Genomic DNA, 57,671 nt, shown 5'->3' with positions numbered 1-57,671 from the left:
GCGGCGGCTGCGGAACGTACGACGACGGGCATCCGGATCGCGCAGCGCGCCGTCGCCCACGGCAGTGGACTGTCGGCGACGGTCGGGGAGTCGTGGAGTCGAGCGCAGATGATCGACGCCGACCTCCCGCTGCCGCAGCTCCAGCGCGAATACTGGCTGTCCGGTGAGCAGTACTTCCCGGACTACGACTGGGACGGTCTGCTCATCGGCGAGTTCGACGGCCTCATCAAGTACCGCGGCGTCCTGCGCGAGGGGGAGAAGCCGCACGACGCCGTGGCCGAAACGCAGAATCGCGCGTCACTTCGGATCCGCGCACCCTGCAGAGTGCGCACATCCGAAGTGACGCGCGATTCAGGCCAGAACGTCAGGCGCGGGGCGGGCCGGTCAGCTTCTCGCCGGGGCCTTCGCCGGGCTCGTCCGGGAACGCGCTGGCCTCGCGGAAGGCGAGCTGGAGTGCCTTGAGGCCGTCGCGGATCGGCTTGCGGTGCACACCGAGGTCGGGGCTGGCCGCGACCACCAGGCCGGCGAGGGCGGTGATCAGGGTGCGGGCCTCGGGGAGATCGCGGTACTGTTCGTCGCCGCCGGCTTCCGGGCCGATCTTCTCCGCGGCCGCGCTCATCAGCATGACGGCCGCGCGGGAGATCACCTCGATCGACGGGATGGTGGCGAGTTCGCGCACCTGGTCGGGGCCGCTGGCCTCCGGCGTGTCGGACGGATCGGTGGAATAGGAATCTGCGCTCACGACTGTTAGACTTTCACAGCATGACCGCCCTGGCGTTGCCGGGGTAGCAAGAGGATGTTCGTATCCCACCGTCCGACGCACTCGATGAGCTGCTGTTTTACGGTCGAAGGTCACATCATCGCACGACGATGGTGGCGCGGCGCCCGTCCGGGATGCCGCCGCCCGCATCTGCGTTGGTGTCTTCGCATCGAACGCCCCTCTCGCTACTTCGCTCCGCACGAACGGTCGGCAGTGAAAACCCGATGGAGGAGGCCACATCAGCACTGAGACCCGCATCAATGAGCGCATCCGCGTCCCCGAGGTCCGGCTTGTCGGACCCGGCGGTGAGCAGGTGGGCATCGTGCGTGTTGAAGATGCGCTTCGCCTGGCTTACGAAGCCGACTTGGACCTGGTAGAGGTTGCGCCCGACGCGCGCCCGCCGGTGTGCAAGATCATGGACTACGGCAAGTTCAAGTACGAGGCGGCGCAGAAGAAGCGCGAGTCCCGCCGTAACCAGCAGATGACCGTGATCAAGGAGCAGAAGCTCCGCCCGAAGATCGACGACCACGACTACGAGACCAAGAAGGGTCACGTCGTCCGGTTCCTCGAAGCGGGCTCCAAGGTCAAGGTCACCATCATGTTCCGCGGTCGTGAGCAGTCCCGCCCCGAGCTGGGTTACCGGCTCTTGCAGCGCCTGGGCAACGACGTCGCCGAGTTCGGCTACGTCGAGACCTCGGCGAAGCAGGACGGACGCAACATGACCATGGTCCTCGCCCCGCACAAGGGCTCCAAGACCCGGGCACAGGCTCAGCAGTCCACGTCGGACAGCTAAGCAGCCCAACCCCCGCACCCCACTCACGCGAAGCCAGCACCGCGCCGGACCAACGGCACGGCGATGGTCTTCGCCCGAATGAAGGAAAACCATGCCTAAGAGCAAGACTCACAAGGGCACCGCGAAGCGATTCAAGGTGACCGGCAGCGGCAAGATCGTCCGCCAGAAGGCCGGCAAGCGCCACCTCCTCGAGCACAAGTCCTCGCGGGTCAAGCGTCGCCTGGACGGCACCGTCGTGGTGAGCGAGGCCGACGCCCCGCGCATCAAGCGCCTGCTGAACAAGTGACTTGTAAGAATCGTTAGTTAGGACTGAAAACTCATGGCACGTGTCAAAAGGGCGGTCAACGCTCATAAGAAGCGCCGCACTATCCTCGAGGCCTCGAAGGGCTACCGCGGTCAGCGGTCGCGCCTGTACCGCAAGGCCAAGGAGCAGCAGCTCCACTCGATGACCTACGCCTACCGCGACCGCAAGGCGCGCAAGGGCGAGTTCCGCAAGCTGTGGATCCAGCGCATCAACGCTGCGGCGCGTCAGAACGACATGACCTACAACCGCTTCATGCAGGGCCTGAAGCTGGCCGGCGTCGAGGTGGACCGCAAGGTCCTCGCCGACCTGGCCGTCACCGACCCGACCGCGTTCGCCGGTCTGGTCGACGTGGCTCGCAAGGCGCTGCCCGACGACGTCAACGCACCGGCCGCCTGATCGGCCCGCTGTCGACACCGTAGACACGAACCGACCCGCGATGGATGTTCTCACCGAACGTTCGTCGCGGGTCGTTTCGTTGGCCAAACTGCACCGGGCGTCGGTCCGACGCGCCGAGGGGATCTTCCTCGCCGAAGGGGCCAACGCAGTCGACGCCGCACTGTCCACCGAACGCGCCCGGCAGTTGCTGGTGCGCGACGACGACGCCGACCGTCACCGCGAGCTGATCGAGCGTGCCGAGACGGCCGGACTGCCGGTGCACCGCCTCACGGCGCGCGCCGCCGACAAGCTCAGCGAGACCACCACCGCCCCGGGGATCTTCGCGGTCTCCGCGCTCGTCACCACGAGCCTGCACCACTTCGATCTGGCCGGCGCGGGCTTCGTGGTGGTCGCGGTGGAGCCGCGCGAGCCGGGCAACGTCGGCACCCTGATCCGCTGCGCCGACGCGATGGGGGCGGCCGCGGTGCTGCTGCTCGGCGACGCCGTGGACCCGCACAACGGCAAATGCGTGCGCGCCAGCGCGGGCAGCGTCTTCCATGTGCCGATCGCCGTGGACAAGGACGTCGACGGCGCCCTGGACCGCGTGCGCGCCGCGGGCCTGGCGACGCTGGCGACCACCATGGGTGGGGAAGTGGACCTGCCCGCCGCCGGCGAGCTACTCGCTGCCGGTCACGCCTGGCTGTTCGGCAACGAGGCGCACGGCCTGCCCGAGTCGGTGGTGGCCGCCGCCGACCACCGTGTCTCGATTCCCATTCACGGCCGCGCCGAGAGCCTCAACCTGGCTGCCGCGTCGGCCATCTGCCTCTATGCGAGCGCCACCGCGCAGCACTGAACAAGAGGCGAGGGACAGACGAGCGGGGCCCGCCACACGTGACGTGTGGCGGGCCCGTTTCGTCTGCGTCGTGGCTAGACCGCGAAGTCGCCGCGGTTGCTCTTGGCCTTGCCCTCCTTGAGGACCAGCAGGATGTTGGCGTTGTCGCCCACGAGGTCGGCGTCGACACTGGGATCGCCCTTCACGACGACCACGTCGGCCAGCTTCCCGGCTTCCAGGGTGCCGAGCTTGTCGTCGACGCCGCACAGCTCCGCGGAGACCTTGGTGCCTGCGCTGATCGCCTGCAGCGGCGTCATGCCGCCGAACCTCACCAGCAGGCCCACCTCTCCGAGGTTGGTGCCGTGGTCGGGGACCAGTCCGGCGTCGGTGCCGGTCGCGATCTTGATACCGGCGTCGACCGACTTGCGGATCGACTCCTGCGCCATCGCGTGCCACTTCTCGCTCTTGGCGACGGCCTGCGGGGTGGCGGTGTCCGGGTGCATGGTCTCGAGCAGCGTCGGAACCAGGAACTGGCCGTTGGCGACCATTTCCTGGCGCAGTTCGTCGGTGATCGCATAGCCGTGCTCGATGCTGCGCGCGCCGCCGCGGATGGCCGCGGTGATGCCCTTGAGGCCGATCGCGTGTGCGGCGACGGGACGGCCGCCGTAGGCGTCGCCCTCCTCGACCAGAGCCGAGACGATCTCTTCGCGCGCGCCGAGGTAGTCGGGTTCGTCGTTGATCGACGTGACGCCGCCGCTGGAGGCCACCTTGATCACGTCGACGCCCTCGCGGCAGAGTTCGCGCGCTTCGAGGCGGGCCTCGTCGACGGTGTCCACCAGGACGCCGCCGACGATTCCGGTGCCGCTCAGGCCGGACGGGATGTGGAAGTCGGCGTGGCCGCCGGTCTGGCTGATCATCTTGTCGGCGACCAGCAGGCGCGGGCCCTCGATGAGGCCGTGCGCCACCGCGTCGCGGACACCGGTGTCGATGCCCATCATGTCGCGCACCGTGGTGACCCCGGCCTGCAGCGTCACCTTCAGGCGGTCGATCAGCTGGAAGTAGCGGTACGACGGCGGGACCATCGCGGCCATGATCGGGGAGCCCTTGGTGCCGGGCAGCGACATGTGCACGTGGACGTCGAAGAATCCGGGGCAGACGGTGTTGCCGCCGAGATCGACGCGGGTCGCCGCGTCGTCGACCTGCGGGGCGCCGGACGCCGGACCAGCGTAGGTGATGGTGCTGTCGTCGATCACGACGACGGCGTCGGCGACGGGTTCGGCTCCGGTGCCGTCGATCAGGCGGGCATTGTGCAAGACAGTGGTCGTCATACTTGTTGTTCTACACGGTGCCGACGGGGTGTTCCGGATTCGCGCGTCGGCGCTGCGCGGCCCGTCCCGGACACGGCACAAAAGGAGGGGCCCGCGGCGCAAAGCGCCGCGGCCCCCTCTTCTCGTTGCCGTCGCCGAGTCGATCAGTCCGGGATCGCGACCCGCACGGGGTTCGGGACCTTCGGCGACTCGTCGTTCGGGCCCGGGTCGGGCTGGCTGCCGTCGCCGATGCGGCCGCCGCCGTTGAAGCCCCAGCAGTAGGCCTGGTCGTCGGACATCGCGCACGAGGTGCTGGTGCCGGTGACCACGGCGGTCACCTTGCCGAGGCCTCGGACCTCGGTCGGGGTGCTGATGACGTCCGAGGCGGCGTTGTTGCCGGCCTGCGCGAGGCGGTCGTTGCCCCAGCAGTAGGCCTTGTCGTCGGCCGTGGCGCACATCGTGTTGATGTCGGTGCTGACCGTCGTCGCGCCGCCGGGCAGGCCGTCGATCTTCTTCGGCGAGAGCTGCGGGGTCACGTCGCTGGAGTCGCCGGCGAACGTGGCGCCCCAGCAGTAGACGTCACCGTCGGACACGGCGCAGACCTGATTGAAGCGCACCTTGTCGGCGCTACCCGAACCGACCGAGACCGAGGTGACCTTGCCGAGGCCCTCGACCTTGGCGGGGACCGGGTTGCGATCGGTGTTGCCGTTGCCGAGCTGGCCGTTGTAGTTGTCGCCCCAGCAGAACAGTTCCTGCTGCTTGGTCACCGCGCAGGTGTTACCGCTGCGGACCGACAGGGACGTGACGTCGGCGACGCCGGTGACCTTGGTCGGCATCTCGATCTCCGAGCCGGAGTCGGAGCCGCCCTCGCCGCGGGAGTTCCAGCCCCAGCACCAGACGTCGCCGTCGGAGACCGCGCAGGTGGTGTACTTGTCGGTGCTGATCGCGGTCACCTTGCCGAGGCCGTTGACCTTGAGCGGGACCGAGGAACTGCTGCTCGAGTTGTTGCCGAGGACGCCGAACAGGCCCGAACCCCAGCAGTAGGCGTCGTTCTCGGCCACCGCGCACGTGGTGACCTCGGGCTCGTCGCCCTCGTTGTAGCCGCCGAGGGCCACCGCGGTGACGTCCTTGAGCGTGCTGATGGCGGCCGGGGTGATCCGGTCGTTCTCCGAGCCGTCGCCGAGCTGGCCTTCGCTGTTGCCGCCCCAGCAGTAGAGGGCCGACTTTTCGATGGCGCACAGGGTACCCAGATACGACGCGAGGGTGGCCTGCGACGACGCGGTCGCTACCACCGGTGCCGGATCGGACTTGGGCCACCACAGCGGTGATGTGGCCGCCACCGCGATGATCGCGACCGCGAGCACGCCGAGCCCCACGAACAGACCCTTCTTGCTCTTCTTCGGCGGCACGCCGCCGGGCTGGCCGGGCATACCGGCCATCGGCGCCCAGCCGGGCGCACCGACGGGCTGGCCGGGCTGGCTCGGCGGGTACATCGGCATGGTGCCGTCCGGCAGGGTGCCGGGCTGCGGGTAACCGGGGACCGACGGCTGGGAACCGTACCCCGGCTGCGCTCCGAAGCCGGGCTGGGAACCGAAGCCGGGCTGGGAACCGAAACCGGGGTGGGAACCGGGCACCGACGGATGCGAGGTGTGGCCGCCCGGCAGCGGGATCGGGGCGACGGTGGTCGACGTGCCGGCCTGCGTGTGAGCGAGCGCGCGCTGCAGGTCGGCGGCGAACGACCGGCAGTCGGGATAGCGGTTGGCCGGGTTCTTGTCCATCGCGCGCTGAAGGACCGGCGCGAGGGGTGCGAGGTCCGGGCGGACCTGGGCGATCGACGGCACGGGCTGCTGCAGGTGCGCCATCATGATCGACGCCGAGGTGTCGCCGTGGAACGGCGACGTGCCGGCCAGCATGGTGTAGGTGGTGCAGGCCAGCGAGTACTGGTCCGACCGTGCGTCGGCGGCATGGCCGGAGATGATCTCCGGCGCGGTGTAGGCCATCGTGCCGACCACCGAGTTCGCCGCGGTGAGCTGCGGGGAGTCGGAGAGGCGGGCGATACCGAAGTCGAGGACCACGGCGCGGCGGAGCGTGCCGTCGTCCTCGCGGGTGATCACGATGTTGGCCGGCTTGATGTCGCGGTGGACCACCTGGCGGGCGTGCGCGTAGTCCAGTGCGTCGGACACCTGACTCACCACGGTGATCACATCGGCGGCGGAGAGTCGTTCGGATGCGAGGTCCGGGCCGTCGAGGTAGCTCATGGTGAACCACGGGGCTTCGTTCTCGACGCCGTAGGCGTACACCGTGATGATGCTCGGGTGGTCCAGCGCGGCGGCGGTGCGCGCCTCATTGGTGAAGCGCTGCTGGAAGTCGGGGTTCGACGACCCGCCGACCGAAATCACTTTCATGGCCTCGCGGCGCATGAGGTGCGGATTCTCCACGATGTACACGTCGCCCATGGCCCCCGAGCCGAGTTGGGCGACGACGCGGTATCCCGCAATCTGTTGTCCTGGTGCGACCGGCACAATACCTCCCTATATGGCGCTCAAGAAGAGCGCTGCGGTCGAACCCCGCAGACCACGGGGTTGCAGCTGGATTGCCTCAACTTACCTTTCACTTAGGAACAGTTCGAGGGCTGGGGCGGCTGGTTGCCGGATTCGTCGCCATCCCGTGACGCCGATCCCGGGTCCGCGGTGGCTCAGCTGACCCAGATGTAGCCGCTGGCCGGCTTCTGGACCGGGCCGCCGGATCGGAAGGCGATCAGCGCCAGGCCGGAGCCGATCCAGATCTCCTTCTGGAGCAGGACCTTGCCGGGCTTCTTGGTGCCGCTGATCGTGGAGTGCTGCTGCTTGCCCAGGGGTGCGGCGCCGTTCAGCCAGTCGACGGTGACACGCCCTTGCAGTTGTTCCTGGTGAATCCTCGACTGCGGACCAGTGGTTTGTCTCCGCGCGCTGATGCGTCACTGGCCGTCGGCGGGCCATCCGGGCTGAGATCGGACCATGTCGTTCGACAATGGAGGCGCGCCTGTGGGAAGGCGATCACACCGCTTCCTGAGCGGGTCTGTCGGTAGGATCCAGTCGAGGCCGTGCCATCCGCCGAAGACGTTGAGGCTCGGCATGGCACGCGGGCCCTGCTGGTCGGCCGGTGGCGCTGTACCGTCGCGCCGATAGGTGAAGATCTCGAGCGCCGGCGCAGCGACGCCTTTCGGCAGGCGGATCGCCGCGTGAACACAGAGTGCCAGCCCGCCCACGTCCGGACTCAACGATCTCCAGTTACCCCCAGTGTCATCTTTCTCGGCTGGGTCGGGTTCAGGGAAAGGTGCAGCCCACATGTAGCTGATGTGCGGCGCGACACGGCGTCGAGCGTCGCGTTGGTATCCGAGAGGTTGCCCATCGAAGTCGGTCAGTGGCAGCATCGGATCGTAAGCTTCTTGGAACCCTGGTGCTACTCCGTCCCAGCCCAGCCATTGGCTTCGATAGATGGATTCCCCGTATGCGCGGGCAAAGGTGCCGTCGGGGCTATTGAGGTCGAGGGCCGGTGTCGGGAGCCAGATTACCGGATAGTCGGCTGCAGACCGCGGTGGCGTTGAAGGGATCGCCGATCTGGTCGTACTGGGTTCGCCCTGGCAGCCACTGATCGGGAGAGCTGTAGCCAGCAGAACAACAAGGCCCCATCCCTGATTACGACGCAGCATCGCGCGAGTCATCGCCCACCCCCGTGCTCAAAACCCGTCGAGCGTAACACCGGGGCTCTGCATGCACGGTGATCCCATGCCTGTTGGCGTCGGCGAGTCCACTAGGATGGTTTCAGCGAGAACGCCCAGCGTGGCTGCTCTCGATCCTTCCTATCGACTAGTCCTGCGAGGAGCGCCCGATCCGTGGCTGACGAGAACATCCAGCTCGAGTTCCCGACCCCCGAGGCGCTGAGCGCCGCGGTCGCTGCCGCCGAGGCCGCGTTCGCCGGGGCCGTCGACCTGACCGAACTCGCCGCGGCGAAGACCGCCCACACCGGTGACCGCTCGCCCGTCGCTCTGGCCCGTCGCGCACTGGGCGCGCTGCCCAAGCAGGAGCGCTCGGCCGCGGGCAAGCTGGTCAACGAGGTGCGCACCGCCGTCGCCGCTGCCCTCGACGCCCGCACCGCGGTGCTCTCCGCCGAGCGGGACGCAGCGGTGCTCGTCGCCGAATCGATCGACGTGACGCTGGCTGCGCCGCGCCGTCGGGCCGGCGCCCGGCACCCGATCACGGTGATCGCCGACCAGGTGGCCGACGTCTTCGTCGCCATGGGTTGGGAGATCGCCGAGGGCCCCGAGGTGGAGACCGAGCACCACAACTTCGATGCGCTCAACTTCCTGCCCGACCACCCGGCTCGCTCGATGCAGGACACCTTCTACATCGCCCCGGAGGGCTCGCGGCAGGTGCTGCGCACCCACACCTCGCCGGTGCAGGTGCGGTCGATGCTTGATCGCGAAGTCCCGATCTACGTTGCCTGCCCGGGCCGGACCTTCCGGACCGACGAACTCGACGCCACCCACACGCCGGTCTTCCACCAGATCGAGGGCCTGGCCGTCGACAAGGGCCTGACCCTGGCGAACCTGCGCGGCACCCTGGAGACCTTCGCCAAGGCGCTGTTCGGTCCGGAGACCACCACGCGGATGCGAGCGAGCTACTTCCCGTTCACCGAGCCGTCCGCCGAAGTGGACGTCTGGTTCCCGGGCCGCAAGGGCGGCGCTGGCTGGGTGGAGTGGGGCGGCTGCGGCATGGTGAACCCGAACGTGTTGCGCGCCAGCGGCATAGACCCCGACGTGTACACCGGCTTCGCCTTCGGCATGGGCCTGGAACGCACCCTGCAGTTCCGCAACGACCTCCCGGACATGCGCGACATGGTGGAGGGCGACGTGCGCTTCACCCTGCCGTTCGGCGCCGCACTGTAATTCGCGGCCTCACCCCCGATCTCCCTCACGCAATCCGCACCGACGCGAAAGAAGTTCCCCGTGCGCCTCTCCCAGTCCTGGCTGACCGAAGCACTGCAGGCCGGAGCCCCCGGTTGGTCGGCGTCGACCGATGACATCGACGCAGCCTTCGTGCGCGTCGGCTTCGAAATCGAGGACGTCGAGCCCTTCCCGACGATCACCGGTCCGCTGGTGGTGGGCCGGGTCGCGAACATCGAGGAACTCACCGAGTTCAAGAAGCCGATCCGCTTCTGCCTCGTGGAGGTCGGCAACGACTCACCGCAGGAGATCGTCTGCGGCGCACGGAATTTCAACGTCGGCGACCTCGTGGTGGTCGCCCTTCCGGGTGCTGTGCTGCCCGGCGGTTTCGAGATCGGCGCGCGGAAGACCTACGGCAAGATGTCGGCCGGCATGATCTGCTCGGTCTCCGAGCTCGGTATCGGCACTGATCACTCCGGCATCCTGGTGCTGGCGCCCGGCACCGCCGAGCCCGGCACCAGCGCCGACGAGGTGCTCGGACTGGACGACGTGGCGATCGACGTCAACGTCACCCCGGATCGCGGCTACGCCTTCTCCATGCGCGGCCTGGCCCGCGAACTGGCCAGCGCCTTCGCGGTGCCCTACGTCGATCCCGGTCTGCCCGGCGCGCCGCTGGCCGGCGAGGCAGGGGAACCGTGGCCGGTGGCACTCGACGACGACAGTGACGCCCGCCGGTACACCGCCCGCGTGATCGAGGGTGTCGACGCGACCGCGATCTCGCCGTGGTGGATGGCCAAGCGCCTGATGGTCGCCGGGATCCGGCCGATCTCCGGCATCGTCGACGTGACCAACTACGTGATGACCGAACTCGGTCAGCCGCTGCACGCCTTCGACGCCGACAAGCTGGTCGGAACCATCCGCGTGCGCTCGGCGCGCGCGGGCGAGAAGCTGGAGACGCTCGACGGCGTGGTCCGGACCCTCGACCCCGAGGACGTGGTGATCGCCGACGATTCCGGTCCGATCGCCCTGGCCGGCGTGATGGGTGGCGCGGCCACCGAGGTCACGGCCACCACCACCCGGGTGCTGCTGGAGTCGGCCGACTTCGATCAGGTCCGCGTCTTCCGCACCGGCAAGCGCCACAAACTCAGCTCGGAGGCCGCCAAGCGCTTCGAGCGGCGTGTGGATCCGGAGATCACCCCGGTGGCCTCCGATCGCGCGGCCGCCCTGATCACCGAGATCGCCGGCGGACGCATCGTCGGCGCACTGTCGGACGTGCGTGTCGACCCGACGCCCACCGCCGCGATCGTGATCGCCGCGGATCTGCCCGACACCGTCGCCGGACTGGCCTACCCGGCGGGCACCACCGCCGCACGACTGCGCGAGGTCGGCTGCCAGGTGACCGGCGACGAAGCCGCCGCCGAGGGTGTCGTGCCGACGCTCGCCGTGGTCCCGCCGTCGTGGCGCCCCGACCTGACCCAGCCCGCCGACCTGGTCGAAGAAGTGCTGCGACTGGAAGGCCTCGAAGGCATTCCCGCGGTCCTGCCGAGCGCACCCGGCGGCACCGGCCTCACCCCGCGCCAGCGTCGTCGTCGCGGTGTCGGCATCGCGCTGGCCACCCACGGCTTCGTCGAGGTGCTGCCGTACCCGTTCCTGCCCACCGGCGTCTTCGACGTGTGGGGGCTGGCCGACGACGATCCCCGTCGCGCCACCGTCAAGGTGCTCAATCCGCTGGAGACCGATCGTCCGGAACTGAACACCACGCTGCTCCCGGGGCTGCTGGAGATGACCGCGCGCAACCTCGCGCGCGGCAACCGCGACCTCGCGCTGTTCGCCGTCGGCCAGGTGGTCCTCGGCGGTGAGCAGGGACCGGTGGTGCCTGCGCTCGACGTGACCCGTCGCCCGTCCGACGACGAGCTGGCCGCGCTGGATGCCTCGCTGCCACAGCAGCCGGTCCACGTGGCCGGCGTGCTGACCGGCCAGCGCGACCCCGCCGGACCGTGGGGTCCGGGTCGGGTCGCCGACGCCTACGACGCCTTCGAGGCCGCCCGCATCATCGCCGCTGCTTCCGGGGTGGAACTGTCGCTGGTCGCCGATCAGGAACTGCCGTGGCATCCGGGCCGCTGTGCGCGCCTGGAAGTGGACGGACAGACCGTCGGCTACGCCGGCGAACTGCACCCGGCGATCCTCGAGCGGGCCGGGCTGCCCGCGCGCCTGTGCGCGCTGGAGCTCGACCTCGACGCGCTGCCGCTGACCGAAGTCCTGCCGTCGCCGCAGGTCTCGCACTACCCCGCGGTGCTGCAGGACGTGAACGTGGTGGTGGCCGACGACGTGCCCGCCCAGCAGGTCCAGGATGCGTTGCGGGCCGGTGCCGGCGAACTGCTGGAATCGATCGCGCTGTTCGACGTCTTCGCCGGTGAACAGGTCGGGGAGGGCCACAAGTCGTTGACCTTCGCGCTGACCTTCCGCGCGGGCGATCGCACCCTCACCGAAGAGGACGCCAACGTCGCGAAGCTGGCGGCGGTGGAGCATGCGGGCGCCGTAGTCGGCGCGCGACTGCGCTGACGACGTAGAGGGGGCTAAGACTCGTGGTCTGGATCGCTGCTGTCGTCGCGCTGCTCCTGGTGGTGGCGATCACCTACTGGCTGCACCGTCGGCTGGTGGTGGCGACCGGACTGCGTCGCGGCCCGGCCATCGTGGCCGACGGCGTGCTCATCGCAGGCATGATCCTCGGCGTGGTCGCCTTCCTGATCGGTGCCGGACAGATCGATCCGACGTGGGCGCGCGTGTTCGGGTTCGTCGGTTACACCTGGTGGGCCGTCGTCTTCTACCTGATGCTCGGGGTGCTGCTGATCGGCGTCGCAGCGCTGGTGGTCCGCCTGTCCACGCGGATTCGCGGGGCTGATCGGCCGAGCGGTCCGCAGCGCTGGCTGCAGGTGGCGACGGCCGTCATGGTGGTGGGTGCGCTGGGGATCGTGGGCTACGGCCTGATCGAGGCCGATCGTGTTCGGGTGACCGAGGAGACGGTCACCATCACCAAGCTCCCGGAGCCGCTCAACGGACTGCGGGTCGCTCTCATCACCGACCTGCACGTCGGGCCGGCGCGCGGCGCGGGCTTCACCCGCCGGGTGGTGGAGGAGGTCAACGCGACACACCCCGACGTGGTGATTCTGGGCGGTGACCTGGCCGACGGCCGAGTGGCACAGGTGGGGCGGGACCTGGAACCGCTGCGCGACCTGAAGGCCCCGATGGGCGTGTACGGCGTCAGCGGCAACCACGAGTACCTCGGTGAGGACGACGGCGGGAACTGGCTCGACTTCTGGGAGACCCTGGGGGTGGTCCCGCTCCGCAACGAGCGCGTCGAACTGCGCCGCGACGGCGCGGTGATCGACCTGGCCGGTGTGTACGACCGCACCGCACCCGACCCGTATCGGCCGGACCCGGATGCCGCGCTCGCCGGCCGCGACGAGAGCCGCGTCCTGATCTACGTCGCCCACCAGCCGCTGCAGGCCGAGGACGTGCGCGATCGCGGCATCGATCTGCAGCTGTCCGGACACACGCACGACGGCCAGCTCTGGCCCTTCAGCTATGCGGTAGCGCTGCAGCAGCCGGTGGTCTCCGGTTTCGGGCAGGTCGGCGACGTCACCGTCTTCACCTCGCGCGGCGCCGGCGCCTGGGGGCCGCCGGTCCGGGTCGGCGCACCGCCGCAGATCGTGGTCCTGACTCTGCGCCGTTGAAACTGCGCCGCTGAACTCGCGCGGCTGACCCTGCGTCAGAACGGCGGTGGGTCGTCGGCCGCGGCTTGGTCGCGACGACGACGGAGTCGGGCCCGCTCCGCGCGCCGCCAGGCGTGCTTGTACGCGGTGGCGGCGCGTAGGCCGCCGCCGAGAGGCGGCGCGGGAGCGGACTCCGGTGATACGTGTGACTCAGGCGGCGCGTGGGGCTGATGCAGGCACTTCACGCCCTCGAGTTGCGGGAACAGCCATTGGCCCGGCGCCGGTGCCTCCACGGTGATGCCGTGCGGCGTGGTGATCGCGGTCCAGATCGAGCCGTCGTCGTCGATCCACAGATCGTCGACGAAGCCGGCCGCCGGATCGGCGGCCCCGACGCTCGTTTTCTGCACATGGTGGAACTTGCACTTGGTGGCGATATTGCAGAGGCAGGTGGGACCGCCGGAGGCAGGGCAGACCTGGTTGTACTCCTCGACGTGGTCGAGTTCGCAGCTCCAGGCCGGGCGCACGCACCCGGGAACGGTGCAGGTGGGGAAGAGGCCGCGCACCAGTGTGTCGAGCGCGGCGGTGGGCCGATAGGGTTCGGCCGGCTGCGCAGTGCGCTCGATGAGGATCGGCGATTCGGCGAGGTCCTCGGGTGCGCCGAACTGATCCAGATCCAGGTCGCGGACGCACGCGTCGGCACGGCGGGCCATCTCGCGGACGTGGTCGGCCCCGATCACGCCGTGTCCGTCCAGATAGCCCGGCTCATCGTCGGCCCCGTCGAGGGTCGACTTCTGGCAGACGGCGTGGATCACGACGCGCGCCTGGCGCTCGGAGAGCGCGTCCTCGTCGAGGTGCGCGGTGCAGGTGGACTTGTCGGGGCAGCCGCATTCGAAGGGGAGACGACGCAGCCGCGCGGTGGCCGCCGCCGAGCGTCGGACGCCCAGCGGACGCGGATCGGCGGGGCACACGCTCTCGGCCAGTGCGTTGACCGCCGCCCATGCCAGCCGGGCCTCCTCGGCGTCGGCGGTGATGGTGAGGCCGCCGAGGCCGTCTTCGTAGTCGCGCGCGGTGACGTTCCGGCGCGCCTTCGCCTTCTCCCGGCGGCGGCGCACCGCGTCCGGGTCGTGGCGGGCCACGACCCGATCGGCGATGCCGGTGGCGACCTTCTCCGAGACCTGCCCGGCGGATCGCAGCGCTGCGGCTAGGTCGGCGTCGACCGCGGCACGCGTGTCGGCGTCGAGGACGATCGCGGTCCGGGCGACGGCGATGGCGAACATCTCCGGGGTGATCAGCGCGTCGCGCAGCAGCTCGCCCACGCGTGGCACCGACTCGGACACCGCGACTGACTGGTCGACCAGGTTCCGCGCTTGTCGCTGCCGTACCCCGAAGATCACCTGGATCTCGGTGACGGCCACCGCGTAGGCGTCCACCGGGTCGTAGTCGGCGCCGTCGTCGATCACGGCGTCGTGAAGATGGGCCAGCGCGATGTCGAGGAACTGGCCGATGCCGCGGAGCTGCTCCCAGTGCAGGAACGACTGCCCGCGCCGCGCGTTGGAGGCGTACACCAGCCAATCGCGGCACTGGTTCCGATCGGTGTCGTCGGCGTCCGGTTCGATCATGCCGACGGCGGCCATGTCGGCCTTGGTCCACGGGGAGGTGCGGTCGATCTGAACCATGACGCCCGCCCCTCTCGATCTTCGATCGTACGTTCTATAGTCCAGACTACGTGCACAATTCGATGTGCGCAAGTGTTCGAACAGAGTTTTTCCAGGGACCTGAATCGCCTGGCGGGGAGGTATTTTCGCGCCCGGATACCCGTTGTCCGCGGGGGCGTCCGCCCCGGTAATGAATGAATTTGCACCGTAGTGCATAATGATCACATGACACTACGGATTGCAGTGGCCGGCGCCAGCGGTTACGCGGGAGGCGAGATCCTTCGCCTTCTCTGCGGGCACCCGCGCCTGGCGGCAGGTGAGCTCGAGATCGGTGCGCTGACGGCGGGCGGCAACGCGGGCACGCGTCTGGGCGAACATCATCCGCATCTGCTGCCGCTGGCCGACCGTGTCCTCGCTGAGACTACGCCCGAAGTGCTCGCCGGGCACGACGTCGTGTTCCTCGGCCTGCCGCACGGGCAGTCCGCGCAGATCGCCAATGCGCTGCCGCCCACCATCCTGATCATCGACTGCGGCGCCGACTTCCGGCTGCGCGATGCCTCCGAGTGGACCCGCTACTACGGCGGCGACCACGCGGGCACCTGGCCGTACGGCATGCCCGAGCTGCTCGACAATCGGGCCGAACTGGCCGGTGCGAACCGCATTGCGGTGCCCGGCTGCTATCCGACCGTCTCGATCCTGTCCATCGCCCCGGCCCTCGCCGCGGGCCTGGTGGCGCCGACCGTGAACGTGGTGGCGGTGTCCGGCACCTCCGGCGCCGGACGGGCGCCGAAGGCCGATCTCCTCGCCTCCGAGGTGCTGGGTTCGGCCCGCGCCTACGGCGTCGGCGGTGCGCACCGGCACACCCCGGAGATCATCCAGGCGCTCTCCGCGGTGGCCGAGACCGACGTGGACGTCTCGTTCACCCCGGTGCTGGTGCCGATGTCGCGGGGCATCCTGGCCACCGTCAGTGCGCCGACCACGGCGTCGATCGACGAGATCCGGGCCGCGTACGCGAAGGCCTACGACGACGAGCCGTTCATCTACGTGCTCGGTGACGGTCGGTTCCCGGAGACCGGCTCGGTCGTCGGCAGCAATGCGATTCAAATCGGCCTGGCCGTGGACGAGCGTGCCGGTCGACTGATCGCCGTCGGCGCGGTGGACAATCTGACCAAGGGCACCGGCGGTGCCGCCGTGCAGTCGATGAACCTGGCCGTGGGCTGGGGCGAAACCGAAGGCCTGACGACAGTGGGAGTGGCGCCGTGAGCGTGCAGGACGAACATCTGGAGCAGTTGATCGGCGCGCGGATGGTGCGTCGGCAGGGCGTCACCGCCCCGCTCGGTTTCCGCGCCGCCGGCGTGACCGCGGGCCTCAAGCCGTCGGGCAAGTCCGATCTGGCGCTGGTCTTCAACGAGGGCCCCGACCTGGGCGCCGCGGCCGTCTTCACCAAGAACCAGGTGAAGGCCGCGCCGGTGCTGTGGACCGCCGAGATCATCAAGTCGCAACGGGTGCGCGCGGTGATCCTCAACTCGGGCGGCGCCAACGCATGCACCGGACCGGGCGGTTTCCAGGACACCCACGCCACCGCCGAGGCGGTCGCGCAGACCCTGTCCAACTGGGGCACCGAGACCGGCGCCATCGAGGTGGCGGTGTGCTCCACCGGGATCATCGGCGAGCGGCTGCCGATGGACAAGCTGCTGCCGGGCGTCACCGAGATCGTCCACGAGATGGCCGGTGGACTGGAAGGCGGTACCGACGCCGCGTGGGCCATCATGACTACCGACACGGTGCCCAAGCAGGTCGCGCTGCACCATCCGGGCGGATGGAACGTCGGCGGCATGGCCAAGGGCGCGGGCATGATGGCGCCGTCGCTGGCCACCATGCTGGTGGTGCTGACCACCGACGCCAAGGTCGCCCCGGACATGCTCGACACCGCGCTGCGTCGTGCCACGGCGCTGACCTTCGACCGCCTGGACATCGACGGATCGACGTCGACCAACGACACCGTGCTGCTGCTGGCCTCCGGCGCCAGCCAGATCGAGGTGACCCAGGAGGCGCTCGACGCCGCGATCTTCGCCGTCTGCGACGACCTCGCGACCCAGCTGCAGGGCGACGCGGAAGGCGTCACCAAGCGCTGCACGATCACCGTGACCGGCGCGCGGACCGAGGACGAGGCCCTGACCGTGGCCCGCACCATCGGCCGCGACTCGCTGGTCAAGACCGCGCTGTTCGGCTCCGACCCCAACTGGGGCCGCGTCCTCGCCGCCATCGGCATCGCGCCGGTGGTGATCGATCCGAACACCATCACCGTCTCGTTCAACGGGTCGGCGGTCTGCGTCGACGGCACCGGCGTGGCCGGCGCCCGCGACGTCGACCTGTCCGGCGACCGCATCGACGTGGTGGCCGATCTGGGTCTCGGCGACGCCGAGGCCACCATTCGCACCACCGACCTGTCCCACGCCTACGTCGAAGAGAACTCGGCCTACACCACATGAGCACTGCAACCCCTGACGGCATCCCACCCCTCGACGGCATTCCGCCCCTCGATAAGGCGGCGATCCTCGCCGAGTCGCTGCCCGCGCTGCAAGCGCTGCACGGCCGACGTGTCGTGGTGAAGTACGGCGGCAACGCCATGATCGACGACGAGCTGAAGGCGGCCTTCGCCGCCGACATGGTGCTGCTGCGCGCCTGCGGGATCCATCCCGTGGTGGTGCACGGCGGCGGCCCGCAGATCTCGGCCATGCTGACCCGCCTGGGGCTGGACGGCGAGTTCCGCGGCGGCTTCCGCGTCACCACCCCCGAGGTGATGGAAGTGGCGCGCATGGTGCTGTTCGGTCAGGTGGGGCGCGAACTGGTCGGCCTGATCAACAGCTACGGCCCGTACGCCGTCGGTCTGACCGGCGAGGACGCCAAACTGCTCACCGCGGCCCGGCGCACGGTCCTGGTCGACGGCGAGCAGCTCGACATCGGCCTCGTCGGCGACATCGCCGCAGTCAACACCTCGGCCGTCGACGACCTGATCGCCGCCGGCCGAATCCCGGTGATCTCCACGCTCGCGCCCGACGTCGACGGCGTGGTGCACAACATCAACGCCGACACCGCCGCCGGTGCCGTCGCCGACGCGCTGGGCGCCGAGCACCTCGTGATGCTGACCGACGTGGAAGGCCTGTACACCGACTGGCCGGACCGGTCGTCGCTGGTCAGCGAGATCGACGCCGACGCAGTCGCCGAACTCCTGCCGCGCCTGGACGCCGGCATGATCCCGAAGATGGAGGCGTGCCTGCGCGCCGTCCGCGGCGGCGTCCGCGCCGCGCACGTGATCGACGGCCGCCGCCCGCACGCCGTGCTGGCCGCGCTGCTCACCGCCTCCACCCCGGGCACCACCGTCGTCGCCCGTCCCGCCACTCCCGTCGAAAGGCCCCCGTCATGACCGCCCCGCTGCAAGAACGCTGGTCCGCCTCGTTCATGAACAACTACGGCATCCCGCCGGTGGCGTTGGTGCGCGGCGAGGGCGCCGTGGTGGTCGACGCCGACGGCAAGGAGTACCTCGACCTGCTCGGCGGCATCGCCGTCAACGCGCTGGGTCACGCCAACCCCGAGCTGGTGCGGGCGGTGGCCGAGCAGTTGCAGACGCTGGGCCACGTCTCCAATCTGTACATCTCGCCGACCGTCGTCGCCCTCGCCGAGAAGCTGCTCGACGCCTTCGGCCAGCCCGGCCGGGTGTTCTTCTGCAACTCCGGCACCGAGGCCAACGAGGCCGCGTTCAAGCTCGCGCGGCTCACCGGCCGCCCGCAGATCATCGCGGCCGACGGCGGCTTCCACGGCCGCACCATGGGCGCGCTGGCGATGACCGGCCAGCCCGGCAAGCGCGCGCCGTTCGAACCGATGCCGGCCGGCGTCGACTTCGTGCCGTACGGCGACATCGATGCGCTCGCCGCCGCCGTCTCCGACCAGACCGCCGCGGTGATCCTGGAACCGATCCAGGGGGAGCGCGGCGTGGTGGTGCCCGGACCGGACTACCTGGCCGCGGCCCGGCGGATCACCGCCGAGCACGGCGCGCTGCTGATTCTGGACGAGGTGCAGACCGGCATCGGCCGCACCGGCGTCATGTTCGCCCACCAGCGCGCGGGCATCGTGCCCGACGTGATGACCCTGGCCAAGGGCCTCGGCGGCGGTCTGCCCATCGGCGCGGTGCTCGCGACAGGTCCCGCGGCCGACCTGTTCGGGCCCGGTCAGCACGGCACCACGTTCGGCGGCAACCCCGCGGCGGCCGCCGCGGCGCTCGCCGTCCTCGACTACATCGAGCAGCACGATCTGCTCACCCATGTCGACACCCTCGGCAAGGCGCTGGCCACCGACATCGAAGCGCTCGAGCACCCGCAGATCGCCGGGGTGCGGGGCGACGGTCTGCTGCTGGGCGTGGTGCTGCGCGCGCCGATCGCCGCCGGCGCGGAGGCCGGGGCCCGCGAGCAGGGTTTCCTGATCAACGCTCCGGCCGCCGACGTGCTGCGTCTGGCCCCGCCGCTGATTCTCACCCGGGAGCAGGCCGACGGTTTCGTCGCCGCGCTGCCCACCATCCTCGACACCGCGACCGCCGCAGCGGCCGCACAGGAGAACGCATGACCAGGCATTTCCTTCGGGACGACGATCTGACGCCCGCCGAGCAGGCGCAGGTGCTGGCTCTGGCAGCCGAGCTGAAGAAGGACCCGACCGGGCACAAGCCGCTGGCCGGGCCGCGGGCCATCGGCCTCATCTTCGACAAGAACTCCACGCGCACCCGCTTCTCCTTCGAGGTCGGCATCGCGCAGCTCGGCGGCCACGCCGTGGCCGTCGACGGCTCCACCACGCAGATGGGCCGCGACGAGACGCTGGCCGACACCGGGCGCGTGCTGTCCCGGTTCGTCGACGCCGTCGTGTGGCGCACCTTCGGGCAGGATCGGCTCGACGACCTCGCCGAGTTCGCGACCGTCCCGGTGGTGAACGCGCTGTCGGACAGCTTCCATCCGTGCCAGGTGCTGGCCGACCTGTTGACCATCACCGAGCACAAGGGCGCCCCGGCCGGGCTCACCATGACCTACCTCGGCGACACCGCCAACAACATGGCGCACTCGCTGGCATTGGGTGGCGTGATGGCCGGCATGCACGTGCGGCTGTCCGGGCCGGACGGCTTCGACCCGGACTCGCAGGTCCTGGCCGACGTGCAGCGCCAAGCCGCCGCGACCGGCGGCAGCATCGCCGTGATCGACGATCCGGTCGCGGCTGCCACCGGTGCCGACGTCCTGGTCACCGACACCTGGGTGTCGATGGGGCAGGAGGGCGACGGCCTCGATCGGGTGGGCCCGTTCCGTCCGTACCAGATCAACGCCGCGCTGCTCGGGCATGCCGCGGACGATGCGATCGTGCTGCACTGCCTGCCCGCCCACCGCGGCGAGGAGATCACCGATGAGGTGATCGACGGCCCGGCGAGCGTCGTCTTCGACGAAGCCGAGAACCGTCTGCACGCGCAGAAGGCCCTGCTGGCCTGGTTGCTGGAGCAGGCATGACCGAGCCCGAGTCCACCCGGCCGCGGCTGGCGGCGACGCGCGCCGGGCGGCTGGCTCGGATCAGCGAGCTCCTCACCCGGCTGCAGGTGGGGAGCCAGGTGGAACTGCGGCAACTGCTGGCCGACGAAGGCATCGACGTCACCCAGGCCACCCTGTCGCGGGACCTGGACGAGCTCGGCGCGGTCAAGCTGCGCGGCGCCGACGGCGGCACCGGCGTGTACCTGGTGCCCGAGGACGGGAGCCCGGTCCGCGGCGTCGCGGGCGGTACCGCGCGGCTGTCCCGTCTGCTCGGCGAGCTGCTGGTGTCGGTGGACTCGTCCGGCGACATGGCGGTGCTGCGCACCCCGCCGGGCGCGGCGCAGTATCTGGCCAGTGCCCTGGATCGGGCGAGCCTGCCGGAGATCGTCGGCACCATCGCCGGCGACGACACCGTCTTCGTCCTCGCCCGGGCGCCGCGCTCCGGCGCGGAAGTGGCGCACACCCTCGAACGGCTCGTCTGAGCAGCCCCAGAACCGAATACCGCACACCGAATATCCCAGACGTGAACCACACAACACACAGGAGTGAGCACCCCATGGTCGACGACGCGAACGCAACGCCTGAGGCTGGCGCCACGAACACCGGAGCCCTGTGGGGCGGCCGCTTCGCCGACGGTCCCGCGGCGGCGATGGCCGCGCTGAGCAAGTCCACGCATTTCGACTGGGCCCTGGCGCCCTTCGACATCGCCGCGTCGCAGGCACACGCACGGGTGCTGAATCGGGCCGGGCTGCTCACCGATGGGGACCTCGAGGCGATGCACGACGGCCTGGCCGACCTGGCCGCGGACATCGCGTCGGGCGAGTTCGTCGCCGCCGATTCCGACGAAGACGTACACGGCGCACTGGAGCGCGGCCTCATCGAGCGGGTCGGTGCCGAGCTCGGCGGCCGCCTGCGGGCCGGCCGGTCGCGCAACGACCAGGTGGCGACCCTGTTCCGGATGTGGCTGCGCGCCGCACTGCGTCGCGTCGGCGCCGATGTGCTCGACCTGGCGGCGGCCCTCGTCGGCCAGGCGCAGGCGCACCCCGGCGTCGTGATGCCGGGCAAGACGCACCTGCAGGCCGCGCAGCCGGTGCTGCTCGGGCACACCCTGATGGCGCACGCGCAGCCGCTGCTGCGCGACGTGGCGCGCATCGTCGACGCCGATCGTCGGCTCGCGGTGTCGCCGTACGGGTCCGGCGCGCTCGCCGGCTCGTCGCTGGGCCTGGATCCGGCCGCGATCGCCGCCGATCTGGGCTTCGACAGTGCCGCCGACAACTCCATCGACGCGACCAGCTCGCGTGACTTCGCCGCCGAGGCGGCCTTCGTGCTGGCGATGATCGGCGTCGACATGTCCCGCCTGGGCGAGGACGTGATCCTGTGGAGCACACCGGAATTCGGCTACGTGACCCTGGCCGACGCCTGGTCCACGGGGAGCTCGATCATGCCGCAGAAGAAGAACCCGGACGTCGCTGAACTGGCCCGCGGCAAGGCCGGCCGCCTCATCGGCAACCTCTCCGGGCTGATGGCCACCCTGAAAGCGCAGCCCCTGGCCTACAACCGGGACCTGCAGGAAGACAAGGAGCCGGTCTTCGACTCGGTGGAACAGCTCGAACTGCTGCTGCCGGCGATGACCGGACTGGTCGCGACCCTCGAGTTCCATGCCGAGCGGATGGCCGAGTTGGCCCCGGCCGGTTTCACCCTGGCCACCGACATCGCCGAATGGCTTGTCCGCCAGGGAGTTCCGTTCCGCGTGGCGCACGAGGTCGCCGGTGCGTGCGTGCGCGAAGCCGAGGGCCGCGGCATCGGTCTGGCCGATCTGAGCGACGACGATTTCCGGGCGATCCATCCCGAACTCACCCCGGGCGTGCGTGAGGTCCTCACCGTGATCGGATCGATCGAGTCGCGCAGCGCGCTGGGCGGCACGGCGTCGGTGCAGGTACAGCGTCAGATCGACGTCGCCACGGCGAAGATCGCCGAGTTGCGTGACGCGCTCGCCTGACGGGGCGCCCGCGAGCTGACTCGCAAGTAGGGAAGTGTTCGGCAGGCCACCACCGTTCGCTAGAGTGAGCGGGATCGCGTTCGTGAAAGAGGTAATGCCGTGGCAGGACTGCCGAATGTCGGGGGGACGATCGGTCGGATCGTCGCGACCGCGCAGAACGGGCTCGAGGTGATCCGCATGGGCGGCCTCGACACCGGAAACGAACCGGCGCCGTACCGGGTGGTGGAGACCGAGAAGATGTACCGCCTGCGGCGGTACTTCCCGGACGATCCGGGCGACGGCTACTCGCATGTGATCCTGATTCCACCGATGATGGTGTCGGCCAACGTCTACGACGTGACCGAGGAGAACGGCGCCGCCTCCATCCTGCATGAGCAGGGGATCATCCCCTGGGTGATCGACTTCGGTTCACCCGATCATGAAGAGGGCGGCATGGAGCGCACCCTCACCGATCACGTGCTGGCGATCAGTCGCGTGGTGGATCTGGTGCGGGGCCTGGTGGGTCGAGACATCCACCTCGGCGGCTACTCGCAGGGCGGCATGTTCGCCTATCAGGCGGCGGCGTACCGGCGTTCGGAGGGCATCGCCAGCGTCGTGACCTACGGCAGCCCCGTGGACGTGCTGGCCGCACTGCCGCTGGGTCTGCCCGCGGCCCTGGCCGTGCCGGGCGCCGAGATCCTCGCCGACCGGGTGTTCAACAAACTCTGGATCCCGAGTTGGTTGGCGCGCACCGGCTTTCAGCTGTTCGACCCGGTCAAGACCGCACGCAGCCGCATCGACTTCCTGCGGAAACTGCACGACCGCGACGCGCTCCTACCGCGGGAGGACCAGCGGCGCTTCTTGGAGCGGGAGGGTTGGGTCGCCTGGTCCGGGCCGGCCGTCGCCGAGCTCCTGCGTCAGTTCGTCTCGCACAACCGGATGGTGTCCGGCGGTTTCGTGATCGACGGCGACATCGTCTCGCTGACCGAGATCCGTTGCCCCATCCTGGCTTTCGTCGGCGAGACCGACGACATCGGGCAACCGCTGGCGGTGCGCGGCATCGTCGACGCCTCACCCGATGCCGAGGTGTACGAGGCGTTGGTGCCCGCCGGCCACTTCGGACTGGTGGTCGGCTCTACCGCGGGCCGCCTGTCCTGGCCGACGACGGCCGAGTGGATTCGGTGGCGCGACGGTGAGGGCGAGGCGCCCGCCGCGGTCGGCCTGATGGATCCGGATCGCGAGGGGCATGGCAGCGGGATCAGCTGGGCCAACCGCCTCACCTACGGGGTGGGTCAGGTGGCCGGCGCCGGTACCGCGCTGACCAAGGAGATCGCCGAGGCGGTGGAGTCGGTGCAGCGCACGTCCCGCGCGGTGGCCGCCGAATCGGTGCGCACGGTGCCCCGCCTGTTCCGACTGGGACAGATCCAGTCGTCGACGCGTATCTCGCTGGGCAAGCTGATGACCGAGAACAATCGTCGGACCCCGGATGCGGAACTGTTTCTCTTCGAGGACCGCGTCCTCACGCACCAGCAGGTCAACACGCGTATCGACAACGTCGTCGCGGGCCTGATCGAGTGCGGTGTGCGGCCCGGCGAGCACATCGGCGTGATGATGGACCCGCGCCCCAGTGCGCTCGTCGCCGTGGCGGCGCTCTCGCGACTGGGCGCCGTCGCGGTGATGCTGTCGACCGCCGACGACCTCGACGAGATGCTCACCCTCGCGCAGACGCGGGCCATCGTGACCGATCCGGTGCACCTGGAAGACGCGGCCGCGGTCAGCGATCGCGTGCTGGTGCTCGGCGGCGGCGATCAGCGGGTCATCGACCGCGCCGACGGCGTCCAGATCGTCGACATGGAGCAGATCGAGCCCGACGAGGTACGCCTGCCGGCGTGGTACCGACCGGACCCGGGACAGGCCGGCGACCTGGCCTTCGTGCTGTTCACCCGGGTCGAGGGACGCCTGACCCAGTGGTCGGTGACCAATCACCGATTCGCGATGTCCGCCTTCGGTGCGGCCGCGGCCGCTCGCCTGTCCACGTACGACACCGTCTACTGCCTCCCGCCGCTACACCATGCGTCGGGCCTGCTGACCACCCTGGGCGCCGCCGTCGCCGGCCGGTCGCGGATCGCGCTGTCGAACGGCGTCGACCCCGAGCGCTTCGGTCAGGAAGTGCGGCGGTACGGCGTCACCGTGGTCTCCTACACGTGGACCATGCTGCGCGAGGTGCTGCATGCGCCCGGGTTCGATCCGGCGCAGCTGTCCAGCGTGCGGCTGTTCATGGGCTCCGGTCTGCCGACCGGACTGTGGACCGAGATCGACGAACGACTGCCCCGCGCCAAGGTGCTCGAGTTCTTCGCCTCCGCCGACGGTTCGGCCATCCTGTCCAACATCGACGGCAGCAAGATCGGCTCGATGGGCCGACCGCTCCCGGAGACCAATGACGTCGCGGTCGCCGCGTACGACGCCGACAGCGGACAGTTGGTGGTGGACCCGGACACCGGTTTCGTCCGCCTGACCGAACCCAACGAGGTCGGCATGCTGATGGCCCACGCCGGGCAGCGGTTCGATGTCAGCGGCCAGGTGCTGCGCGACGTGTTCCGTCGGCAGGACCGTTGGGAGGTCTCCGGACTGCTGTTCCGCCGCGATTACGACGGCGATCTCTGGTACATGGGCTCGGTCGCGGCCAGCATGCGGACCGCGGACGGCATCGTCTATCCCGAGCCGATCCGCCAGGCGCTGTCCAAGGTGCCGTCGGTGGATCAGGTGGTGGTGTACAGCGTCGGTGCACCCGGCGCGGAGGTGGTCGTCGCGGCCATCACTCTGCGCGACGGCGTCGCCTCCACCACGCCCACCCTGCTGCGGATCGCGCTCGGCGAGATCGCCGCGACGCAGCGTCCGCACCTGATCACCGTGATCAGCGACATTCCGGTCAGCGAGTCGTACCGTCCGCTCGTCGTCGATCGCAACCTGCCGCGTCCGGGCTCGCGGATCTGGTTCCGCGATGTGGACGGTCGGTACCGGCGGTACACCCGGTCGGCCGCCGACGCCATCGACTGGTCGCGTCCCACGCCGCAGCCGGTGCTGCAGCGGCCGTCCGGTGATCAGTCCGCCACCGCCGAGCAGCCGGGGGTCGAGGCCGCTGTGGTGGAGACGACAGCCGCTGAGCCCGCAACGGTCGGAGATCGGCCCGCCGAGTAACGTGGTCGGCGGCGAAAAGGAGCACACATGACCTCACGTGCAGAGCAGTTGGACCCCGTGGTGCGCGCGCGGCTCGTCTGTCCGCAGGACCTCGGCGAGTTGATCGATGTCGGCGACGAGCTGTACAACCCGCGGCTGCGCGTGGCCTATGCGATCGACGATCTGGGCATCCCGAACATGCTGATCGCGGACGCCCGCAAGGTGGGCGACGACGAACACCGACTGCTGACCGGTGAGGCGGGCGACAAGTGAGCACCCCCGTGGATCCCGACTTCTTCGACGAGCTGGCCTGGCGCGGCCTGATCGGCCAGTCGACCGACCCCGACGCACTGCGTGCCGTCCTCACCGAAGGGCCGATCTCGCTGTACGCGGGCTTCGACCCCACCGCCTCCAGCCTGCACGCCGGTCACCTGGTGCCGCTGCTGACCCTGCGTCGCTTCCAGATGGCCGGCCATCGTCCCGTCGTGCTCTCCGGCGGAGCGACCGGCCTCATCGGCGATCCCCGCGACGTCGGCGAGCGCACCATGAATTCCGCCGACACCGTGGCCGGCTGGGCCGACAAGATCGTCGGGCAGCTGCAGCGTTTCGTCGCGATCGACGAGTCCGCCACCTCCGCGGTGCTGGTCAACAACCTCGACTGGATCAGCAAGCTCTCCGCCATCGACTTCCTGCGGGACATCGGCAAGCACTTCTCGGTCAACGTGATGCTGGCGCGCGAGACGGTCAAGCGTCGTCTGGAATCGGATGGCATCAGCTACACCGAGTTCAGCTACCTGCTGCTGCAGTCCAACGACTACCTCGAGCTGTACCGCCGGTACGGGTGCGTACTCCAGATCGGCGGCTCCGATCAGTGGGGCAACATCCTCGGCGGCGTCGACCTGATCCGCAAGGTGGAAGCCGGCAGCACGCATGCAATGACGGTCCCGCTGGTCACCGCGGCCGACGGCACCAAGTTCGGTAAGTCCACCGGCGGCGGCAGCCTGTGGCTCGACCCCGAGCTCACCTCGCCGTACGTCTGGTACCAGTACTTCGTGAACACGGCCGACGCCGACGTCATCAAGTACCTCAAGTGGTTCACCTTCCTGTCGCGCGAGGAGATCGCCGAGCTCGAGACCGCGGTCGCCGAGAAGCCGTTCCTGCGTGCCGCGCAGAAGCGGCTCGCCGCAGAGCTCACCACCCTCATCCACGGTGCCGACCAGACCGCGGCCGTCGAACTCGCCAGCTCGGCGCTGTTCGGACGCGGTGAACTGACCGGACTCGACGAGGGAACACTGGCCGCGGCACTGGGGGAGACCCAGATCGCCGAGTACGACGCGGGTGCCGCGCCCACCATCGTGGAGCTGTTCGTCGACTCCGGTCTCGTCGCCGGCAGCAAGGCGGCTCGTCGGGCGATCGACGAGGGCGGCGCGTACGTCAACAACGTCAAGATCAGCGATGCCGACTGGACACCGTCGGCCGACGATCTGCTGCATGGACGCTGGTTGGTACTCCGGCGCGGCAAGAAGACTTTCGCCGGGGCGCGGATCGGCCGCTGACCAGCGGAGTTGTGTTCCCGTTCGACGGTGTGTAACTTAATCGGAGTTGCCAGCGAGCAAGGCGCCTGAGAGGGAGCCGGCCGGGGTGACGGACTCTGCTCAGTGAAGTTCGCGCGAGATGTTTCTTTCGTGTGGTAATGGCTTACCAAGGCGACGATCAGTAGCCGACCTGAGAGGTGATCGGCCACATTGGAACTGAGACACGGTCCAAACTCCTACGGGAGGCAGCAGTGGGAATATTGCACAATGGGCGAAAGCCTGATGCAGCAACGCCGCGTGAGTGATGAAGGCCTTCGGTCGTAAAACTCTGTCCTCAAGGAAGATAATGACGGTACTTGAGGAGGAAGCCCGGCTAACTACGTGCCAGCAGCCGCGGTAATACGTAGGGGCTAGCGTTATCCGGATTTACTGGGCGTAAAGGGTGCGTAGGTGGTTTTTTAAGTCAGGAGTGAAAGGCTAGGCTCAACCGTAGTAAGCTCTTGAAACTGGAAAACTTGAGTGCAGGAGAGGAAAGTGGAATTCCTAGTGTAGCGGTGAAATGCGTAGATATTAGGAGGAACACCAGTAGCGAAGGCGGCTTTCTGGACTGTAACTGACACTGAGGCACGAAAGCGTGGGAGCAAACAGGATTAGATACCCTGGTAGTCCACGCCGTAAACGATGAGTACTAGGTGTCGGGGTTACCCCTCGGTGCCGCAGCTAACGCATTAGTACTCCGCCTGGGAGTACGCTCGCAAGAGTGAAACTCAAAGGAATTGACGGGGACCCGCACAAGTAGCGGAGCATGTGGTTTAATTCGAAGCAACGCGAAGAACCTTACCTAAGCTTGACATCCTTTTGACCGATGCCTAATCGCATTTTTCCCTTCGGGACAGAAGTGACAGGTGGTGCATGGTTGTCGTCAGCTCGTGTCGTGAGATGTTGGGTTAAGTCCCGCAACGAGCGCAACCCTTGCCTTTAGTTGCCAGCATTAAGTTGGGCACTCTGAGGGACTGCCAGGGATAACCTGGAGGAAGGTGGGGATGACGTCAAATCATCATGCCCCTTATGCTTAGGGCTACACACGTGCTACAATGGGTGGTACAGAGGGCAGCCAAGTCGTGAGGCCGAGCTAATCCCTTAAAGCCATTCTCAGTTCGGATTGTAGGCTGAAACTCGCCTACATGAAGCTGGAGTTACTAGTAATCGCAGATCAGAATGCTGCGGTGAATGCGTTCCCGGGTCTTGTACACACCGCCCGTCACACCACGGAAGTTGGGGGTGCCCCGAAGCCACTTAGCTAACCCTTTTGGGAAGCGAGTGTCGAAGGTGAAATCAATAACTGGGGTGAAGTCGTAACAAGGTAGCCGTATCGGAAGGTGCGGCTGGATCACCTCCTTTCTAGGGAGAATTAACCTACTGTTTAATTTTGAGGGTTCTTTACTTTTAATTTTGAGGGTTCTTTAACACTCTTAAACTATTGTGTTACTTACTTGTTAAGTACTAGTACTTGAAAACTGCATAACATTTAGTGATATGACATTATATAAAGAAGAAGATAAACTTCTTAAAAAATATATCATATATAAAAGATAACTTTTAAAAACATTATATAAACTTTGAGCAATGGGATTTGTCTAAAAATATATGAAGACAAAGACATTGGCGAAGCATTTTAAACTGGTCAAGTTATTAAGGGTGTAGGGCGAATGCCTTGGCACTAGGAGCCGATGAAGGACGCGATAAGCTGCGATAAGCTTGGGGGAGTTGCACGTAAACTGTGATCCCAAGATTTCCGAATGAGGAACTCACTTAGAGTAATGTCTAAGTATCGTATAGTGAATACATAGCTATACGAGGGGAACCCGGGAACTGAAACATCTAAGTACCCGGAGGAAGAAGAAAGAAATCGATTCCGTAAGTAGCGGCGAGCGAACGCGGAACAGGCCAAACCAGTGAAGTTTTCTTCACTGGGGTTGCGGACATATCATAAGGTCGAGGTATTGTAAGTGAAAGAGAGTTGGAAAGCTCCGCTATAAAGTGTAAAAGCCACGTAGCTGAAAAAACAAGAAATCGATATATGATCCAGAGTACCACGGGACACGTGAAACCCTGTGGGAAGCAGGAGGGACCATCCTCCAAGCCTAAATACTACCTAGTGACCGATAGCGTATAGTACCGTGAGGGAAAGGTGAAAAGAACCCCGGAGGGAGTGAAATAGAACCTGAAACCCTACACTTACAAGCTGTAGGAGCACATTATTTGTGTGACTGCGTACTTTTGTAGAACGGGCCAACGAGTTACGTTACCTAGCAAGGTTAAGCACTTAAGGTGTGGAGCCGCAGCGAAAGCGAGTCTTAACTGGGCGTATAGTTAGTTGACGTAGACCCGAAACCGGCGACCTATCCATGGGCAGGTTGAAGCGAAAGTAAAATTTCGTGGAGGACCGAACCCACGAGCGTTGAAAAGCTCGGGGATGACCTGTGGATAGCGGTGAAATTCCAATCGAGCCCGGATAGCTGGTTCTCTCCGAAATAGCTTTAGGGCTAGCCTCAAGATTTAGAGAAACGGGGTAGAGCACTGAATGTCCTCAGGGGTATTGCACTTACCGAAGACTATCAAACTCCGAATACCGTATTCTTATGCTTGGAGTCAGACTGTGGGTGATAAGATTCATAGTCAAAAGGGCAACAGCCCAGATCGTCAGCTAAGGTCCCTAAATGTACGTTAAGTGGTAAAGGATGTGGGATTGCACAGACAACCAGGATGTTGGCTTAGAAGCAGCCACTCATTTAAAGAGTGCGTAATAGCTCACTGGTCGAGTGATCCTGCGCCGAAAATTTCCGGGCTAAAACGTACTACCGAAGCTACGGCATCATTTATGATGGGTAGGAGAGCTTTCTATACGGATTGAAGCATTACCGTAAGGAGATGTGGACTGTATAGAAGTGAGAATGTTGGCATGAGTAGCGAGATGTGGTGAGAATCCACAGGCCGTAAACCCAAGGTTTCCAGGGGAAAGGTTCGTCGCCTGGGTTAGTCAGGACCTAAGCCGAGGCCGAAAGGCGTAGGTGATGGACAACAGGTTGATATTCCTGTACCACCAATAACCGTTTGAGAAATGGGATGACACAGTAGGATAAGCTAACCGCACTGTTGGTTATGTGCGGGCAAGTATTGAGGCAGTTCTAATAGGCAAATCCGTTAGAATAATGCTGGGGTACGATGCGGAGCGAAATTTAGTAGCGAAGTAGCTGATTTCACACTGTCGAGAAAAGTCTCTATTGAGGTTAAAGGTGCCTGTACCGCAAACCGACACAGGTGGGTGAGGAGAGTATCCTAAGGCCAGCCAGAGAACTGTTGTTAAGGAACTCGGCAAATGACCCGTAACTTAGGGAGAAGGGTGCCATGGAAACATGGCCGCAGAGATAGGCCCAAGCGACTGTTTACCAAAACATAGGTTTCTGCTAAGTCGCAAGACGATGTATAGGAGCTGACGCCTGCCGGTGCTGGAAGGTTAAGGGATCTGTTAGGGTAACCGAAGCAGTGAACTTAAGCCCCAGTAAACGGCGGCCGTAACTATAACGGTCCTAAGGTAGCGAAATTCCTTGTCGGGTAAGTTCCGACCCGCACGAAAGGCGTAACGATTTGGGCACTGTCTCAACAACAGACTGGGTGAAATTGTAATACCGGTGAAGATGCCGGTTACCTGCGACAGGACGGAAGACCCCATGGAGCTTTACTGTAGCTTGACATTGAGTCTCGGTGCTACATGTACAGGATAGGTGGGAGGCTATGAAGCATGGACGTCAGTCTGTGTGGAGCCATCCTTGGGATACCACCCTTGTAGTACTGGGATTCTAACCAGCTGCCTTGAATCAGGTAGTGGGACACTGTCAGGTGGACAGTTTGACTGGGGCGGTCGCCTCCTAAAGAGTAACGAGTAACGGAGGCGCTCAAAGGTTCTCTCAGTACGGTCGGAAATCGTACGTAGAGTGTAAAGGCAGAAGAGAGCTTGATTGCAAGACATACAGGTCGAGCAAGGACGAAAGTCGGACTTAGTGATCCGGTGGTACCGCATGGAAGGGCCATCGCTCAACGGATAAAAGCTACCCTGGGGATAACAGGCTGATCTCCCCCAAGAGTCCACATCGACGGGGAGGTTTGGCACCTCGATGTCGGCTCATCACATCCTGGGGCTGTAGTAGGTCCCAAGGGTTGGGCTGTTCGCCCATTAAAGTGGTACGCGAGCTGGGTTCAGAACGTCGTGAGACAGTTCGGTCCCTATCCGTCGCAGGCGTAGGAAATTTGAGGAGACCTGTCCTTAGTACGAGAGGACCGGATGGACGTACCGCTGGTGTACCAGTTGTTCTGCCAAGGGCATAGCTGGGTAGCTGAAGTACGGAAAGGATAAGCGCTGAAAGCATCTAAGCGCGAAGCCTGATTGGAGAACATGAGCAAGCGTGGTGGGCAATCTGCTGGTGGCGCCGATTCCGATCCGGTGATCCCGGACGAGATCACCGCCGGCGACCTCGACCCCGAGGTGCGGCGAGATCTGCAAGGTCTGGACAAGGCGTCGGCCGATCGAGTGGCCAGGCACCTCGTCGCGGTCGGAGAACTCCTGGCGGAGGATCCGGAGCTCGCACTCGAGCATGCGCGGGCGGCCCGCGCTCGTGCCGCGCGAGTCGGCGTGGTCCGCGAGACCGCAGGCATCGCGGCCTACTACGCCGGCGAATGGCAGGAAGCGCTGTCCGAGCTGCGGGCGGCACGGCGGATCTCCGGGGACGGTGACGCACTGCTCCCGTTGATCGCCGACAGTGAGCGCGGTCTGGGCCGACCGGAGAAGGCGATCGAGGTGGCACAGAGTCCCGAGGGGCAGTCGCTGATCGGTGAGGAAGCCGTTGAACTGGCGATTGTGGAAGCCGGCGCGCACCTGGATCTGGGCGACGCCGAAGGCGCGATCGGAGTCCTCGAGGGCCAGGATCTGCGTGCCGGTCGCAGTGGCACCGAGGCGGCACGCCTGTTCAGTGCCTACGCGGCTGCGCTGTCCGCGGCGGGTCGGAAGGCGCATGCTCTGGTCTGGTACCAGAACGCCGCGGCCGCCGACGTCGACGATGCGACCGACGCCGAGTACGCCCTGCAAGAACTGCTGGCCGAGGACCTCGACGGAGTCGACGTGCTCGTCGACGAGACGCCGACCGCTTCCGCGACGGGCGACACCGTCACCGCCGAGTACGACGCTCTCCTGTTCGACCTCGACGGCACGCTGTTCGAGGGCAGCACTCCGCTGCCCGGCGCACTCGATTTGGTCGCGTCTCGTCCCCGCGACGCCTACTACGTCACCAACAACGCCAGCCGGTCCGCCGCCGAGGTGGCAGCTCACTTGCGGGACCTCGGATTCGACGCGGAGCCGTCGGCGGTGATCACCAGCGCACAGGTGGGTGCACGTCTCGTTGCCGACCGGATCGCGCCAGGCAGCGCCGTCCTCGTAGTGGGCGCACGGTCGCTGCGGGACGAGGTGGCGTCGGTCGGACTGGTGCCGGTGAGCTCCGCAGACGAGTCGCCCGCTGCCGTGATCCAGGGTCACTCGCCGGACACCGACTGGGCACGGCTGTCCGAAGCAGCGCTGGCGATCGCGAACGGTGCCCAGTGGTTCGCGACCAACACCGATACCACGCTACCCACCGAGCGGGGACTGATGATCGGCAACGGCTCGATGGTGGCGGCGGTGGCGTCGGCCACCGGGCAGCAGCCCGTGGTGGCAGGCAAGCCGTCGGCCCCCATCATGCGGGCAGTGCTGGCGCGCAGCCGTAGCAGCCGCCCGCTGATGATCGGCGACCGGCTGAACACCGACATCGAAGGCGCGAATGCCGTCGGCATCGACAGCCTGCTGGTTCTGACCGGAGTGGCGTCGGCGTCGTCGCTGCTGGCGGCGGTACCGGAACAACGTCCGACCTATGTGCTCGCGAACCTGACACAGCGTGACGTCCCCGCGGCGCAGATGCGGATCGGTCCGCAGGAGAGCTGGCGCATCACGGTGCTGGAGAATCGGATCTCGGTGGATCCGGTCGGTGCCATCGATCCCATCTCGTTGCTTCCTGCGCTGACGCACGCTGTATGGACCGCAGACGTCGGCGGCCTCGAACTTCGGATCAATGCCAGCGATGCCCTGGTGATGTCGCTGCTGGTGGAGCTCGGCCTCGCCGAGGCTCGCTGACCGCCGTCGTGCGATAGCCTGGGCAGGTCATGACCGGAACCGACAACTCTCCCTCACCCGCAGCGCTGGCCGCGCGCGCGGCCCGTGCCTCGGCGCCGCCGCCCGATCCGGCCGACCACCCGGTCGCCGGACAGGTCGACGACCTGCTGGGTCAGGTGGAACAGATCCGGATCGAACTCGACGGCGGGTTCCAACTCGCTGCGGTCGCTCGGCAGGCCGATCTGCTGACCTCTGCGCACGACGCGCTGGTCGCAGCCTTGGACGAGGTCGGCCGTGGTTGAGTCGCCGGTCGGCGGGGGACACTGATGGCCGCACGCGCACGCTTAGATGCCGAACTGGTGCGCCGGGGTCTGGCCCGGTCCCGGGAACAGGCTCGACAGCTGATCGACGACGGTCGCGTCAAAGTCAACGGAACCGTCGCTGCTAAGGCCGCCACCAACGTGGGCCGGGACACCCCGCTTGTCGTCGTGGAGGGGGAGACCGACGACTGGGCCTCCCGCGGCGCACACAAACTGCTGGGGGCACTCGCCGCGTTCGGCCCGCGTGGGTTCGTCGTCGAGGGACGCCGCTGCCTCGACGCCGGTGCCTCCACCGGCGGTTTCACCGATGTCTTGCTGCGCGAAGGCGCGCGCGAGGTGGAGGCGGTCGACGTCGGCTACGGCCAGCTGGTCTGGCGGCTGCAGAGTGACGAACGGGTTCACGTGCACGACCGCACCAATGTGCGTCACCTGACCCCGGAGGCGATCGGCGGCCCGGTGGACCTCATCGTGTCCGATCTGTCGTTCATCTCCCTCAAGCTGGTGCTGCCCGCGTTGGCCTCGTGCCTGCGACCCGGGGGCGACTACCTGCCCATGGTGAAGCCGCAGTTCGAAGTGGGTAAAGAGCGGGTGGGTGCCGGCGGCGTGGTCCGCGATCCGGTGCTGCGCGCCGAGGCGGTGGCGCAGGTCGCGACGGCCGCGGCCGAGCTCGGACTGGTGACGCGGGCGGTGGAGGCGAGTCCGCTGCCGGGCCCGTCCGGCAACGTCGAGTATTTCCTGTGGCTGCACAAGCCGGACGCCCCGGCGGAGGTGTCGGCGGCGACCGATACCGTGGAGATGATCGATGCGGCCGTCGCGCGCGGACCGCAATGACGCGTACACGAGAGTCGAGGAGGTAGCGGTGGGCACTGAAACAGCGTCGATCGCTGCTCCGCGGACCTTCCTGGTGGTCGCGCACACCGGGCGCGACGTAGTGACCGGCACCCTGGACACCGTCGGCCGTCGCTGCGGCGAGGCCGGCATCACCCTGCGGGTCCTGCACCACGACACCCGCCAGCCCGCCGTGTCGCAGGACGCGTCCTGGCATCCGTTGGATCCGTCCGAACTGCGCGCCGCCGGCGCCGAGGTGGAGCTGGTGCACGCCGGTCCCGAGGCCGCGGTCGGCTGCGAGCTGGTGCTGGTGCTGGGCGGCGACGGAACCTTCCTGCGCGCCGCCGAGCTGGCCTATCCGGCGCAGGTACCGCTGCTGGGGGTCAACCTCGGCCACATCGGTTTCCTGGCCGAGGCCGAAGCACACGGCATCGACGAGGTGCTGGATAGGGTGATCGCCGGCGAATACTGCGTCGAGGATCGGATGGTGCTCGACGTCACCGTGCTCGACAACGAGGGCGGAGCCAAACTGGGGCAGACCTGGGCGCTCAACGAGGTCGCCGTGCAGAATCGTTCGCACAACGGCGTCCTCGAACTGGTCACCGAAGTCGACGGCCGACCGGTCTCGGCATTCGGGGCGGACGGGCTCCTCATCTCCACGCCGACCGGCTCCACGGCCTATGCCTTCTCGGCCGGCGGACCGGTGATGTGGCCGGACCTGGAAGCGATCCTGGTGGTGCCGAGCAATGCGCACGCGCTGTTCGCCCGACCGATGGTGACCAGCCCGCGGTCGCGCATCGCCGTCGAGGTCGACGCGCACGGGCGCCCGGCGGTGGCACTCTGCGACGGTCGGCGCATTCTGGAAGTCCCCGCGGGCGGCCGCGTCGAAGCGGTGCGCGCGGATACGTCGTTGCGGTGGGTGCGGATCGGTTCCGAACCGTTCACCGATCGCCTGGTCACCAAGTTCTCGCTGCCCGTCACCGGGTGGCGCGGAAGGAGCTGAGGAGAGCGTGCTCGAGGAGCTGTCGATTCGCGGACTCGGCGTGTTGGAGTCGGCGACAGCGGAGTTCGCGCCCGGCTTCACCGTGCTGACCGGCGAGACCGGCGCGGGTAAGACCATGATCGTGACGAGCCTGCGGCTGCTGTCCGGTGCGCGCGCCGATGCGGGACGGGTGCGGACCGGCGACGACCGGGCCGTGGTGGAGGGCCGCTTCCGGCTGCCCACCGGGGCGCAGCGTGTGCCGAAGATCGACGAAGTGCTCGACGCGACCGGTGCGCAGACCGACGACGACGACACGATCATCGCGGTCCGGACCGTCGGTGCAGACGGGCGCTCGCGGGCGCACCTCGGCGGGCGTTCGGTCCCGGCCACCGTCCTGGGTGAACTGACCGGCGAACTGCTCACCGTCCACGGCCAGAACGATCAGCTGCGGCTGGCCCGTCCGGACCAGCAGCGCGCGGCGCTCGACCGGTTCGCCGGCAAGAAAGCCACCGACCTGCTCGCCAAGTACCGCACCGCGCGGTCCCGCTGGATCGCCACCCTCGACGAGCTGGACCGTCGTCGCGCCGACTCGCGCGCGCTCGCGCAGGAAGCCGACCGTCTGCGGTTCGGGCTCGAGGAGATCGACGCCGTCGCCCCGGAACCGGGTGAGGACGCCGAACTGGTCTCGACCATCCGACGGCTCACCGACCTGGAGGATCTGCGGGCGGCCGCGGCCGGCGCGCACGGCATCGTGTCCGGCGACGGCGGCATGTCGACCAGCGTCGTCGACGGGCTCGGCTCGGTGCGTTCCCTGCTCGAAGGCGCCGACGACGAGGCGCTGCGCGAGCTGCTGCCGCGCGTGGCGGAGGCGCTGGTCGTGGTCAACGACCTCGGCGAGGAGCTGTCGGCCTACCTGTCCGGGTTGCCCAGCGACGCGCAGGACCTCGACTCGTTGCTGAACCGGCAGGGCGACCTCAAGCTGCTGACCCGCAAATACGCCGCCGACGTCGACGGGGTGATCGAGTGGGCCGACGACGCGCGCCGTCGCCTCGCCCAGCTCGACGATCCGGAGGGCTCCGTCGAAGAGCTGGAGGCGCGGGCCGAGAAGGAACGCGCGCAGGTCGCCGAACTGGCGGGCAGACTCCACGCGGTGCGGGCCGCGGCCGCCGGGAAGCTCGGCACCAAGGTCTCCGCCGAGCTCGCCGGCCTGGCGATGGGCGGCAGTGAACTCGCAGTCACCGTGACGCTGGCCTCGGCCGATGACGACCGACTTGCCATCGAGGTGGACGGCCACCGCACGACGGCCGGCGGCGACGGTGCCGACCGGGTCGAGTTCGGGCTCGTGGCGCACAAGGGTGCACGACCGTTGCCGATCGCCAAGTCGGCCTCCGGCGGCGAACTCTCCCGCGTGATGCTCGCGTTGGAGGTGGTGCTGGCCGAACCCGACGCGGGCGGAGTGATGGTCTTCGACGAAGTGGATGCCGGTGTCGGCGGCGGCGCCGCGGTGCAGATCGGTGCGCGTCTGGCCCGGCTGGCACGACGGCACCAGGTGATCGTGGTGACCCACCTGCCGCAGGTGGCGGCCTTCGCCGACAACCACCTGGTGATCGGCAAGGTCGGTGGCGGTGCGCGCGGGCGCCAGACGTCGACCCTCACCGAGCTCGACCGCGCCGAGCGGGTGGCCGAACTGGCGCGCATGCTCGCCGGGCTGGGCGATTCAGACACCGGGCGCGCGCACGCCGAGGAACTGCTGCAGACCGCCGAGGCGGCGCGGGCCACCCCGGAAGCCGGCTGAGGCGATACCAGCGAGACGGATGCGGCGCGCGAGGTTTCTGCGCATTGTGTGACATATGTTGCCGTTGTTACGGCGCGCCTCCGTGTACTCGGGCGTGATCGGGCCCAAGATCGGGCCATGAGGATGCCAGCTCTGCTCTCGCGCCGCACCGAAGACCTGCCCGGTACCACCGGTATCGCGCGTATCGACAAGAAGACGAAACGTCTGGTCGATCGGGTCGGTCCGGGTGACATCGTCATCCTCGACGAGGTGGACCTCGACCGTCTCACCGCCGACGCGCTGGTCGCAGCCGACGTGGTCGCGGTGGTGAACGCGTCGTCGTCGATCACCGGTCGCTATCCGAACCTCGGCCCCGAGGTGCTCGCGGCGTCGGGCATCCCGCTGCTCGACGAGGTGGGCTCGGAGGTCTTCGCACGGGTCAAGGAGGGCGCCAAACTCCGTCTGCACGACAACCGGCTCTACCTGGGCGACCGCGTGGTGGCGCGCGGCGCCGAGCTGGACGAGCGCGCCGTCGCCGACCGGATGCTCGAAGCCAAGACCGGCCTGATCGATCACCTCGAGGCGTTTTCCGGCAATTCCATCGAGTTCATCCGCAGCGAATCGCCACTGCTGATCGACGGCGTGGGCGTGCCGAAGCTGGACGTGAAGCTGGAGGGCCGCCACGTGGTGGTGGTGGGCGACGGCTCCGACCGCGTCGCCGACCTGAAGGCGCTCAAGCCGTTCATCAAGGAGTATCAGCCGGTCATGATCGGCGTCGGGATCGGCGCGGACACCCTGATGAAGGCCGGCTACAAGCCCGCCGTCATCGTTGCCGACCCCGATGAGATCAAGGACGAGACCCTCAAGTCGGGCGCCGAACTGGTGCTGCCCGCCGACCCGGACGGCCACGCGGCCGGCCTGGAACGCATCCAGGACCTCGGCATCGGTGCGACGACGTTCCCCGCCGTCGGCTCGGCCGGTGACCTCGCACTGCTCCTCGTCGACTTCCACGACGCCGACCTGATCGTCACCGTCGGGCTGGGCGGCACACTCAACGACTTCTTCGATCGCAGCCGTCGCGATCAGATCCCGTCGACCTTCCTGACCCGCCTCAAGGTGGGCCAGAAGCTGGTCGACGCCAAGGCCGTGGCCACCCTGTACCGCAGCCGGGTCAGCGGCGCGGTGATCGCCATGCTGGTACTGGCCGCCCTGCTCGTGCTGGTCGTCGCGCTGATGATCACCACCGGCGACGTCGGTGTCGGCGCGTGGTTCGGCGACAGGTGGGACCAGGTGACCGACTGGGTGAGCGGACTGGGAACCACCACCGGATGATTTCGCTGCGCCAGCACGCCATCTCGCTGATCGCCGTCTTCCTGGCGTTGGCGTTGGGCCTGTTCCTCGGTTCCGGCTTCATCGGGGACCGGGTGAACCAGTTGACCGGCACCGAACGCGATCGGCTCGGCGTCGCCGAGAACGAACGCGACGCGCTGGCCCGGCAGGTGAACGTCGACCAGGGCTTCCTGACCGCGGTCACGCCCGAGCTGGTGGGCGGCACGCTCGTGGGTAAATCGGTGCTCGTGGTGACCGGGCCGACGGCCGCGGACACCGACACCGAAGCCGTCAAGGCACTGCTGGCCGACGCCGGCGCCGACTATTCCGGACAGCTCAGTCTGCGGACCACGCTGGTCCGCGACGAGAACGCCGCCAAGCTCTCGACCATCGTCGACCAGTCGGTGCCTGCCGGTCAGCAGTTGCGCACCGACTTCTCCGATTCCGGATCCCGGGTGGGCGATCTGCTCGGTGCCGCACTGCTGGTGCGCGACGGGGCGCGGCCGGTGCCGGAGCAGGACCGGGCCACCGTGCTGCAGACGCTGCGCGAGGGCGGTTTCCTCGACTACGCCGACGGCACCGTGAAGCCGGCCGATCTCGTGGTGGTGATGACCGGCGGCGCCGTGCCCGCCGACTCGGGCGCTCAGGGCCAGCTGCTGGGGCGTCTGGCCTCCGCGATGGCGCAGCGTGGTCAGGGCGGCGTCCTGGCCGGCCGCGACGGTTCTGCCGACGGCAGCGCGGCGATCGCCGTCGTCCGTTCCGATCCCGGGCTGGGCAACTCGCTGTCGACCGTCGACGATGTGAACGAGCAGACCGGGCGCCTCACCGTGATCCTGGCGTTGCAGGCCGAGTCCGAGGGGCGCTCGGGCGCCTACGGCACCGGAAAAGGTGCGGCGTCGATCACGGTGACCGCGCCGGGTCGCTGATCGCACGCGCGTGTTGTTATCGGCCGGGGAAGGATGCTGTTAGGCTGAAGTCCCGTAGGTATTCAGCCTTGACGGGAGCAACAGTTTGCGATCACAGCGCCATGGGCAGCCAGGCACCAAGCACATCTTCGTGACGGGCGGCGTCGCGTCGTCCCTGGGTAAGGGCCTGACTGCGTCGAGCCTCGGCCAGCTCCTCACGTCGCGCGGACTCCGTGTGACGATGCAGAAGGTCGACCCGTATCTGAACGTGGATCCGGGCACGATGAATCCGTTCCAGCACGGTGAAGTGTTCGTCACCGAGGACGGCGCCGAAGCGGACCTGGACATCGGCCACTACGAGCGGTTTCTGGATCGCAATCTCAGTGCGTCGGCCAATGTGACCACCGGGCAGGTGTATTCGACGGTCATCGCCAAGGAACGACGCGGCGAGTACCTCGGCGACACCGTGCAGGTGATTCCGCACATCACCGACGAGCTCAAGTCGCGCATGCTGGCCATGCACGAGCCGGACAGCTCGGGCGAGGCCCCCGACGTGGTGATCACCGAGATCGGCGGCACCGTCGGCGACATCGAATCGCAGCCCTTCCTCGAGGCGGCACGGCAGATCCGCCACGACCTGGGGCGCGACAACGTCTTCTTCCTGCACGTCTCCCTGGTGCCGTACCTGGCGCCGTCCGGCGAGCTCAAGACCAAACCGACCCAGCACTCGGTGGCGGCGCTGCGGAGCATCGGCATCCAGCCCGACGCCCTGATCCTGCGGTGCGATCGTCCGGTGCCCGAGGCGCTGAAGAAGAAGATCGCGCTGATGTGCGACGTCGACATCGACGGTGTGATCTCCACCCCGGACGCCCCGTCGATCTACGACATCCCGAAGGTGCTGCACTCCGAGCAGCTCGACGCCTACGTGGTGCGCCAGCTCGGGCTGCCGTTCCGCGACGTCGACTGGACCGTGTGGGGCGACCTGCTCGACCGCGTGCACTCGCCGCGCGAGACCGTCACCGTGGCCATCGTCGGCAAGTACATCGACCTGCCCGACGCCTACCTGTCGGTGACCGAAGCGATCCGCGCCGGCGGCTTCGCGCACTACGCGCGCACCGAGGTCGTGTGGGTGCCGTCCGACGACTGTGCAACGCCCGAGGGCGCGGATGCGGCGCTGCGCGACGTCGACGCGATCATGATTCCCGGCGGCTTCGGCATCCGCGGGATCGAAGGGAAGCTGGGCGCCATCTCGTACGCCCGCGAACGCGGTGTGCCGCTGCTCGGCCTGTGCCTGGGCCTGCAGTGCGTGGTGATCGAGGCCGCACGTTCGGTGGGTCTGTCCGAGGCCAGCTCCACAGAGTTCGATCCGGACACCCCGCAGCCGGTGATCGCCACCATGGCCGATCAGACCGCGGCCGTCGCCGGTGACGCCGATCTGGGCGGCACCATGCGCCTGGGTTCGTACCCGGCCACGCTCACCCCGGGCAGCCAGGTGGCCCGCGCCTACGGCACCACCGACGTGACTGAGCGGCACCGTCACCGCTTCGAGGTGAACAACGATTACCGCGACGCGATCGCCGAATCCGGTCTGCAGTTCTCCGGCACCTCGCCGGACGGCACCCTGGTGGAGTTCGTCGAGTACCCGCGCGAGATCCATCCGTTCCTGGTGGCCACGCAGGCGCACCCGGAGCTGAAGAGCCGGCCCACGCGTCCGCACCCGCTGTTCTCGGCCTTCATCGAGGCGGCGCTGCGGTACAAGACGGCCGTGCGCCTGCCGGTGGAACTCAAGGGCTACGACGCCACCGGTCTGGACGAGGACGCCGTCGACGCGGCCTCGGCTGAGCAGACCGGGCGGTAACGATGGGCGAGCCGGGATCGCACGAGTTCACCGTCCGTGACTCGACGACGGTGTACAGCGGTGCGATCCTGGCGCTGCGCCTGGACCGAGTCGAGATGCCGGGCGGGCGGGCCGCCGAGCGAGAAGTCGTGTCCAAGCACGGTGCCGTGGCGGTGGTCGCCCGCGACGACCGCGGCCGCATCGCGCTGGTGAATCAGTATCGGCACCCGGTCGGGCGTCGCCTGCTCGAACTCCCCGCCGGTCTGCTCGACGGCGGCCCCGATGAATCGCCCGTGGAAGCGGCGCAGCGCGAGCTCGCCGAAGAGGCGGATCTGGCGGCCGGCTCGTGGCAGACTCTCGTGGACCTGGTCTCGTCGGCCGGTTTCTGCGACGAGGCCACCCGCGTGTTCCTGGCCGAGGACTTGCACGCGGTCCAGTCCGCGCCGCGGGAGAACGAGGAAGCCGACCTGCAGGTGCTGTGGCTCTCGCTCGACGACGCCGTGGCCGCCGCGTTGTCCGGCGAGATCGTCAACGCCAGCGCCGTGGCCGGGATCCTGGCCGCCGCAGAAGCCCTGCGCAGCGGCGTCGAACTGCGCGCACCGGACGCTCCGTGGACCGATCGTCCGCGGAGATTCTTTGGGCGGCAATAACTTTGGCAGCATTCCAGGTCGCCGTCGACGACGTGGTGCAGCGCTACCTGGACCACCTGACGGTGGAGAAGGGGTCGGCGCGCAACACCGTGTCGTCGTACCGGCGCGACCTCGAGCGGTACACGCAGTTCCTCGCCGACCGCGGCATCGGCACGCTCGCAGCGGTGTCCGAATCGGACGTGCGCGGTTTCCTGGTGGCGCTGCGTAAAGGCGACCCGGACGCGGGCGTGTCGGCGCTCGCCGATTCCTCCGTGGCGCGAACCCTGGTGGCCACCAGGGGACTTCACAAGTTCGCGGCGGCCGAGGGCGTCGTCGTCGAGGACGTGGCGCACGCCGTCCGACCACCGAAGGCCGCGCGACGGCTGCCGAAGGCGCTGTCGGTGGACGAGGTGCTGGTGATCCTGGACGCCGCGGGCGCACCGGATCATCCACGGGCACTGCGGGATCGGGCGATGCTCGAACTGCTCTACAGCTGCGGTGCACGCATCTCGGAGGTCACCGCCCTGGACGTCGACGACATCGACATGGAACATCGCGCGGTGGTGCTGCGCGGCAAGGGCGGCAAGGAGCGCATCGTCCCGGTGGGGCGTCCAGCCATCGCCGCCGTCGACGCCTATCTGGTGCGCGGGCGTCCGGACCTGAACAAGCGGGGGATCCCCGCGCTGTTCCTCAACGTGCGCGGGGGGCGACTGTCGAGACAGAGCGCCTGGCAGGTGCTCGTCGACGCGGCCGCGCGCGCCGGGATCGACAAAGAGGTCTCGCCGCACACCCTGCGGCACAGCTTCGCCACCCATCTGCTCGACGGCGGCGCCGACGTCCGCGTGGTCCAAGAACTACTCGGCCACTCGTCGGTGACCACCACCCAGGTGTACACGCTCGTCACGGTGAACACCATGCGCGAGGTCTACGCCACCGCGCATCCGCGCGCCCGCTAGCGGCGGCGCACTACACGTGCGCGTCGACGAGCCCGATCAGCTCTGCCGCGACGGCGGCCCGCGTGGTCGGCTCGTTGTGGATCTCGGTCCGAGTACGTCATCTCTGCACCCGCCGGCGATCTGTACGCCACGCTGACCGACCGCGTCGTGCGGACTGGCTCGTCCGTCTTCCTCGTCGACGGCGGCCACTCAGTGAGCTTCGCCCAGTTGCTGGCCGACGTCGACCGCGTCGCCGCGGGCCTGGCCGCCCGCGGGATCGGTCCGGGCGACCGGATCGCGATCGCCCTCGACAATCGCATCGAATGGGTGCAGACGCTCTTCGCGGCCGCCCGGCTCGGAGCGATCATGGTGACTCTCAACGTCCGCTACCGGGAGAGCGAGCTGCTGTTCATGCTCGGCGATTCGGGGGCGTCGATGCTGATCAGCGAGGCGCGATCCGGCGACTTCGCGTTCCCCGCGTTGCACGATTCGCTGCGCGACCGGCTCCCGGACCTGGAGACGATCGTGTACGTCGAGGCCCCCGAGGGGGCGGGTCTGCTGGGCATTCTGCCGTTCAACCATGTCGGCGGCGTCACCTGCACGCTGCTGGCGATGCTGCTGGGCGGTGGCCAGGTGATCCTGGTGCGGGCCTTCTCGCCGTCGGTGGCGATGGGGCTGGCGCGCGAACACCGGATCACCGGGCTCACCGGCGTGCCGATGATGATGAAGCTCATGCTCGCCGAACTCGCCCCGGGCGAGACGTTGCCGGTGCGGCTGGCCATCTCCGGCGGCTCCAACGTCGAGCCCGCACTGTTCCGTGCGCTGACGGCGGCAGCGCCCGAAGCCCGTCTGTTCAATCTGTACGGCCTGTCGGAGAGCTCGGGCGCGGCGGTCATGTCGGGCACCGACGACGACGAGCAGACGCTGCTCACCACGCTCGGGCTGGCGCTGGACGGCGTGGAGGCGAGGGTGGTCGACGCCGACGGGGTGCCGGTGGCGGCGGGCGTCGACGGTGAACTGCAACTGCGCGGCGCATCGATCGCCGACGGCTACTGGGATCGGCCCGAAGAACACCCCGCGGTGGTTCCCGATGACGCCGGCCGGCAAGATTCGCAAAGCCGAACTGCAACAGCGGGTTCGAGGCGAAGTCTGAGCCGCGGGGCGGTCGGACGGCCGCATACGGCGGCGGCGGGCGAGCGGATACCATTAGGGTGATTCACGAGCGGGCGATCATTCGCCCTCGAGCGCAGGCGGATCACCGCCGGGGAGGAGCAGCGGACACGTGAGCGCAGATTCGCCCAAAGCCGCTGGTCAACTGCCCCTGGAGGGCACCGAGCCGCCCGAGCTCGGTCCCACCGGGCGGCCGTACCGAGACATCCCCGATCCGCGTCCGCTCGACAAGCACGGTCCCGCCAAGGTGATCGCCGTGTGCAACCAGAAGGGCGGCGTCGGCAAGACCACGTCGACCATCAACCTGGGTGCCGCGCTCGCCGAAGCCGGTCGGCGCGTTCTTCTGGTGGATCTGGACCCGCAGGGCGCACTCTCCGCGGGGCTGGGTGTGCCGCACCACGAGCTCGACGAGACCGTGCACAACCTGCTGGTGGCGCCGTACGCGGCCACCGACGACGTGCTGTTGCGCACCCGGGTCGACGGCCTGGACCTGTTGCCGTCGAACATCGACCTCTCGGCCGCGGAGATCCAGCTGGTCAGCGAGGTGGGCCGCGAGCAGGCGCTGGCGCGAGCGCTGCACCCGGTGGCCGACCGCTACGACTACATCCTCATCGACTGCCAGCCGTCCCTGGGGCTGCTCACCGTCAACGCGCTGGCCTGTGCGGACAGCGTGCTGATCCCGATGGAGTGCGAGTACTTCTCCCTCCGCGGGCTCGCACTGCTCACCGACACCATCGAGAAGGTGCACGACCGCCTCAATCCGCGCCTGACGCTCGGCGGCATCCTGGTCACCATGTTCGACGCCCGCACCCTGCACTCGCGCGACGTGATGGCGCGCGTGGTCGAGGTGTTCGGCGACGCCGTCTTCGACACCGTGATCAGCCGTACCGTCCGCTTCCCGGAGACCTCGGTGGCCGGCGAGCCGATCACGTCCTGGGCGCCGAAATCGGCGGGGGCGGTGGCGTATCGAAACCTGGCGCGCGAGGTCATCGCCCGCAACGAGCAGTAGTCGGGGCCATGTCCCCGGACGTGAGCGAAGCGCCCACCGGCTTCCAGGTGAAGCTCACCAACTTCACTGGCCCGTTCGACTTGTTGCTCAACCTGATCAGCCAGCACCGCCTCGACGTGACGCAGGTGGCGCTGCACGTGGTGACCGACGACTTCATCGCCTACACCAAGGCGCTGGGACCGGACGCCGACCTCGAGCAGACCACCGAGTTCCTGGTCATCGCCGCCACCCTGCTCGATCTGAAGGCCGCGCGTCTGCTGCCGTCCGGCGAGGTGGAGGATCCGGAGGATCTGGCGCTGCTCGAAGCGCGCGATCTGCTGTTCGCGCGGCTGCTGCAGTACCGCGCCTACAAGCAGGTCGCGGAACTGTTCGCTGAGCTGGAAGCGACTGCGCTGCAACGCTATCCGCGCGCGGTGTCGCTGGAGGACCGCTACGCGCAGCTCCTTCCGGAGGTGGACCTGGGCGTCGATCCGCAGCGCTTCGCCGAGATCGCGGCGGCCGCCATGGCGCCGCGGCCGACACCCACCGTCGGCCTCGACCACCTGCACGGCTCGCCGGTCTCGGTGCCCGAGCAGGCCAAGCGCGTGAGCGCGCTGTTGCGGGCCGCGCCGGGGCGGAGCCTGACGTTCGGGGAACTGGTGGCCGACTGCGCGAACGGTCTGGAGGTGGTCGCGAGCTTCCTCGGGCTGCTGGAGTTGTATCGCGAACGGGCCGTGGCGTTCACCCAGCCCGAGGCGCTGGGGCTGCTGACGGTGGCGTGGACCGGTGAGGCCGACGCGGCGGAGCTCGAGAAGGCGATCGAAGAGGCGGAGGACTACCAATGACGGATCGACCCGACCCCACGCTCGACGACCCCACGCTGGACGATGAAGGCGACCGGTTCCTCGACGACACCGGCCTGCGCGGTGCGCTGGAAGCCGTTCTGCTGGTGGTGGATTCGCCGATCTCCACCGAGGAACTGGCCACCGTCGTCGATCAGGACCGGGTGCGGGTGCGGGACATGCTGCGCACCATGGCCGCCGACCTCACCGCGGCGGGCAGCGGTATCGACCTGCGGTACGCCGGCGACGGCTGGCGGTATTACACGCGCTCGGAGTTCGCGCCGTACGTGGAGAGCCTGCTGCTCGACGGTGCGCGCAGCAAACTGACGCGCGCCGCGTTGGAGACGCTCGCGGTGATCGCTTATCGGCAGCCGGTGACCCGCGCCCGGGTCAGCGCCATCCGCGGCGTCAACGTCGACGGCGTCGTCCGCACCTTGTTGGCTCGCGGCCTGATCAACGAAGCCGGCTCGGACGGTCAGACGCACGCTGTGATGTACGAGACAACGGAACTATTTCTCGAGCGGCTGGGGTTGGCATCGGTGTCGGAGCTCCCGGATCTGGCACCGCTACTGCCCGATGTCGACGTGATCGACGATCTCGGCGAGGAGCTGCTCGACGATCCGCGATTCGCCAAACTGGCCGCTCCGACGGCAGAATTGGAAACTGACACTGCGGCGGAGGTCCTCAAGGACGCCGACCAGTGAAGAAGAGAACAACTTAAGGATTCACCATGGCAACCGCTAGCCGAGACGGCAGACCGGGACAGGGAGACGGCGACCGCCGCTCCCGTTCGACCGCCAAGGGCAAGCCCGCCAAGGGCAAGAGCGCCCACGGCAAGAGCGCCGACGGACCGAAGTCCGGGCGCAAGGGCGCAGAAGGTAAGCGCACCACAGGTAAAAGCGCTGCCGGTAAGAGCGCCGGGGGCAAGGGCCGCCCGGGCCAGCAGGCCTCCAGCCGCAAGCCGCACCGCAAGGGTTCGCGCCCCGATGTGGCCTCTGGCCGCGTCCGCCTCAACAACGCCAAGCCGGCCCGCACCCAGGTCGCCGACGTGCAGGGCGAGGGTGCGGTGTACATCGAAGACGGCATGCGCCTGCAGAAGGTGCTCGCCGCCGCCGGCGTCGCCTCCCGTCGGGGCGCCGAGGAACTGATCGCGGCCGGCCGCGTCGAGGTCGACGGCGAGATCGTCGTCGAGCAGGGCCTGCGCATCAATCCGTCGAGCTCGATCATCAAGGTCGACGGCGCCCGCATCATCATCGACGAGACCAAGCAGTACCTGGCGCTCAACAAGCCCAAGGGCTGGCAGTCCACGATGAGCGACGAGCAGGGCCGGCCGTGCATCGGCGACCTGGTCGCCGAGCGCGTGATGGCTGGTCAGCGCCTGTTCCACGTCGGTCGTCTCGACGCCGACACCGAGGGCCTGATCCTGCTCAGCAACGACGGCGAGCTGGCACATCGCCTGATGCACCCGTCGTACGAGGTGCCCAAGACCTACCTGGCCACCGTGCGCGGCGAGGTGCCGCGCGGCCTCGGCCGCGTCCTGCGTAACGGCGTGGAGCTCGAGGACGGCCCGGCGTCGGTCGACGAGTTCTCCGTGCTCGAACTGCACGAGGGCCGCAGCCTGGTCCGCCTGGTGCTGCACGAGGGCCGCAAGCACATCGTGCGTCGCCTCCTCGCCGAGGTCGGCTTCCCGGTGGAGCGCCTGGTGCGCACCGACATCGGACCGATCGCGCTGGGCAACCAGCGTCCGGGCAGCATGCGTGCGCTCGACAGCAAGGAGATCGGCGCTCTGTACAAGGCGGTGGGGATGTGACCGGCACGGTGGACGTCGTCGCGATCGACGGCCCCGCGGGTACCGGAAAGTCCACTGTCGCAGGCCAATTGGCGCAGCGCGTGGGGGCGCACTACCTCGACACCGGTGCGATGTACCGGGCGGCGACGCTCGCGGTGCTGCGGGCCGGCATCGACCCCGCCGATGATGCGGCGACCGGCCCCGTGGTGGCCGCCGCCGACATCCGGGTCTCCGCCGGCGCCGACGGCGCCACTATCGCCACCCTCGACGGCGCCGACGTCTCCCGCGAGATTCGCACCGACGAGGTGACCGCCGCGGTGTCGCCGGTGTCGGCCAACCCGGTGGTGCGCGAGAAGTTGGTGGCGCTCCAGCGTGAGCACGCCGTCGACGACTTCCTGGTGGTGGAAGGCCGTGACATCGGCACCGTCGTCTTCCCGACGGCGGCGCTGAAGGTGTACCTGACCGCCACGCCGGAGGCGCGCTCCGAGCGCCGTCACCGGCAGAACCTGGCCGCCGGCCGGGCGAGCGACCTCGACGAGGTCCTCGCCAGCGTGAACCGGCGCGACCACCTGGATTCCACCCGCGCGGTGAGCCCCCTGCGGCCCGCCGACGACGCGGTGCACGTGGACACCAGTGACCTGACCCTGCAGCAAGTGCTCGACCGACTGACCGAACTCGTCGGCGAGCGGATCGGAGTGCGCGATGTCTGAGGATGATTTCGCCCCACAGGACTTCTCGGGAGCGGAGGCGGTGCCCGGCGACGGCACCTGGAGCGACGAGGCCGACTGGGACCTGTCGGACTTCGTCACCGACGGCGACGAGCAGCTGGCGGAGAAGCTGCCGGTCGTCGCGATCGTCGGACGACCGAACGTCGGCAAGTCGACGCTGGTCAACCGGTTCATCGGCCGCCGCGAGGCCGTGGTCGAGGACGTGCCCGGCGTGACGCGTGACCGCGTCTCGTACCCGGCCACCTGGACCGGCCGCCAGTTCATGGTCACCGACACCGGCGGCTGGGAGCCGGACGCCAAGGGCATGCAGGCGTCGATCAGCCTGCAGGCCGAACAGGCCATGCGGAGCGCCGACCTGATCGTGCTCGTGGTCGATGCGACTGTGGGCGCCACGGCGACCGACGAGGCGGTGGCGCGCACCCTGCGTCGTGCCAAGGTTCCGGTCCTGTTGGCCGCCAACAAGGTCGACAGCGAGCGCGCGGAGGCCGACGCGGCGACCCTGTGGTCGTTGGGCTTGGGGGAGCCGCACATGATCTCGGCCTCGCACGGCCGCGGCGCCGCCGACCTCCTCGACACGATCCTGGAGAACCTGCCGGAGACGCCGCGCGAGCGGTACGCCGCCGGCGGTCCGCGTCGTATCGCGTTGGTGGGCAAGCCGAACGTCGGCAAGAGCTCGCTGCTGAACCGGCTGGCCGGGGAGCAGCGCGTGGTGGTCGACGACGTCGCAGGCACCACCGTCGACCCCGTCGACGAAATCATCGAGCTCGACGGCAAGACGTGGCAGTTCGTCGACACCGCCGGACTGCGCCGCAAGGTGCACACCGCCACCGGCCACGAGTACTACGCGTCCCTGCGGACCCGTGGGGCCCTGGAATCGGCCGAGCTGGCGCTGCTGCTGATCGATGCGAGCCAAGAGATCACCGAGCAGGACCTGCGCGTGCTGTCGATGATCATCGACAGCGGCCGCGCGTTGGTCATCGTGTTCAACAAGTGGGACCTGGTCGACGAGGAGCGTCGCTACGACCTCGACAAGGAGATCGACCGCGAGCTGGCCCGCGTGCCGTGGGCCCGCCGCGTCAACATCTCCGCCGAGACCGGCCGCTCGGTGCAGAAGCTGGTGCCCGCGATGGAGGAGGCCCTCGAGTCGTGGGACCGCCGCGTCTCCACCGGCAAGCTGAACAACTGGCTCAAGGACGTCATCGCTGCCACGCCGCCGCCGGTGCGTGGTGGACGTCAGCCCCGCGTGATGTTCGCGACGCAGGCGGCCACCCGCCCGCCGACCTTCGTCATGTTCACCAACGGCTTCCTGGAGGCCGGCTACCGCCGGTTCCTGGAGCGTCGACTCCGCGAGGAGTTCGGCTTCGACGGCTCGCCGGTGCGCGTCAACGTGCGCGTCAAGGACAAGCGCGAACGCACCCGCAGCCGAAAGTAACTGCTGTGTAATACTTCCGGCATGCTGATCATCGGAATCATCCTCTGGGGAATGCTCATCGGCGCTGCGGCGCAATGGATCCTGGGGTCCAGCAAGGGCTCCGGCGTCAACTGGGGCATGGCCCTGGGCGCCGGTGTGCTCGGGTCCTTCGTCGGCGGCGCGCTCGGTAGCCTGATCGCCGGCGAGGGCTTCGCCTTCGAGCCCAGCGGCATCATCTGGTCGCTCGTCGGCGCGCTGATCGTCACGAGTATCTGGGTGTGGGTGGACCGCAAGAACGCGGATGCCTCGTAGGTCGCGGGTGCGTGAATCGCCTGGTGGTTTCGGGTGATTTCGCCGGTGCGAAGGCCGATTAGTGATCCGCGGGAGCGGTGCGCTAATGTAGTCCTCGCTCCGCTTGCGGGGTACGAAAATCCCGCAAGGGAAACGGGCTGTGGCGCAGCTTGGTAGCGCACTTGACTGGGGGTCAAGGGGTCGCAGGTTCAAATCCTGTCAGCCCGACCGTTTACGCAGATCAACCGCTCTCTCCGAATCTCGGAGGGAGCGGTTTTCTGCATCTCCCACCCCGTACCCACCGGAAACGTCGGACACCGTGCGTCGTCGCCCACCGATAGGCTGGTCCCCGTGCATGCTGAATACAAAGTCCCGGGCGGCAAGCTGGTAGTGGTCGACGTCGAGGCGGCCGACGATCGACTGACGAAGGTGGCGCTGTCGGGCGACTTCTTCCTCGAACCCGACGAGGCGCTCGAGACCATCACCGACGCGCTGATCGGTGCTCCGATCACCGCGAACGCGGCCGCGCTTGCCGAGCGGATCGCGCAGGCATTGCCCGAGCACGTCTCGATGGTCGGCTTCACGCCCGAGTCGGTCGGCATCGCGGTGCGGCGCGCACTCGGGCACGCATCGAGCTGGCATGACCACGTCTTCGACGTCATCGCGCCGATGGTGCTGGAACCGGCCATGCACGTCGCCCTCGACGAGGTGCTGCTGCGCGAAGTCGCCGCCGGCACGCGACCTCCGACGCTGCGGTTCTGGGACTGGGACTCGCCGCTGGTGGTCATCGGTTCGTTCCAGTCGGTGCGCAACGAGGTCGACGAGGACGCGGCGCAGCGGCACGGCATCGGCATCGTGCGGCGGATCTCCGGCGGCGGTGCGATGTTCATGGAGCCCGGTAACTGCATCACCTATTCGCTGGTCGTGCCCGGGTCCCTGGTGGACGGGCTCAGCTTCGAGCGCTCGTACGAATTCCTCGACCAGTGGGTGATGGGTGCGCTGGCCGATGTCGGGATCAAGGCCAGCTACGTGCCGATCAACGACATCGTCTCCGAGCAGGGCAAGATCGGCGGCGCGGCGCAGAAGCGGATCGTCGGCGGCGCCGTCCTGCACCACGTGACGATGTCGTACGACATCGACGCCGACAAGATGACCGAGGTGCTGCGGATCGGGCGCGAGAAGATCTCCGACAAGGGCATCACCAGCTCCGGTAAGCGGGTGGACCCGATGCGCTCGCAGACCGGCATGACGCGTGCCGACATCATCGACGCGTTTCTGGCGCACTTCCGCGCGCGGTACACCACACGGGAGGCGGGCTACACCGACGCGGAGATGTCGGCCGCGCGCGAGTTGGTGCGGGACAAGTTCAGTACGCCGGAGTGGACGTACCGCGTTCCGTGAGCGATGACGACCGCGGGGATCACGCAGGCGCGGTTCCTTCGGGATCGGGGGCGGGTTTCTTGTCGACGGAGTCGGCGATCAGGTAATTCATCCACCGCGTGGTCGGGTCGATGTCGATGAGCAGGCACTTGACGAGGATGGTGAGCGGGACCGCGAGGATCGCGCCGAGCGGACCGAGGATCCAGGCCCACACCACCAGCGACAGGAACGTCAGGGTGGTCGACAACCCGACCGCGTCGCCGATGAACTTGGGCTGGATGCCGGTCTGGATCACCATGTTGATCACGCTGTAGACGAGGATCACCAGGAGCATCTTCCCGGCGCCGCCGTCGAGCAGCGCGAGGAGAGCGGGCGGGATCACGCCGATCACGAACCCGATGTTCGGGATGTAGTTGGTGATGAACGACAGCAGACCCCACAGGAACGGCAACGGTATGCCCAGGGCCCAGAGCGCGCCGGCGTCGAGCACCGCGACGATCAGACCGAACACGGTGCTGACGACCAGGTAGGTGCGCGTGCCCGCGGCGAACTCGCCGAGGGCTTTCGAGACGTTGGGGCGAATGCGATCGAGGATGGCGATCCGGTCGCCGAAGCCGATCGCGTCCATCGCCATGAACAGCGCGACCGTGAGGACCAGGATCAGGCCGGAGGTCGCCGACATCAGCCCCGACAGCAGGCTCCCGGCCGTCGAGATCAGCTTGCCCGCGTCGACGTTCGCGAGCATGTCGTGGATGCTGCTCTCGTCGATGCCGCGGTCGCTCAGGAAGCTGCGTACATCGTCGACGATCCCGTCGAACTTGTCCGCGTACTGGGGCATCAGCGTGGCCAGCTGCGCGATGGAGAAGATCACCGACACGAACAGGAAGATGATGATCCCGTAGACCCCGAGCAGAATCGCCAGCGCGGCCAGCCAGGCGGGACAGCCGCGTTTTCGGAGCCAACGTCCCAGCGGATGCACGGCGATCGTGAGCATCAGCGCGAGCACCACGGGGCCGACGAGACCGGCGATCGACCGGAGCCCGGCGACGGCGACGACGATGCACGCGAGACTGATCAGGACGACCACGCCGCGAGGCAACACGGATGGCTGGCCGGCTTCGGAGGGGGAGTCCATGTAGGGAGTATCCGCCCCGCAGCAGGTGCGTTCGACGAAAACACGGGATTCGTGTTGCGCATCGACGCCCAGGCGTCTCGCCGACTCAGTACACGGCTGCGACGACGTCGGCAACCGCCGCGGCGGCCTTCAACCCCGACCCGGTGAGCAGCACGACCGTCGTCTCCGACGGCGTGATCGCGGTCGACGCCAGCAGCGACGAGTACGCGGCCGCGGTCGTCGCGCTGGTCGGCTCGACGAACAGCCCGCCTGCGCACAGGTCGTGCAGGGCGCGCGCGATATCGGCTTCGGGGACGGCGACGGAGCGGCCACCGCTGTCCCGGAGGGCATGGAGCATCTGGGGCAGTCGCAGGGGGCGGGCGATGGAGGTGCCCTCGGCGATCGTCGGGGACACCGGTCGCGCCACCGGCCCATCGGATCCCGCACTGAACGCGGCGTCGACCGGTGAACAGTTCAGCGGTTGCGCCGCGAACAGCCTGGGCGGTGTCGAGATCTGTCCGGCCGACGCGAGCTCACGGAACCCGAGCCAACAGCCCAGCAGGCTGCTGCCCGCCCCGACCGGAACGATCACGTTGTCAGGTGCGCGGAAGCCGAGATCTTCCCAGATCTCGTACGCCAACGTCTTGGTGCCCTGCAGAAAGAACGCCTGCCAGTTGTGACTCGCGTAGAAGGCGTCGCTCCCGGACCGGCTGCTCTCCGACCGGCGGATCGCCGCGTGCTGCGACTCCTCGCGCGGGCCCTCCACCAGCTCCACCGTCGCGCCGTACGCGCGGACCTGGTCGATCTTGCTCGGTGACGTGGACGACGGCGCGAAGATCGTGACGCCCATCCCGCCGGCCGCACCGTACCCGGCGACGGAGGCGCCGCCGTTGCCCGAACTGTCCTCGAGCACCGCTGTGACGCCCCGATCACGCAGGTACGACAGCATCACCGCCGTTCCCCGGTCCTTGAAGCTGCCGGTGGGATTGAGGAAGTCGAGTTTGAACAGCGGGCGACCGAGAGGAGAGCACCCCATGCGCGTTCGAGCAGCGGCGTCCGCCCTTCGCCGAGCGTGATCGGATGCCCGAACTCGACGGGCAACGCCGCGCGGTAGCGCCACAGCGACGCCGTCGACGCGTCGATGTCGTCGCGCCCCAGACCGCCGCCCGGTGCGATCCAGAGCGGTCGTCCTGCGTCCGACCGCCACCGCGGTGCGTCGATCGGGTACTCGGTGCCGTCGATCGGATCCACGTAGTGCGCCATGTCCGAAAAGGTAGTCGGCGCAACCGGGTTCAGCGCCGAGTCGGCGGTGTCGGCCCGCTCAGCGCAGTGGCACTGCGACGTCGGAGCCGCCCTCCTCGGTGAGCCGCTTGCCCACCTGAATCAGCTGGGGCTCGGGTGCGAAGCCGCCGGCGAACAGCGCCTGGCCCTGCGTGAATCCCATGGCGCGTTCGAGGAGGTCGGCGGGTGCGTAGCCGAACGCCAGGCCCAGCTCGGCGAGGTCGTGCGCCGAACTCATCCGCATCAGCGCGAGGTTGTCGCACTGCGACAGGGCGTTGGGGTGCACCTTCGACGGCCGCTGCGTCGACAACAGGGGTGAGTCCCCTGGAGTGGTGGGGTTTGGTGGCTCGCTGAGGGCGGTGGACACGCCGGAGAGCTTGGTGTCGCCGTTGGGGTGGGCCATCGCGTGATGATCAGTGAGTTACCTCACAAGTGACTCAACTGAAAGGCAATCACGCGATGACCCACGACCATTCTGCCCTGCTCGAGCAACTGACTGAACTCGGCACACTCCGATCCGATGAACTCGGTCTTGCCGGAGTGCTCCCGGAGATCCTGCGGGCCGGCTTGCAGGCCCTGATCGAGGCCGAGGCGACAGCGGCGATCGGCGCCGGCCGTTACGAGCGCTCGGCGGACCGAACGACGGTCCGCAACGGGCATCGACCCAAGACGATCTCAACGCCGGCCGGTGATGTGCGGGTGAAGATTCCCAAGCTGCGGGCTGGGTCGTTCTTCCCGGTCCTGCTGGAACGACGCCGCCGGATCGACAAGGCCCTCTACGCGGTGATCATGGAGGCCTACGTGCAGGGTATCTCGACCCGCAGTGTCGACGATCTGGTGCGGGCCATGGGCGTGGACTCCGGGGTCTCCAAGAGTGAGGTATCCCGGATCTGTGCAGGTCTCGACGCTGAGATCGCCGAGTTCCGGGAGCGTTCACTGACCCACACCGAGTTCCCGTATGTGTTCTGCGACGCCACGTTCTGCAAGGTCCGTGTCGGCGCGCACGTGGTCTCCCAGGCGCTGATAGTGGCTACCGGCGTGTCGATCACCGGCACCCGCGAGGTCCTGGGTACCGCTGTCGGGCAGAGCGAATCGTACGAGTTCTGGCGCGAGTTCCTGGCAAGCTTGAAGGCCCGTGGGCTGCACGGGGTGCATCTGGTCATCTCTGACGCCCATGCAGGATTGAAAACCGCTGTGGCACAACGGTTACGGGTGCCACGTGGCAACGGTGCCGCGTCCATTTCATGAGGAACCTGCACGGAGCGGTCGCGGCGAAACAGCAGCCCGTCGTTACCGCCGGAGTGCGGACTATCTTCGCTCACACCGAAGCGAAAGATGTTGCCGCGCAATGGGATCAAGTCGCCAACACCTTCGACGGGCCGTTCCCCAAGGCGGCAGCGATGATGCGGGACGCGAAAACCGACGTGCTGGCATTCTCAGCGTTCCCGAAGCCGCACTGGCAGAAAATCTGGTCGAACAACCCGATCGAGCGACTGAACAAGGAAATCAAACGACGCGCCGACGTCGTGGAGATCTTCCCGAACCCCGCCGCGTTCCTCCGACTCGCGACCGCCGTCGTGATCGACGCACACGACGAATGGCAAGTCACCCGCAGATACATGTCCGAGGTCTCCATGGACGAGCTACGCGAGGTCCTCGCCGAGAAGGACAAGGCCGCCGCACTCATGGACGCGCAAGCCCAAATCGCATAGCGTTCACAACGACTCGTTGATCAGAACGCGTGACTCTACGCCCGATCCGAAGTCCACCACCCCAAGGGGCACTATCGACAACAGCAGCCAGATCCCGTACTTGCGGCCTTCGGCGGCGATCTGGACGATCCGGTCGGTGAGCAGCTCTTCGAGCGGGGAGGAGGGCTCCGGTGAACACAGGTTGTGCGCCTCGTCGAGCACCACCAGGCGACCGACACGGTCGTGCCGGTTGTTCCACAGGTGCTCCAGGACGGCGAGCGCAGCCGTCTGCATCTGCTCCTTGACGTCGAACGAGCCGAGGTCGACGACCGTGGCGTCGGCCTGCGCGTCGACGACGGAGGTGACCGGTTCGTCGCCGTAGGCCCACATGTCCCACTCGGTCACGCCGAGGTTGTCGATCCGCAACGAGATGTCGTGCAAGTCGGGATCGCCGCTGCCACGCAGCCCGGCGATCAGCGCCTGCCCCTCCAAGTCGGTAACCCCGGAGCTCTCGGCGCGCAGCAGCGTGTTGTACTCCCGCTTGTCGAGGACCGGATCCAACTGCAGCAGTGCGGCGCGCGAGCGGACGTCGAGCCCGAGGAACTTGACCTTGAGCTGCTGACCCTGGCCCGCCGCCGAGTGCAGGACGCGGATGTTGCGTTGTGCGAGCTCGGCAGCCAGTTCCCGCGGGGCGTCCTCGCGGATCTCGCCGATGCGGACGAAGTCGGAGTTCGGGTCCAGGACCACGATCGGCAGTCGGGTGTGCAGCAGGACCTGCTCCAGCAGCACACCGAGCGAGTACGTCTTGCCCGATCCGCTCTGGCCGCACCAGAACGTGTGTCGATTGAGCCGCGCGGGATTGAGCGAGGCGGGGGTCGAGGAGTCGAGGAGCGTGCCGATCGGCAGGTCAGAAGCCATGCGGTGAATCCTATTTCGTCGTCGTGGGGGCCTCGATACGGCGGGCGCTCGGTGTGCTCGCGCTCACGCCCGCACGCCGCGCAGGCGGTGATACCGTGCGTGGATGCCGAGTACTCAGATCGAAGTCCGTCGCTCCCACGCGCCCGCGGTGGAGACCGCCATCATCGACGCCGTGCACGATTCGCTGGTGGCCGCCTTCGCAATTCCCGTGCAGGACAAGCACGTTCGGCTGGTGGCGCATGAACCGCACCGTTTCGCGGTGCCGCACACGCTGAGCAGCCCGGAGCACTACACCCTCGTCACCGTCGACTGCTTCGCGGGCCGATCCGTCGACGCCAAGCGGGCGCTGTACCGGGAGATCGTGGACCGCCTCGGCGCGCTCGGGATTCCGGGCGACCACATCACCATCGTGGTGCGCGACCTCGACACCGCCAGCTGGGGGATCAGCGGCGGTCAGGCGGCGTGCGACGTGGAGTTGGGCTTCGACATCAACGTCTGACGGCGAGGCATGCGACGCCAGACGGCTTCGCTGTCATATAGAGGGACACCGTGGTCATATTGACCACGGTGTCCCTCTATATGGCAGTGAGCGGGGTGATTCTCCGCGGGGTGCGGGTGCCGGTGTCGATTGTCGGGTTTCGCATCAACCCTCTGAAGATGCTGGTTGAGCCGATTCTCGAGTCGTATGCTCGATGGACTCCGGTGTCGGAGCGTGGAAACACGAACGATGGGAGTCGCTCATGGGATTTTTTGGGCTCTCCTGACACATGTGTGGGTGGGGTGAGCGCGTCTGAGTAGGCGCACGCCGTTGTCCTGCATAGGTTCTGAACTGTCGAGGAAACAGAAACCTGTGGTCAGGAGAACGGCGTGCGTGATGTCAGCTTATGGCGGAATCTGCTCGGAATCGAGAAGACCGTGCTGGAGCGGGTCGTATTCGACGAGGACGCGCAGGTGCTGGTGGCCCATGTGCGGCCCGTCGCGCGCCAACGTGGCCGGTGCGGGAGGTGCCAGCGGCGCAGTCCCCAATATGATGGCGGGCCGGGGCGGCGGCGCTGGCGGGCGCTGGACCTGGGCACGATTCGTGCCGAGCTCGAGGCCGATACGCCTCGGGTGCGGTGCCGCGAGCATGGGGTGGTGGTCGCCGCGGTGCCGTGGGCCCGCCATGACGCGGGCCACACCTATGCCTTCGACGATCAGGTCGCGTGGTTGGCGACCCCAGGCCTCGAAGTCCACAGTGACTGAGTTAATGCGCATCGCCTGGCGCACCGTCGGATCGATCATCGACCGCGTTTGGGAGGACATCGACGCCCAGCGCGACCGGTTCGATGGGCTGCGGCGTATCGGATCGACGAGATCAGCTACAAGAAGGGCCACAAGTACCTCATGGTCGTCGTCGATCACGACCGGCGTCGGCTGGTGTGG

45 protein-coding genes, 1 tRNA gene, 2 rRNA genes and 4 pseudogenes (2 of these 52 running past the window's edge) are annotated in these 57,671 nt (G+C 67.8%); 43 read left to right on the top strand and 9 right to left on the bottom strand.

The features are described 5' to 3' along the window. Positions 1–462: the 3' portion of a hypothetical protein gene (locus MUG78_RS15720; protein WP_246996387.1), read on the top strand. Its footprint begins 153 nt before the window's first position; the window shows 462 of its 615 coding nt (coding positions 154–615); its start codon lies beyond the left edge, outside the window; it ends in the stop codon at positions 460–462. Here MUG78_RS15720 and MUG78_RS15715 read toward each other — a convergent pair. After that, positions 365–742, bottom strand: coding sequence for a DUF1844 domain-containing protein (locus tag MUG78_RS15715; RefSeq protein WP_246996385.1), 378 nt, complete (start codon positions 740–742; stop codon positions 365–367). The genes MUG78_RS15720 and MUG78_RS15715 overlap by 98 nt on opposite strands. A 256-nt stretch (positions 743–998) precedes the next feature. Here MUG78_RS15715 and infC point away from each other — a divergent pair, with 256 nt between their 5' ends. From infC to MUG78_RS15695, 4 genes are all read left to right on the top strand, one after another. Beyond that, positions 999–1,553, top strand: coding sequence for a translation initiation factor IF-3 (gene infC, locus MUG78_RS15710; RefSeq protein WP_246997101.1), 555 nt, complete (start codon positions 999–1,001; stop codon positions 1,551–1,553). Between the two features lie 91 nt (positions 1,554–1,644). Further along, entirely contained in the window at positions 1,645–1,839 is a 195-nt protein-coding gene (gene rpmI / locus MUG78_RS15705; RefSeq protein WP_246996383.1) for a 50S ribosomal protein L35, read from the top strand. A gap of 33 nt (positions 1,840–1,872) precedes the next feature. After that, positions 1,873–2,253, top strand: coding sequence for a 50S ribosomal protein L20 (rplT, locus tag MUG78_RS15700; protein ID WP_246996381.1), 381 nt, complete (start codon positions 1,873–1,875; stop codon positions 2,251–2,253). 40 nt (positions 2,254–2,293) lie between these two features. Further along, complete coding sequence (locus MUG78_RS15695) at positions 2,294–3,085, top strand: TrmH family RNA methyltransferase (RefSeq protein WP_246996378.1); 792 nt, start codon at positions 2,294–2,296, stop codon at positions 3,083–3,085. A gap of 74 nt (positions 3,086–3,159) precedes the next feature. Here the strand turns inward: MUG78_RS15695 and MUG78_RS15690 are convergent, their stop codons facing one another. Both MUG78_RS15690 and MUG78_RS18360 read right to left on the bottom strand, forming a co-directional pair. Then, entirely contained in the window at positions 3,160–4,392 is a 1,233-nt protein-coding gene (locus tag MUG78_RS15690) for a metal-dependent hydrolase family protein (RefSeq protein ID WP_246996376.1), read from the bottom strand. Positions 4,393–4,535: 143 nt separating this feature from the next. Next, positions 4,536–6,893, bottom strand: a complete 2,358-nt coding sequence (locus MUG78_RS18360; RefSeq protein WP_246996374.1) for a protein kinase domain-containing protein — start codon at positions 6,891–6,893, stop codon at positions 4,536–4,538. Between the two features lie 1,352 nt (positions 6,894–8,245). Here MUG78_RS18360 and pheS point away from each other — a divergent pair. Genes pheS through MUG78_RS15670 form a run of 3 tightly spaced genes read left to right on the top strand, consistent with a single transcriptional unit; the run spans position 8,246 to position 13,029 of the window. Next, positions 8,246–9,298, top strand: coding sequence for a phenylalanine--tRNA ligase subunit alpha (gene pheS / locus MUG78_RS15680; protein ID WP_246996372.1), 1,053 nt, complete (start codon positions 8,246–8,248; stop codon positions 9,296–9,298). A 60-nt stretch (positions 9,299–9,358) separates the two neighbouring features. Then, positions 9,359–11,857 (top strand): phenylalanine--tRNA ligase subunit beta, encoded by a 2,499-nt coding sequence (gene pheT / locus MUG78_RS15675; protein ID WP_246996370.1) that lies wholly within the window; start codon positions 9,359–9,361, stop codon positions 11,855–11,857. Positions 11,858–11,880: 23 nt separating this feature from the next. Further along, positions 11,881–13,029, top strand: a complete 1,149-nt coding sequence (locus MUG78_RS15670) for a metallophosphoesterase (RefSeq protein WP_246996368.1) — start codon at positions 11,881–11,883, stop codon at positions 13,027–13,029. Positions 13,030–13,064: 35 nt separating this feature from the next. Here the strand turns inward: MUG78_RS15670 and MUG78_RS15665 are convergent, their stop codons facing one another. Further along, positions 13,065–14,684 carry a DUF222 domain-containing protein gene (locus MUG78_RS15665; protein ID WP_246996365.1) on the bottom strand — a complete coding sequence of 540 codons (1,620 nt, stop codon included), beginning with the start codon at positions 14,682–14,684 and terminating at the stop codon, positions 13,065–13,067. A 204-nt stretch (positions 14,685–14,888) separates the two neighbouring features. Here MUG78_RS15665 and argC point away from each other — a divergent pair, with 204 nt between their 5' ends. The 32 genes and pseudogenes from argC to lplAB all read left to right on the top strand — a co-directional run bounded on the left by argC (position 14,889) and on the right by lplAB (position 51,266). Continuing rightward, the gene (gene argC, locus MUG78_RS15660; RefSeq protein WP_246996363.1) at positions 14,889–15,926 is read left to right on the top strand and encodes an N-acetyl-gamma-glutamyl-phosphate reductase; all 1,038 of its coding nucleotides are present in this window, start codon (positions 14,889–14,891) and stop codon (positions 15,924–15,926) included. Positions 15,927–15,967: 41 nt separating this feature from the next. After that, positions 15,968–17,155 (top strand): bifunctional glutamate N-acetyltransferase/amino-acid acetyltransferase ArgJ, encoded by a 1,188-nt coding sequence (argJ, locus tag MUG78_RS15655; protein ID WP_246997099.1) that lies wholly within the window; start codon positions 15,968–15,970, stop codon positions 17,153–17,155. Then, positions 17,152–18,090: an acetylglutamate kinase gene (argB, locus tag MUG78_RS15650; RefSeq protein WP_246996361.1), complete on the top strand. Its 939-nt coding sequence runs from the start codon at positions 17,152–17,154 to the stop codon at positions 18,088–18,090. The genes argJ and argB overlap by 4 nt, the downstream gene beginning before the upstream one ends. Further along, positions 18,087–19,283 (top strand): acetylornithine transaminase, encoded by a 1,197-nt coding sequence (locus MUG78_RS15645; protein ID WP_246996359.1) that lies wholly within the window; start codon positions 18,087–18,089, stop codon positions 19,281–19,283. The genes argB and MUG78_RS15645 overlap by 4 nt, the downstream gene beginning before the upstream one ends. Next, positions 19,280–20,203 carry an ornithine carbamoyltransferase gene (argF, locus tag MUG78_RS15640; RefSeq protein WP_246996357.1) on the top strand — a complete coding sequence of 308 codons (924 nt, stop codon included), beginning with the start codon at positions 19,280–19,282 and terminating at the stop codon, positions 20,201–20,203. Before MUG78_RS15645 ends, argF begins: the two co-directional genes overlap by 4 nt. Next, positions 20,200–20,703: an arginine repressor gene (locus MUG78_RS15635; protein ID WP_246996355.1), complete on the top strand. Its 504-nt coding sequence runs from the start codon at positions 20,200–20,202 to the stop codon at positions 20,701–20,703. Before argF ends, MUG78_RS15635 begins: the two co-directional genes overlap by 4 nt. A gap of 74 nt (positions 20,704–20,777) precedes the next feature. After that, entirely contained in the window at positions 20,778–22,220 is a 1,443-nt protein-coding gene (gene argH / locus MUG78_RS15630; RefSeq protein WP_246996353.1) for an argininosuccinate lyase, read from the top strand. 99 nt (positions 22,221–22,319) lie between these two features. Further along, positions 22,320–25,397, top strand: a complete 3,078-nt coding sequence (locus MUG78_RS15625; RefSeq protein WP_246996351.1) for an AMP-binding protein — start codon at positions 22,320–22,322, stop codon at positions 25,395–25,397. Positions 25,398–25,424: 27 nt separating this feature from the next. Beyond that, positions 25,425–25,649, top strand: coding sequence for a Trm112 family protein (locus tag MUG78_RS15620; protein ID WP_246996349.1), 225 nt, complete (start codon positions 25,425–25,427; stop codon positions 25,647–25,649). Further along, positions 25,646–26,851: pseudogene (gene tyrS, locus MUG78_RS18465) on the top strand (tyrosine--tRNA ligase); the annotation flags it as partial. The gene MUG78_RS15620 and the pseudogene tyrS, both read left to right, overlap by 4 nt. Then, positions 26,844–28,312: ribosomal RNA gene (locus MUG78_RS15610) — 16S ribosomal RNA — on the top strand. The pseudogene tyrS and the gene MUG78_RS15610, both read left to right, overlap by 8 nt. A 281-nt stretch (positions 28,313–28,593) precedes the next feature. Then, positions 28,594–31,451: ribosomal RNA gene (locus MUG78_RS15605) — 23S ribosomal RNA — on the top strand. The 16S and 23S rRNA genes sit together here, the layout of an rRNA operon. A gap of 48 nt (positions 31,452–31,499) precedes the next feature. Continuing rightward, positions 31,500–33,128, top strand: coding sequence for an HAD-IIA family hydrolase (locus tag MUG78_RS15600; RefSeq protein WP_246996345.1), 1,629 nt, complete (start codon positions 31,500–31,502; stop codon positions 33,126–33,128). A gap of 29 nt (positions 33,129–33,157) precedes the next feature. Beyond that, positions 33,158–33,409, top strand: a complete 252-nt coding sequence (locus MUG78_RS15595; RefSeq protein WP_246996344.1) for a hypothetical protein — start codon at positions 33,158–33,160, stop codon at positions 33,407–33,409. Positions 33,410–33,433: 24 nt separating this feature from the next. After that, complete coding sequence (locus MUG78_RS15590) at positions 33,434–34,258, top strand: TlyA family RNA methyltransferase (protein ID WP_246996341.1); 825 nt, start codon at positions 33,434–33,436, stop codon at positions 34,256–34,258. A gap of 28 nt (positions 34,259–34,286) precedes the next feature. Beyond that, on the top strand, positions 34,287–35,258 hold the full coding sequence (locus tag MUG78_RS15585; RefSeq protein ID WP_246996340.1) for an NAD kinase: 972 nt from the start codon (positions 34,287–34,289) through the stop codon (positions 35,256–35,258). 7 nt (positions 35,259–35,265) lie between these two features. Beyond that, complete coding sequence (recN, locus tag MUG78_RS15580) at positions 35,266–37,032, top strand: DNA repair protein RecN (protein ID WP_246996337.1); 1,767 nt, start codon at positions 35,266–35,268, stop codon at positions 37,030–37,032. Positions 37,033–37,149: 117 nt separating this feature from the next. Then, the gene (steA, locus tag MUG78_RS15575) at positions 37,150–38,343 is read left to right on the top strand and encodes a putative cytokinetic ring protein SteA (protein WP_246996336.1); all 1,194 of its coding nucleotides are present in this window, start codon (positions 37,150–37,152) and stop codon (positions 38,341–38,343) included. Beyond that, positions 38,340–39,266: a copper transporter gene (locus tag MUG78_RS15570; RefSeq protein ID WP_246996334.1), complete on the top strand. Its 927-nt coding sequence runs from the start codon at positions 38,340–38,342 to the stop codon at positions 39,264–39,266. Before steA ends, MUG78_RS15570 begins: the two co-directional genes overlap by 4 nt. A gap of 85 nt (positions 39,267–39,351) precedes the next feature. Then, entirely contained in the window at positions 39,352–41,103 is a 1,752-nt protein-coding gene (gene pyrG, locus MUG78_RS15565; RefSeq protein WP_246996332.1) for a CTP synthase, read from the top strand. A 2-nt stretch (positions 41,104–41,105) separates the two neighbouring features. Then, positions 41,106–41,732, top strand: a complete 627-nt coding sequence (locus tag MUG78_RS15560; protein ID WP_246996330.1) for an NUDIX domain-containing protein — start codon at positions 41,106–41,108, stop codon at positions 41,730–41,732. A 2-nt stretch (positions 41,733–41,734) separates the two neighbouring features. Then, positions 41,735–42,667 (top strand): site-specific tyrosine recombinase XerD, encoded by a 933-nt coding sequence (gene xerD / locus MUG78_RS15555; RefSeq protein ID WP_246996327.1) that lies wholly within the window; start codon positions 41,735–41,737, stop codon positions 42,665–42,667. Positions 42,668–42,814: 147 nt separating this feature from the next. Further along, a complete protein-coding gene (locus MUG78_RS15550; protein WP_246996325.1) occupies positions 42,815–43,861 on the top strand; it encodes a class I adenylate-forming enzyme family protein in 1,047 nt (348 codons plus the stop codon). A 67-nt stretch (positions 43,862–43,928) separates the two neighbouring features. Further along, the gene (locus MUG78_RS15545) at positions 43,929–44,825 is read left to right on the top strand and encodes a ParA family protein (RefSeq protein WP_246996323.1); all 897 of its coding nucleotides are present in this window, start codon (positions 43,929–43,931) and stop codon (positions 44,823–44,825) included. Positions 44,826–44,833: 8 nt separating this feature from the next. Next, complete coding sequence (locus MUG78_RS15540; protein WP_246996321.1) at positions 44,834–45,649, top strand: segregation and condensation protein A; 816 nt, start codon at positions 44,834–44,836, stop codon at positions 45,647–45,649. Next, positions 45,646–46,350 carry an SMC-Scp complex subunit ScpB gene (gene scpB, locus MUG78_RS15535; protein ID WP_246996319.1) on the top strand — a complete coding sequence of 235 codons (705 nt, stop codon included), beginning with the start codon at positions 45,646–45,648 and terminating at the stop codon, positions 46,348–46,350. Before MUG78_RS15540 ends, scpB begins: the two co-directional genes overlap by 4 nt. A 26-nt stretch (positions 46,351–46,376) precedes the next feature. Then, entirely contained in the window at positions 46,377–47,456 is a 1,080-nt protein-coding gene (locus tag MUG78_RS15530) for a pseudouridine synthase (RefSeq protein WP_246996317.1), read from the top strand. Then, positions 47,453–48,145 (top strand): (d)CMP kinase, encoded by a 693-nt coding sequence (gene cmk, locus MUG78_RS15525; RefSeq protein WP_246996316.1) that lies wholly within the window; start codon positions 47,453–47,455, stop codon positions 48,143–48,145. Before MUG78_RS15530 ends, cmk begins: the two co-directional genes overlap by 4 nt. Further along, on the top strand, positions 48,138–49,595 hold the full coding sequence (gene der, locus MUG78_RS15520) for a ribosome biogenesis GTPase Der (RefSeq protein ID WP_246996313.1): 1,458 nt from the start codon (positions 48,138–48,140) through the stop codon (positions 49,593–49,595). The genes cmk and der overlap by 8 nt, the downstream gene beginning before the upstream one ends. A gap of 21 nt (positions 49,596–49,616) precedes the next feature. Further along, a complete protein-coding gene (locus MUG78_RS15515) occupies positions 49,617–49,886 on the top strand; it encodes a GlsB/YeaQ/YmgE family stress response membrane protein (RefSeq protein ID WP_246996311.1) in 270 nt (89 codons plus the stop codon). A gap of 133 nt (positions 49,887–50,019) precedes the next feature. Next, a tRNA-Pro gene (locus MUG78_RS15510) sits at positions 50,020–50,093 on the top strand. A gap of 123 nt (positions 50,094–50,216) precedes the next feature. Next, positions 50,217–51,266 (top strand): lipoate-protein ligase LplAB, encoded by a 1,050-nt coding sequence (gene lplAB / locus MUG78_RS15505; RefSeq protein ID WP_246996309.1) that lies wholly within the window; start codon positions 50,217–50,219, stop codon positions 51,264–51,266. A 19-nt stretch (positions 51,267–51,285) separates the two neighbouring features. On the opposite strand, the gene MUG78_RS15500 is transcribed toward lplAB, so the two are convergent. The 4 genes and pseudogenes from MUG78_RS15500 to MUG78_RS15485 all read right to left on the bottom strand — a co-directional run. Beyond that, positions 51,286–52,380, bottom strand: coding sequence for an AI-2E family transporter (locus MUG78_RS15500; protein WP_246996307.1), 1,095 nt, complete (start codon positions 52,378–52,380; stop codon positions 51,286–51,288). Between the two features lie 85 nt (positions 52,381–52,465). Next, positions 52,466–53,395, bottom strand: coding sequence for a pyridoxal-phosphate dependent enzyme (locus tag MUG78_RS15495; RefSeq protein WP_246996305.1), 930 nt, complete (start codon positions 53,393–53,395; stop codon positions 52,466–52,468). Continuing rightward, positions 53,308–53,622, bottom strand: a complete 315-nt coding sequence (locus MUG78_RS15490; RefSeq protein ID WP_246996303.1) for a hypothetical protein — start codon at positions 53,620–53,622, stop codon at positions 53,308–53,310. Before MUG78_RS15490 ends, MUG78_RS15495 begins: the two co-directional genes overlap by 88 nt. A 58-nt stretch (positions 53,623–53,680) precedes the next feature. Next, a pseudogene (locus MUG78_RS15485) lies at positions 53,681–53,953 on the bottom strand (ATP-binding protein); the annotation flags it as partial. Between the two features lie 146 nt (positions 53,954–54,099). Here MUG78_RS15485 and MUG78_RS15480 point away from each other — a divergent pair. Further along, positions 54,100–55,352, top strand: a pseudogene (locus MUG78_RS15480) (IS256 family transposase). Between the two features lie 3 nt (positions 55,353–55,355). Here the strand turns inward: MUG78_RS15480 and MUG78_RS15475 are convergent. Beyond that, positions 55,356–56,249, bottom strand: a complete 894-nt coding sequence (locus tag MUG78_RS15475) for an ATP-binding protein (RefSeq protein WP_246996301.1) — start codon at positions 56,247–56,249, stop codon at positions 55,356–55,358. A gap of 103 nt (positions 56,250–56,352) precedes the next feature. On the opposite strand from MUG78_RS15475, the gene MUG78_RS15470 reads away from it, so the two are divergent. Together MUG78_RS15470 and MUG78_RS15465 are read left to right on the top strand one after the other, a co-directional pair. After that, positions 56,353–56,748, top strand: coding sequence for a tautomerase family protein (locus MUG78_RS15470; protein ID WP_246996299.1), 396 nt, complete (start codon positions 56,353–56,355; stop codon positions 56,746–56,748). A gap of 368 nt (positions 56,749–57,116) precedes the next feature. After that, a pseudogene (locus MUG78_RS15465) lies at positions 57,117–57,671 on the top strand (ISL3 family transposase); it runs 744 nt beyond the window's last position.

The sequence above is a fragment of the Gordonia alkaliphila genome, from assembly GCF_023017165.1.
Lineage (GTDB): Bacteria > Actinomycetota > Actinomycetes > Mycobacteriales > Mycobacteriaceae > Gordonia > Gordonia alkaliphila.
This window is presented reverse-complemented; position numbering and strand designations above follow the sequence as displayed.

Bases quoted from the DNA above. Each gene is read 5' to 3' on its own strand.
- argH (WP_246996353.1), top strand. From the start codon at position 20,778: ATGGTCGACGACGCGAACGCAACGCCTGAGGCTGGCGCCACGAACACC.
- argB (WP_246996361.1), top strand. From the start codon at position 17,152: ATGAGCACTGCAACCCCTGACGGCATCCCACCCCTCGACGGCATTCCG.
- rplT (WP_246996381.1), top strand. From the start codon at position 1,873: ATGGCACGTGTCAAAAGGGCGGTCAACGCTCATAAGAAGCGCCGCACT.
- MUG78_RS15475 (WP_246996301.1), bottom strand. From the start codon at position 56,249: ATGGCTTCTGACCTGCCGATCGGCACGCTCCTCGACTCCTCGACCCCC.
- MUG78_RS15560 (WP_246996330.1), top strand. From the start codon at position 41,106: ATGGGCGAGCCGGGATCGCACGAGTTCACCGTCCGTGACTCGACGACG.
- MUG78_RS15500 (WP_246996307.1), bottom strand. From the start codon at position 52,380: ATGGACTCCCCCTCCGAAGCCGGCCAGCCATCCGTGTTGCCTCGCGGC.
- MUG78_RS15620 (WP_246996349.1), top strand. From the start codon at position 25,425: ATGACCTCACGTGCAGAGCAGTTGGACCCCGTGGTGCGCGCGCGGCTC.
- der (WP_246996313.1), top strand. From the start codon at position 48,138: ATGTCTGAGGATGATTTCGCCCCACAGGACTTCTCGGGAGCGGAGGCG.
- argJ (WP_246997099.1), top strand. From the start codon at position 15,968: ATGGTGCGTCGGCAGGGCGTCACCGCCCCGCTCGGTTTCCGCGCCGCC.
- MUG78_RS15595 (WP_246996344.1), top strand. From the start codon at position 33,158: ATGACCGGAACCGACAACTCTCCCTCACCCGCAGCGCTGGCCGCGCGC.
- MUG78_RS15635 (WP_246996355.1), top strand. From the start codon at position 20,200: ATGACCGAGCCCGAGTCCACCCGGCCGCGGCTGGCGGCGACGCGCGCC.
- rpmI (WP_246996383.1), top strand. From the start codon at position 1,645: ATGCCTAAGAGCAAGACTCACAAGGGCACCGCGAAGCGATTCAAGGTG.
- argC (WP_246996363.1), top strand. From the start codon at position 14,889: ATGACACTACGGATTGCAGTGGCCGGCGCCAGCGGTTACGCGGGAGGC.
- MUG78_RS15470 (WP_246996299.1), top strand. From the start codon at position 56,353: ATGCCGAGTACTCAGATCGAAGTCCGTCGCTCCCACGCGCCCGCGGTG.
- MUG78_RS15570 (WP_246996334.1), top strand. From the start codon at position 38,340: ATGATTTCGCTGCGCCAGCACGCCATCTCGCTGATCGCCGTCTTCCTG.
- MUG78_RS15665 (WP_246996365.1), bottom strand. From the start codon at position 14,684: ATGGTTCAGATCGACCGCACCTCCCCGTGGACCAAGGCCGACATGGCC.
- MUG78_RS15490 (WP_246996303.1), bottom strand. From the start codon at position 53,622: ATGGCGCACTACGTGGATCCGATCGACGGCACCGAGTACCCGATCGAC.
- MUG78_RS15530 (WP_246996317.1), top strand. From the start codon at position 46,377: ATGGCAACCGCTAGCCGAGACGGCAGACCGGGACAGGGAGACGGCGAC.
- MUG78_RS15645 (WP_246996359.1), top strand. From the start codon at position 18,087: ATGACCGCCCCGCTGCAAGAACGCTGGTCCGCCTCGTTCATGAACAAC.
- scpB (WP_246996319.1), top strand. From the start codon at position 45,646: ATGACGGATCGACCCGACCCCACGCTCGACGACCCCACGCTGGACGAT.
- MUG78_RS15495 (WP_246996305.1), bottom strand. From the start codon at position 53,395: ATGGGGTGCTCTCCTCTCGGTCGCCCGCTGTTCAAACTCGACTTCCTC.
- MUG78_RS15590 (WP_246996341.1), top strand. From the start codon at position 33,434: ATGGCCGCACGCGCACGCTTAGATGCCGAACTGGTGCGCCGGGGTCTG.
- MUG78_RS15695 (WP_246996378.1), top strand. From the start codon at position 2,294: ATGGATGTTCTCACCGAACGTTCGTCGCGGGTCGTTTCGTTGGCCAAA.
- MUG78_RS15690 (WP_246996376.1), bottom strand. From the start codon at position 4,392: ATGACGACCACTGTCTTGCACAATGCCCGCCTGATCGACGGCACCGGA.
- argF (WP_246996357.1), top strand. From the start codon at position 19,280: ATGACCAGGCATTTCCTTCGGGACGACGATCTGACGCCCGCCGAGCAG.
- MUG78_RS15540 (WP_246996321.1), top strand. From the start codon at position 44,834: ATGTCCCCGGACGTGAGCGAAGCGCCCACCGGCTTCCAGGTGAAGCTC.
- MUG78_RS15515 (WP_246996311.1), top strand. From the start codon at position 49,617: ATGCTGATCATCGGAATCATCCTCTGGGGAATGCTCATCGGCGCTGCG.
- steA (WP_246996336.1), top strand. From the start codon at position 37,150: ATGAGGATGCCAGCTCTGCTCTCGCGCCGCACCGAAGACCTGCCCGGT.